This window comes from Hathewaya proteolytica DSM 3090 (assembly GCF_900142225.1).
Taxonomy (GTDB): domain Bacteria; phylum Bacillota; class Clostridia; order Clostridiales; family Clostridiaceae; genus Hathewaya; species Hathewaya proteolytica.
In genome coordinates this window covers 173,015-230,685 of record NZ_FRAD01000003.1, presented here as the reverse complement: position 1 = coordinate 230,685, position 57,671 = coordinate 173,015, and the positions used below count along the sequence as shown (strand labels likewise).

At 34.2% G+C, this 57,671-nt stretch carries 59 protein-coding genes and 1 tRNA gene (2 of these 60 running past the window's edge); 58 read left to right on the top strand and 2 right to left on the bottom strand.

The genetic code is table 11. The annotated features are described in order from the left end of the window. The 22 genes from radC to BUA73_RS01030 all read left to right on the top strand — a co-directional run. Positions 1 to 566 carry the 3' portion of a RadC family protein gene (gene radC / locus BUA73_RS01135; protein ID WP_072901545.1) on the top strand. 103 nt of this gene lie to the left of the window's left edge, so 566 of the gene's 669 nt are visible here — the last part of the coding sequence; its start codon lies beyond the left edge, outside the window; the stop codon is at positions 564 to 566. An 18-nt stretch (positions 567 to 584) separates the two neighbouring features. Continuing rightward, positions 585 to 1,601, top strand: a complete 1,017-nt coding sequence (mreB, locus tag BUA73_RS01130; protein WP_072901543.1) for a rod shape-determining protein — start codon at positions 585 to 587, stop codon at positions 1,599 to 1,601. Between the two features lies 1 nt (position 1,602). Continuing rightward, positions 1,603 to 2,448 (top strand): rod shape-determining protein MreC, encoded by an 846-nt coding sequence (gene mreC / locus BUA73_RS01125; protein ID WP_072901371.1) that lies wholly within the window; start codon positions 1,603 to 1,605, stop codon positions 2,446 to 2,448. A gap of 12 nt (positions 2,449 to 2,460) precedes the next feature. After that, a complete protein-coding gene (gene mreD / locus BUA73_RS01120; protein ID WP_072901369.1) occupies positions 2,461 to 2,952 on the top strand; it encodes a rod shape-determining protein MreD in 492 nt (163 codons plus the stop codon). Between the two features lie 10 nt (positions 2,953 to 2,962). Beyond that, positions 2,963 to 5,965: a penicillin-binding transpeptidase domain-containing protein gene (locus tag BUA73_RS01115; RefSeq protein ID WP_072901368.1), complete on the top strand. Its 3,003-nt coding sequence runs from the start codon at positions 2,963 to 2,965 to the stop codon at positions 5,963 to 5,965. 41 nt (positions 5,966 to 6,006) lie between these two features. Beyond that, on the top strand, positions 6,007 to 6,642 hold the full coding sequence (gene minC, locus BUA73_RS01110; protein ID WP_072901365.1) for a septum site-determining protein MinC: 636 nt from the start codon (positions 6,007 to 6,009) through the stop codon (positions 6,640 to 6,642). A gap of 33 nt (positions 6,643 to 6,675) precedes the next feature. Beyond that, positions 6,676 to 7,470, top strand: coding sequence for a septum site-determining protein MinD (gene minD / locus BUA73_RS01105; protein ID WP_072901363.1), 795 nt, complete (start codon positions 6,676 to 6,678; stop codon positions 7,468 to 7,470). A gap of 14 nt (positions 7,471 to 7,484) precedes the next feature. Further along, on the top strand, positions 7,485 to 7,751 hold the full coding sequence (gene minE, locus BUA73_RS01100) for a cell division topological specificity factor MinE (protein ID WP_072901361.1): 267 nt from the start codon (positions 7,485 to 7,487) through the stop codon (positions 7,749 to 7,751). Positions 7,752 to 7,823: 72 nt separating this feature from the next. Continuing rightward, positions 7,824 to 8,921, top strand: coding sequence for a rod shape-determining protein RodA (gene rodA, locus BUA73_RS01095; protein WP_072901359.1), 1,098 nt, complete (start codon positions 7,824 to 7,826; stop codon positions 8,919 to 8,921). Positions 8,922 to 9,137: 216 nt separating this feature from the next. Beyond that, positions 9,138 to 9,917 (top strand): site-2 protease family protein, encoded by a 780-nt coding sequence (locus BUA73_RS01090; protein WP_072901355.1) that lies wholly within the window; start codon positions 9,138 to 9,140, stop codon positions 9,915 to 9,917. Positions 9,918 to 10,039: 122 nt separating this feature from the next. Then, positions 10,040 to 11,911 carry a TIGR03960 family B12-binding radical SAM protein gene (locus BUA73_RS01085; RefSeq protein ID WP_072901352.1) on the top strand — a complete coding sequence of 624 codons (1,872 nt, stop codon included), beginning with the start codon at positions 10,040 to 10,042 and terminating at the stop codon, positions 11,909 to 11,911. Continuing rightward, a complete protein-coding gene (locus BUA73_RS01080; RefSeq protein WP_084671909.1) occupies positions 11,880 to 12,602 on the top strand; it encodes a TIGR03936 family radical SAM-associated protein in 723 nt (240 codons plus the stop codon). Before BUA73_RS01085 ends, BUA73_RS01080 begins: the two co-directional genes overlap by 32 nt. 20 nt (positions 12,603 to 12,622) lie before the next feature. Beyond that, the gene (locus BUA73_RS01075) at positions 12,623 to 14,005 is read left to right on the top strand and encodes a ribonuclease E/G (RefSeq protein WP_072901346.1); all 1,383 of its coding nucleotides are present in this window, start codon (positions 12,623 to 12,625) and stop codon (positions 14,003 to 14,005) included. A gap of 130 nt (positions 14,006 to 14,135) precedes the next feature. Beyond that, positions 14,136 to 14,447: a 50S ribosomal protein L21 gene (rplU, locus tag BUA73_RS01070; protein WP_072901344.1), complete on the top strand. Its 312-nt coding sequence runs from the start codon at positions 14,136 to 14,138 to the stop codon at positions 14,445 to 14,447. 5 nt (positions 14,448 to 14,452) lie between these two features. After that, positions 14,453 to 14,785, top strand: coding sequence for a ribosomal-processing cysteine protease Prp (locus BUA73_RS01065; protein ID WP_072901342.1), 333 nt, complete (start codon positions 14,453 to 14,455; stop codon positions 14,783 to 14,785). Positions 14,786 to 14,789: 4 nt separating this feature from the next. Beyond that, a complete protein-coding gene (gene rpmA, locus BUA73_RS01060) occupies positions 14,790 to 15,098 on the top strand; it encodes a 50S ribosomal protein L27 (RefSeq protein WP_072901340.1) in 309 nt (102 codons plus the stop codon). A gap of 120 nt (positions 15,099 to 15,218) precedes the next feature. Continuing rightward, entirely contained in the window at positions 15,219 to 16,496 is a 1,278-nt protein-coding gene (obgE, locus tag BUA73_RS01055) for a GTPase ObgE (RefSeq protein ID WP_072901338.1), read from the top strand. A gap of 9 nt (positions 16,497 to 16,505) precedes the next feature. Beyond that, on the top strand, positions 16,506 to 16,793 hold the full coding sequence (gene yhbY, locus BUA73_RS01050; RefSeq protein WP_072901335.1) for a ribosome assembly RNA-binding protein YhbY: 288 nt from the start codon (positions 16,506 to 16,508) through the stop codon (positions 16,791 to 16,793). Positions 16,794 to 16,817: 24 nt separating this feature from the next. After that, the gene (nadD, locus tag BUA73_RS01045; protein WP_072901333.1) at positions 16,818 to 17,435 is read left to right on the top strand and encodes a nicotinate-nucleotide adenylyltransferase; all 618 of its coding nucleotides are present in this window, start codon (positions 16,818 to 16,820) and stop codon (positions 17,433 to 17,435) included. A gap of 93 nt (positions 17,436 to 17,528) precedes the next feature. Continuing rightward, positions 17,529 to 18,107: a bis(5'-nucleosyl)-tetraphosphatase (symmetrical) YqeK gene (gene yqeK, locus BUA73_RS01040; RefSeq protein ID WP_072901331.1), complete on the top strand. Its 579-nt coding sequence runs from the start codon at positions 17,529 to 17,531 to the stop codon at positions 18,105 to 18,107. 68 nt (positions 18,108 to 18,175) lie between these two features. Continuing rightward, positions 18,176 to 18,553, top strand: coding sequence for a RidA family protein (locus tag BUA73_RS01035; RefSeq protein WP_072901329.1), 378 nt, complete (start codon positions 18,176 to 18,178; stop codon positions 18,551 to 18,553). Continuing rightward, on the top strand, positions 18,554 to 19,450 hold the full coding sequence (locus BUA73_RS01030) for an RluA family pseudouridine synthase (RefSeq protein ID WP_072901326.1): 897 nt from the start codon (positions 18,554 to 18,556) through the stop codon (positions 19,448 to 19,450). It abuts the gene before it with no gap. A 30-nt stretch (positions 19,451 to 19,480) separates the two neighbouring features. On the opposite strand, the gene BUA73_RS01025 is transcribed toward BUA73_RS01030, so the two are convergent. Continuing rightward, the gene (locus BUA73_RS01025) at positions 19,481 to 20,806 is read right to left on the bottom strand and encodes a D-alanyl-D-alanine carboxypeptidase family protein (RefSeq protein WP_084671891.1); all 1,326 of its coding nucleotides are present in this window, start codon (positions 20,804 to 20,806) and stop codon (positions 19,481 to 19,483) included. Positions 20,807 to 20,950: 144 nt separating this feature from the next. Here BUA73_RS01025 and BUA73_RS01020 point away from each other — a divergent pair, with 144 nt between their 5' ends. From BUA73_RS01020 to holA, 9 genes are all read left to right on the top strand, one after another. Continuing rightward, a complete protein-coding gene (locus BUA73_RS01020; protein WP_178139197.1) occupies positions 20,951 to 21,661 on the top strand; it encodes a ComEA family DNA-binding protein in 711 nt (236 codons plus the stop codon). A 51-nt stretch (positions 21,662 to 21,712) separates the two neighbouring features. Then, complete coding sequence (selD, locus tag BUA73_RS01015) at positions 21,713 to 22,741, top strand: selenide, water dikinase SelD (protein ID WP_084671890.1); 1,029 nt, start codon at positions 21,713 to 21,715, stop codon at positions 22,739 to 22,741. 26 nt (positions 22,742 to 22,767) lie between these two features. Then, positions 22,768 to 24,159, top strand: coding sequence for an L-seryl-tRNA(Sec) selenium transferase (gene selA / locus BUA73_RS01010; RefSeq protein WP_072901319.1), 1,392 nt, complete (start codon positions 22,768 to 22,770; stop codon positions 24,157 to 24,159). Between the two features lie 11 nt (positions 24,160 to 24,170). Continuing rightward, positions 24,171 to 26,078 carry a selenocysteine-specific translation elongation factor gene (gene selB / locus BUA73_RS01005; RefSeq protein ID WP_072901316.1) on the top strand — a complete coding sequence of 636 codons (1,908 nt, stop codon included), beginning with the start codon at positions 24,171 to 24,173 and terminating at the stop codon, positions 26,076 to 26,078. A 97-nt stretch (positions 26,079 to 26,175) separates the two neighbouring features. Next, a tRNA-Sec gene (locus tag BUA73_RS13975) sits at positions 26,176 to 26,272 on the top strand. A 242-nt stretch (positions 26,273 to 26,514) separates the two neighbouring features. After that, positions 26,515 to 28,941 carry a P-type ATPase actuator domain-containing protein gene (locus BUA73_RS01000; RefSeq protein WP_072901314.1) on the top strand — a complete coding sequence of 809 codons (2,427 nt, stop codon included), beginning with the start codon at positions 26,515 to 26,517 and terminating at the stop codon, positions 28,939 to 28,941. A gap of 80 nt (positions 28,942 to 29,021) precedes the next feature. Continuing rightward, entirely contained in the window at positions 29,022 to 29,291 is a 270-nt protein-coding gene (locus BUA73_RS00995; RefSeq protein ID WP_072901312.1) for a hypothetical protein, read from the top strand. Positions 29,292 to 29,385: 94 nt separating this feature from the next. Then, positions 29,386 to 30,762 carry a ComEC/Rec2 family competence protein gene (locus BUA73_RS00990; RefSeq protein ID WP_072901310.1) on the top strand — a complete coding sequence of 459 codons (1,377 nt, stop codon included), beginning with the start codon at positions 29,386 to 29,388 and terminating at the stop codon, positions 30,760 to 30,762. A gap of 27 nt (positions 30,763 to 30,789) precedes the next feature. Further along, the gene (gene holA, locus BUA73_RS00985; protein ID WP_072901308.1) at positions 30,790 to 31,854 is read left to right on the top strand and encodes a DNA polymerase III subunit delta; all 1,065 of its coding nucleotides are present in this window, start codon (positions 30,790 to 30,792) and stop codon (positions 31,852 to 31,854) included. A gap of 84 nt (positions 31,855 to 31,938) precedes the next feature. Here the strand turns inward: holA and rpsT are convergent, their stop codons facing one another. Next, positions 31,939 to 32,202, bottom strand: coding sequence for a 30S ribosomal protein S20 (gene rpsT, locus BUA73_RS00980; protein ID WP_072901305.1), 264 nt, complete (start codon positions 32,200 to 32,202; stop codon positions 31,939 to 31,941). Positions 32,203 to 32,386: 184 nt separating this feature from the next. Between rpsT and gpr the strand changes: the two genes are divergently transcribed. The 27 genes from gpr to BUA73_RS00845 form a co-directional block, all read left to right on the top strand. Then, the gene (gene gpr / locus BUA73_RS00975) at positions 32,387 to 33,364 is read left to right on the top strand and encodes a GPR endopeptidase (protein WP_072901303.1); all 978 of its coding nucleotides are present in this window, start codon (positions 32,387 to 32,389) and stop codon (positions 33,362 to 33,364) included. 62 nt (positions 33,365 to 33,426) lie between these two features. Continuing rightward, a complete protein-coding gene (gene spoIIP, locus BUA73_RS00970; RefSeq protein ID WP_072901301.1) occupies positions 33,427 to 34,497 on the top strand; it encodes a stage II sporulation protein P in 1,071 nt (356 codons plus the stop codon). 77 nt (positions 34,498 to 34,574) lie between these two features. Next, the gene (gene lepA, locus BUA73_RS00965; RefSeq protein WP_072901298.1) at positions 34,575 to 36,383 is read left to right on the top strand and encodes a translation elongation factor 4; all 1,809 of its coding nucleotides are present in this window, start codon (positions 34,575 to 34,577) and stop codon (positions 36,381 to 36,383) included. Between the two features lie 22 nt (positions 36,384 to 36,405). Further along, complete coding sequence (gene hemW, locus BUA73_RS00960; protein WP_072901539.1) at positions 36,406 to 37,521, top strand: radical SAM family heme chaperone HemW; 1,116 nt, start codon at positions 36,406 to 36,408, stop codon at positions 37,519 to 37,521. Between the two features lie 288 nt (positions 37,522 to 37,809). Further along, positions 37,810 to 38,850 (top strand): heat-inducible transcriptional repressor HrcA, encoded by a 1,041-nt coding sequence (gene hrcA / locus BUA73_RS00955; protein ID WP_072901296.1) that lies wholly within the window; start codon positions 37,810 to 37,812, stop codon positions 38,848 to 38,850. An 86-nt stretch (positions 38,851 to 38,936) separates the two neighbouring features. Next, positions 38,937 to 39,542 carry a nucleotide exchange factor GrpE gene (gene grpE / locus BUA73_RS00950; protein WP_072901537.1) on the top strand — a complete coding sequence of 202 codons (606 nt, stop codon included), beginning with the start codon at positions 38,937 to 38,939 and terminating at the stop codon, positions 39,540 to 39,542. Between the two features lie 82 nt (positions 39,543 to 39,624). Next, positions 39,625 to 41,478, top strand: coding sequence for a molecular chaperone DnaK (dnaK, locus tag BUA73_RS00945; RefSeq protein WP_072901293.1), 1,854 nt, complete (start codon positions 39,625 to 39,627; stop codon positions 41,476 to 41,478). A gap of 138 nt (positions 41,479 to 41,616) precedes the next feature. Beyond that, positions 41,617 to 42,771, top strand: a complete 1,155-nt coding sequence (gene dnaJ, locus BUA73_RS00940) for a molecular chaperone DnaJ (protein WP_072901290.1) — start codon at positions 41,617 to 41,619, stop codon at positions 42,769 to 42,771. Positions 42,772 to 42,907: 136 nt separating this feature from the next. Further along, positions 42,908 to 43,603: an ABC transporter ATP-binding protein gene (locus BUA73_RS00935; RefSeq protein ID WP_072901288.1), complete on the top strand. Its 696-nt coding sequence runs from the start codon at positions 42,908 to 42,910 to the stop codon at positions 43,601 to 43,603. After that, entirely contained in the window at positions 43,593 to 44,423 is an 831-nt protein-coding gene (locus BUA73_RS00930; protein ID WP_072901286.1) for a hypothetical protein, read from the top strand. The genes BUA73_RS00935 and BUA73_RS00930 overlap by 11 nt, the downstream gene beginning before the upstream one ends. A gap of 14 nt (positions 44,424 to 44,437) precedes the next feature. Beyond that, positions 44,438 to 45,577 (top strand): hypothetical protein, encoded by a 1,140-nt coding sequence (locus BUA73_RS00925; protein ID WP_072901284.1) that lies wholly within the window; start codon positions 44,438 to 44,440, stop codon positions 45,575 to 45,577. Positions 45,578 to 45,598: 21 nt separating this feature from the next. Then, positions 45,599 to 45,955 carry a GntR family transcriptional regulator gene (locus BUA73_RS00920; RefSeq protein ID WP_072901282.1) on the top strand — a complete coding sequence of 119 codons (357 nt, stop codon included), beginning with the start codon at positions 45,599 to 45,601 and terminating at the stop codon, positions 45,953 to 45,955. Between the two features lie 127 nt (positions 45,956 to 46,082). After that, the gene (gene prmA, locus BUA73_RS00915) at positions 46,083 to 47,021 is read left to right on the top strand and encodes a 50S ribosomal protein L11 methyltransferase (RefSeq protein WP_072901280.1); all 939 of its coding nucleotides are present in this window, start codon (positions 46,083 to 46,085) and stop codon (positions 47,019 to 47,021) included. A gap of 20 nt (positions 47,022 to 47,041) precedes the next feature. Continuing rightward, the gene (locus BUA73_RS00910; RefSeq protein WP_072901278.1) at positions 47,042 to 47,794 is read left to right on the top strand and encodes a 16S rRNA (uracil(1498)-N(3))-methyltransferase; all 753 of its coding nucleotides are present in this window, start codon (positions 47,042 to 47,044) and stop codon (positions 47,792 to 47,794) included. A gap of 48 nt (positions 47,795 to 47,842) precedes the next feature. Further along, the gene (gene mtaB, locus BUA73_RS00905; RefSeq protein WP_072901276.1) at positions 47,843 to 49,192 is read left to right on the top strand and encodes a tRNA (N(6)-L-threonylcarbamoyladenosine(37)-C(2))-methylthiotransferase MtaB; all 1,350 of its coding nucleotides are present in this window, start codon (positions 47,843 to 47,845) and stop codon (positions 49,190 to 49,192) included. Between the two features lie 51 nt (positions 49,193 to 49,243). Then, positions 49,244 to 49,588 (top strand): histidine triad nucleotide-binding protein, encoded by a 345-nt coding sequence (locus BUA73_RS00900; protein ID WP_072901274.1) that lies wholly within the window; start codon positions 49,244 to 49,246, stop codon positions 49,586 to 49,588. Between the two features lie 122 nt (positions 49,589 to 49,710). Continuing rightward, positions 49,711 to 49,887 (top strand): 30S ribosomal protein S21, encoded by a 177-nt coding sequence (gene rpsU, locus BUA73_RS00895; protein WP_072901271.1) that lies wholly within the window; start codon positions 49,711 to 49,713, stop codon positions 49,885 to 49,887. A 22-nt stretch (positions 49,888 to 49,909) separates the two neighbouring features. After that, positions 49,910 to 50,359: a GatB/YqeY domain-containing protein gene (locus tag BUA73_RS00890; RefSeq protein ID WP_072901269.1), complete on the top strand. Its 450-nt coding sequence runs from the start codon at positions 49,910 to 49,912 to the stop codon at positions 50,357 to 50,359. A gap of 156 nt (positions 50,360 to 50,515) precedes the next feature. Continuing rightward, the gene (locus tag BUA73_RS00885) at positions 50,516 to 50,797 is read left to right on the top strand and encodes a YabP/YqfC family sporulation protein (protein WP_072901266.1); all 282 of its coding nucleotides are present in this window, start codon (positions 50,516 to 50,518) and stop codon (positions 50,795 to 50,797) included. Beyond that, positions 50,790 to 51,908: a sporulation protein YqfD gene (gene yqfD / locus BUA73_RS00880; protein WP_072901264.1), complete on the top strand. Its 1,119-nt coding sequence runs from the start codon at positions 50,790 to 50,792 to the stop codon at positions 51,906 to 51,908. Before BUA73_RS00885 ends, yqfD begins: the two co-directional genes overlap by 8 nt. Before the next feature lie 2 nt (positions 51,909 to 51,910). After that, positions 51,911 to 54,172, top strand: coding sequence for an HD family phosphohydrolase (locus BUA73_RS00875; RefSeq protein ID WP_084671881.1), 2,262 nt, complete (start codon positions 51,911 to 51,913; stop codon positions 54,170 to 54,172). A 33-nt stretch (positions 54,173 to 54,205) separates the two neighbouring features. Next, positions 54,206 to 54,712 carry an rRNA maturation RNase YbeY gene (gene ybeY, locus BUA73_RS00870; RefSeq protein ID WP_072901262.1) on the top strand — a complete coding sequence of 169 codons (507 nt, stop codon included), beginning with the start codon at positions 54,206 to 54,208 and terminating at the stop codon, positions 54,710 to 54,712. A 50-nt stretch (positions 54,713 to 54,762) separates the two neighbouring features. Further along, on the top strand, positions 54,763 to 55,461 hold the full coding sequence (locus BUA73_RS00865) for a diacylglycerol kinase (RefSeq protein ID WP_072901260.1): 699 nt from the start codon (positions 54,763 to 54,765) through the stop codon (positions 55,459 to 55,461). A gap of 49 nt (positions 55,462 to 55,510) precedes the next feature. After that, complete coding sequence (locus BUA73_RS00860) at positions 55,511 to 55,906, top strand: cytidine deaminase (protein WP_072901258.1); 396 nt, start codon at positions 55,511 to 55,513, stop codon at positions 55,904 to 55,906. An 11-nt stretch (positions 55,907 to 55,917) separates the two neighbouring features. After that, on the top strand, positions 55,918 to 56,802 hold the full coding sequence (gene era / locus BUA73_RS00855; RefSeq protein ID WP_072901256.1) for a GTPase Era: 885 nt from the start codon (positions 55,918 to 55,920) through the stop codon (positions 56,800 to 56,802). Further along, positions 56,802 to 57,557, top strand: coding sequence for a DNA repair protein RecO (gene recO / locus BUA73_RS00850; protein ID WP_341465298.1), 756 nt, complete (start codon positions 56,802 to 56,804; stop codon positions 57,555 to 57,557). The genes era and recO overlap by 1 nt, the downstream gene beginning before the upstream one ends. A gap of 20 nt (positions 57,558 to 57,577) precedes the next feature. Continuing rightward, a protein-coding gene (locus BUA73_RS00845) for a DUF4342 domain-containing protein (RefSeq protein WP_072901251.1) crosses the window boundary here: on the top strand, positions 57,578 to 57,671 show its 5' end (the start). Its footprint extends 554 nt past the window's final position; the window shows 94 of its 648 coding nt (coding positions 1–94); it begins with the start codon at positions 57,578 to 57,580; its stop codon lies beyond the right edge, outside the window.

The window sequence follows — 57,671 nt, the reverse complement described above, 5'->3', positions numbered from 1 at the left end:
GAACAAAAAAGGAAAATATTTTAAATTTAAGCAGTAGAATTATTAAGGAATGCGGAGGTCTCAATGGACTTTTAAATGCAAGCTATGATGATTACATTAAGCTTTCAGGCATAGGCAATGCGAAGGCTTGCCAACTTATAGCTTTAGGAGAGTTGTCTAAGAGGTTTAAATCCTATAAATCCGGTGAAATCTGCAAAATTAATTGCCCTTCAGATGCAGCTCAATGCGTCATGGAGGAGATGCGTTATTTAAAACAAGAAGTTCTAAAAGTTTTATTTTTAGACGTTAAAAACAAGGTTATATTTGATAAAAATATAACGGTAGGTACATTGGATACCTCATTGGTACACCCGAGGGAAGTGTTTAGGGAAGCTATATCAAAAAATTCTGCTTCAATAATATTGGTACACAATCATCCTTCAGGGGATCCATCGCCTAGCAATGAGGACATAAATGTTACAAGAAGAATAGCTCAGTGCGGCGACGTGATAGGAATAAAGCTAACAGACCATATTATAATAGGTGATGGAATATTTGTTAGTTTAAAGGAGAAGCAAGTTATTTAAATGGGAGGTAACGGAAGAATGTCTTTTTTAGGAATGTCTAAGGACATGGGAATAGATTTAGGTACATCAAATACAGTCATATACGTTAAGGGAAAGGGGATCGTTCTTGAGGAACCTTCTGTAATTGCTATAAATAGAGATAATGGCAACATTCTCGCTGTGGGAAAAGAAGCAAAGGAAATGATCGGGAAAACTCCTGACAATATAATTACCATAAGGCCTATGAAGGGAGGAGTAATTGCAGATTACAATGCTACACAAAAGATGATTAGCTATTTTATAAAAAAGCTAAGTTTAAAATCTGTATTTACCAGTCCTAGAATAGTGGTTTGCTATCCTTCTTGCATAACTGAGGTGGAGAGAAATGCCATAGAAAATGCTACGAGGAATGCTGGAGCAAGAGATGTTTTTCTTCTTGAAGAACCTAGAGCAGCTGCCATTGGAGCAGATCTTCCCATAGGAGAACCTACAGGTTGTATGGTGGTGGGTATAGGAGGAGGTACTACTGAAATTGCAGTTTTATCTTTGGGAGGCATTGTTACAAGTCAATCCATAAGGGTTGCTGGGGATGAATTTGATAACAGCATAATTGTATACATGAGAAGAGAATACAATCTTGCCATCGGAGAAAAAACTGCTGAAGAAATAAAGATAAATATAGGTTGTGTGCGCCTTTCAGAAGATGGAGAGTTAAAGAGCATGAAGATAAAGGGAAGAGATCTTTTAACGGGCCTTCCAAAATACATATTTGTAACGGAAAAGGATGTGGAGCAGGCGCTAAGAGAATCTGTTCACGTTATATTGGATGCTATAAAATACACTTTAGAGAAGACACCGCCAGAACTATCTGCTGATGTTATGAGGAGAGGAATAACTCTTACTGGTGGAGGTGCTATGCTTAAGGGCCTTGACAAAATAATAGAGGAAAGTACCCACGTACCTGTACATGTGGCGGAAAAGCCTCTTGAATGTGTGGCATTAGGTGCAGGTAAGGCACTACAAAATATAAATATAATACATAAGAGCAGGAAATAAAATGAAATTTATAAAGAAACATAAATTTATAATAATAATAGTAGGGTTATGTGCAGGCTTTTTTGGGCTTCTTATATATAGTTCAAAGTCCAACAGTATAAACTCAGTGCAAAACGGTGTAGGAGTAGTACTAAATCCAATACAAAAATTCTTTTACAGCGTAAACACAAAGGTGAAAAATTTTGGAGAGTTTGTCTTTAGTTTTTCCAATGTTAAAGAGGAAAATGAAAGATTAAAAAAAGAAAATAATCAATTGAAAAAATCCTTGACCGACTACAATAATGCAAAAAAAGAGAATAGCGAGCTTAGAAAACTGCTAAATTATGCTGAATCAAACTCGGAGTATAAATACATTTGCTCTGATATAGTGGGCATGGGCGGTGAAAGTTATGTAGATGGTTATACCATAAACAAGGGTAGCAAGGATGGAATAAAAAAGAGGATGATTGCTGTTACTGATGAAGGCTTAGTAGGGCAGGTGGTAAGTGTGGGAAGAAACTGGTCTATAATTCAAACCTTAGGAAATGAAAATATTTGCGTGGCAGCTTTCAATGAAAGATCCAATGAAACCAATGGAATAGTGAAGGGTTACAGAGAGAATGATGAACCTGTGACTACCATGGAAACTTCTAATTTGGACTCGGACATTCTTAAAGGAGATAAGATAATTACTTCAGGATTGGGCGGTATATACCCTAAGGGAATATCTATTGGACAGGTTACAGAAGTCGTAGAGGATAAAAGCAGTTTTATTAAATATGGGGTAATTAAACCCTCTGTGGATATGAGTAAGTTAGAAAAGGTTCTCATAGTAGTTCCAAATGATTTAAGAGAGGTAAAATATTAGGGTGATATAGTTATGAAAAAAAATATCATAATTGTTTTCATTATGGTGCTGCTTTTAATTGTGGATAATAGTATACTTCCCTTTCTTAGTATAAGGGGCTATTATCCAAGCTTATTATTAGTTTTTACTATTTTTATAGCTTTGCTTAGTGAAAAAAATGAGGCCGTATTATTTGGCGTATCATCGGGTATACTGCAGGATATTTATTTTAATGGCATAATGGGGATAAATGGCATATCTAATTTATTGATATGTCTATTGTCTTACTATGTGGGGCGGTCTATTTTTAAGGAGAAGTACGTAATGCCTACACTTACATGCCTTATACTGAGTTTAATTAAAGGATGTATTGTATTTCTTATTGGCATGGCTGTGGGTATGAAAGTTCAGTATAAAAACATATTTGTTGTTGCTTTATACAATTATGTTATAGCTCTTGCTACATATAAATTAATCTACAAACTTTATATAGTTAAAAGCGAAAAAAATTATTGGAAATATTAGGTGAGCATAAATGAAAAACAGAAAAAAGAAAAAAAAGCAATTTAATAGGTATACAACTTTTGTGATTATTATGATTTTCATCTTTGGTGCCATTATATCAAAAACCTTTTATCTTCAAATAATAAGAGGCCCTTATTATAGCGCCAAGGCAAGTAATAGAAGTCATAGTATGCTTACAACTGCTGCGCCAAGGGGAGAAATCTTTGATATAAATGGTGAACTTTTGGCAACTAATCGTCAGAGCTATACTCTAATGTTCAACAATACGGAAGAGAGTTTAGATAAATTTTATGATACTATAGATAAGGTTTACAGCATATTAGAGGAACATGATGAAAGTATAGATGACGACTTTCCACTGAAAGTAAACCCAGTTCGCTTTGAATTCAACGCTAGCAGTGAAGAAAGTTTAAAATGGCTTGAAAACAGATTTAAAAAAGATAGGGATATTCATGTAGAGATAACTAGAAAAACATATGAAGATAAAAAATATTCCGAACTTAATGAGGAACAGAAAAAAGTGATTGAAGATAAGTTGAGCAAGTTTACAGCTGAGGAGACTTTCAATTACATGATTTGTCAAGATGGTTATAGGATTTACGATGTGGTTAAAAAGGATTATATAGATGAAAGCTGGAAAATGCAATCCGACAAAAGTATGGGGGAAGAGCAGGGAAAAAATGAGATTGCAAAGTATTGGAACAAGTTAAAAAAAGAAGAAAAACTAAATTATCTTAAGAGTAAATACGATGATGAATCTATAAGAAAGTATCTTATAATAAAGGATAAAATAAAAATGCATTCTTTTTCTAACAATAGCTTGGCCAACGATGGTACAACATTGGCTAGTGATCTTCCAAAAGAAGTGGCATACGTATTTGAACAGCTTCAAACTGAACTTCCTGGTATAAGCATATCAAAACAACCTATAAGAGAATACCCTAATGGAGAATTGGGCTCATCTTTTATTGGATATATTAGAAAAATTAATTCTTATGAAAAGGGCAAGTACGAGGAAAAAGGCTACAATGCTTATACTGATTATATTGGGGCTGCGGGAATTGAAAAGGAATATGAGGATATTCTAGCAGGTAACAAAGGACAATTAAGCGTGGAAAAAAACAAATTGGGTAGAGCTAGTAAGACTTTAGGAGAACAGGTGGCATACCCAGGTAGTAGCATACAGCTTACCATTGATAAAAACTTGCAGGCTGTTGCAGAAAAAGCTTTAGACGATGAATTGGAGATTTTAAGAAAGTTAGGCAACCTTAAACCTGATGGCAGGGTAGATGATGCCAATAAAACCAATGCTACAAGAGGAGCAGCCGTCGTTCAGGATGTAAACACGGGAGCTGTTTTAGCTTTAGTTAGTAGACCGGGATACGATCCTAACATATTCACCACTGGTCAGTTGTCTCCAGAGGATTATGAGAGGTACTTTAATCCTGATTTAGAGAAGTTCGGAAGAGAATATATAAAAAATAGTGGGCTTTTAAAATTGACTACTTTTGCAGATGAAGATATATCTGCTTTAGATAACAATAAAAAGATGGAATATCTTTTAAATAAAATTTTCCCTATCGACAAGCGAATACCAAATAATACAACGGTAAGGGAAGATTTATATGACTTGTATCCAAAACCATTCTATAATTACGCTACTAAATCATTGATTCCTCCAGGATCTACCTTTAAGCCAGTTACTGGATTGGCAGGTCTTGAAGAGGGAGTTATAACACCAAGCACAAGGATATATGATGCAGGTCCCTACAACAAAAGATATAAACAGTTCCAGGGTGCCAGTTGGATGTATAACTTGTATAGAGGGTCTCACGGTTCTCAAAATCTAGCCGAAGCTCTTAGGGATTCCAACAACTACTATATGTATGAGGTGGCTGATAGGCTTTTTGAAAAGGGTGGAGTGGAGACAAAAGAAGGTCTTAATGGCCTTGCAAAGTATGCATGGAAACTTGGTCTTGGGGCTGACCCAGATACAGATCCTGTTTATTCTACAGGCATAGAAATCGATGAGAGTTTTGGTCAGGTTTATAACTATGAATCTGGAAAGACAAGACTTTCTGTTATGATCACCCAGAGCTTGTACGATTACCTTAAAAAAGGAAAGGCATCTATTGCAGGGATAACGTATAAAGGCATCGATATTATACCTTACAACAATGAAAGTGAAAAAATAAATAAGATAAAAGTAGAACTTACAAATGCCATCAAAGCAGAGATGGCTAGCAATAAAAATGGGTATGTAAGTCCAAAGATAAAAGAATTACTTAAGAGTCTCATCGATGCTTCACCAGAACTTAAGAAGAATAATTACAGTGAAAAGGATATAAGCAACATGATGGAGGCTATTCAAAGTTCTGTAAATGATGCAAGAAATGAAATTAAAAGTGGAGCTAATGCTTACAATGCATCTATTGGGCAGGGACTTAATTCCTTTACTCCTCTGCAACTTTCCAATTACGTAGCTACTCTTGTAAATGGGGGTATCAAATACAAGGTTCACATTGTAAATAAGATAATGGATCCTGATGGAAATGTGCTAAAAGATTATTCAAAGGAACCACAAATTCTTTCAAGGGCTGACTTCAATAAAGGAAATGTGGAAGAGGTTAAAAAGGGTATGAAGGATGTTACCAGCGATGGAGGTACAGCATCTACAGCTTTTAAGAACTTCCCTATTCATTCAGGAGGTAAAACTGGTTCTGCTACATACAATGTAAAACAGGACGAAATTGGAAGAACCGCTTATGGAAATTTCGTAGGGTTTGCTCCTTATGAAAAGCCTGAAATAGCTGTGTCTGTTGTTTTATTTGACGGTGGACACGGAGGATATGCGGCTGAAGTTGCAAAGGCAATTTATGAGGAATACTTTAAAGAAGATATTTATAAGCTTAAACCATCTTATAAATTTAAGTATCCTGATCTTGGAAAGCAGTTAGCAAAAGAGAATGTTGATGATAAGGTAAATAGTAAAAAAACTGGGGGAGTGGACTAGATAAAATTTGGGTCAATTACCATGTGATATTGGAGGAAAATATGAGTGAAGAAAATATTCTGGTAAAAGGTAATAGGGATGGATTGAACATAATAATCAATATGGATGGTTTTAGTGATTTTCAGCAAATGTGCAATGAGTTGCTAAACAGACTGTATGCAGGAAAGAATTTTTACAAGGGAAGTTCCATAAAGATAACCACTCAATTTTCATGTATAAACAACTTTCAAATGAGTAAACTAAAAGATATTTTATTTGATGAACTAATGATTAAAGATGTTATTTTTGAGGACAAAAACAGAAGCGAAAAAGAAGATAGTTTTAATGGTGTGGTAGAGGGAAGAACAAAATTTATAAATAAAAGTATAAGAAGTGGGCAAGTAGTTGATTACTCAGGGAATATAGTTATCATCGGTGATGTAAATCCAGGGGCTGAAGTCAGTGCCAGCGGTAATGTTATTATTATGGGTGCCTTAAAGGGTATAGTTCATGCCGGAAATAATGGCAATATGGAAGCCATAATAAGCGCAATTCAATTGCAACCTCAGATAATGAGCATTGGAAATATAATTACTAGAGCCCCTGAAGAGGATGAAAGACCTTCTTATGCAGAGGTAGCAAGAATAAAAAATGATATGATCATTGTAGAGCCTTATTCGCCAGAAAAGTTCTTATAATTGATAAATAATGTACTAGAGGAGGAAATGTATATGGGAGAAAGTATTGTGGTAACATCGGGAAAAGGTGGAGTAGGTAAAACTACTACAACGGCAAATATAGGAACAGCTTTGGCATCACTAGGTAAGAAAGTTGTGGTGGTTGATGGAGATACTGGACTTAGAAATCTTGATGTACTTATGGGCTTGGAGAACAGAATAGTCTTTAATATACTTGACGTAATTGAGGGAAGGTGTCTTCTTAGAAAGGCCCTAATAAAGGACAAGAGGTTTGATGGTCTGTTTTTACTTCCAACAGCTCAGTGCAGGGATAAAGATGACATTGCTCAAGAGCAGATGTTGAAAATTGTAAATGAACTTAAGGAAGAATTTGATTATGTTTTGATTGATTGTCCTGCGGGCATTGAACAAGGCTTTGAAAACTCCATAGCTGGAGCTAACAGGGCGCTTGTGGTGGTAAATCCTGAGATAACTTCCATAAGGGATGCAGATAGGGTCATAGGAAAATTAGATGCTAGGGGAGTTTCAGATCATAGCGTCATTGTAAATAGGATAAATTTCGAAATGTCTCAAAATGGTGATATGCTGGGCATAGAGGATATAGTTGATTGCCTTGCAGTGAAACTCATCGGAGTAGTGCCAGAGGATAGAGGTGTTACTGTTTCAACCAATAAAGGTGAACCCATTGTATTGTCAAATGAAACAAATGCGGGAATTGCATTTATGAATATAGCAAAGCGCATTACAGGAGAAGATATTCCAATACATAGATTTGATAATGGCAAAACTGGATTTTGGGAAACTATAAAGAAAATATTTAAAAAATAGGAGGAAGAGTTTCTATGGATTTATCAAAATTTTTCTCGTCGAGATCTTCAGGTTCGAAAGGCACAGCTTCAAATAGATTAAAACTGATTCTGATTCACGATAGGGCAAACGTGTCTCCAGAGCTTATAAATAGAATAAAAGAAGATTTGCTTGACGTAATTTCAAAATATGTGGTTATAGATACGGATGAATTAGATGTAAAGGTTGCTAAAACCGAAGAAATAGAAGGCGGTTCTCCAGCTCTTATTGCCAGTATTCCTATAAAGTCTATAAAAGACTAAGTTATAGCTGCTTTAAAATAGTATTTTACCTTATTATAATTTGGCAGTGGCAGTGTTAGGAGGAAGTTTTTAATGTTAGAGTTTATTAAAATGGATAAGAAATCGTGGAAGAGAGTGGATTATCCCATACTTTTGTGTACAATTGCCATTGTTTTAATAGGAATAGCTTGTATATATAGCATTATAGGTAGGGATAATGCTCAAAAACAGCTAGTATGGCTTTGCTTATCTTTATTTGTCATATTTTTTGTAATGAATATAGATTATAAAATAATATGTAATTATGCAGATATTTTCTATTGGATTACAGTAGCCATGCTACTTTATACTAGGTTTTTTGGAAGGGTGGTAAAGGGTGCAAGAGGTTGGATATTTATTGGTGGATTTTCCATCCAACCTGCCGAATTAGCTAAGGTAGCTATCATCATCATTCTAGCAAAAAAACTAGAGGAAATGGAGAGCAATGTAAATAACCTAAAGAATTTTTCTATATTAGCTATGTATTGCTTTATTCCTATGCTTTTAATTGTTTTGCAACCTGATATGGGCATGACTTTGGTTTGCTTTTTTATCGTCTTGGGTATTTTTTATTCAGCTGGGCTAAACAAAAAAGTTATATATGTGGGCTTGGTTAGTATGGTGCTTTTAGTAACTGTTGTATGGTTCTCGAATTTGATGCAGCCTCACTGGAAGGCAAGGCTCATTTCTTTCCTTAACCCAGAGAAGTACATGCAAGATTCTGGCTATCAAGTAATGCAAGCTTTAATTGCCATAGGCTCGGGAGAATTATTTGGCAGTGGTTTCATGAAGGGAACCCAAGTTGCCTACGTGCCTGAGGCCCACACAGATTGCATAATAGCTGCCTATGGTGAGCAGTGGGGATTTTTGGGCATTGTTATGCTGATGTTTTTGTATGGGCTTGTGATATACAGAGCTATAAAAATAGCTAGTAATTCCAGGGATATAATGGGCAGTGTCATAACCATAGGGGTTGTGTCATACCTTCTTTTTTCTTTGATACAAAACATAGGCATGAACATAAGTTTAATGCCTGTAACAGGGATCACCTTGCCATTCTTCAGTTATGGCGGTAGTTCCCTTCTTACAAACTTTATATCCCTTGGACTTGTGCTCAATGTGGGAATGCACAACGAACGGTTTAGCATTTAAGATTTAATTTTTAAAAGAAGAGGTACTCCATGTTTTATGGGTATCTCTTTTTTGCGGAAAAAATTTAAAGTAATAATATGAACTGATATTCAATATACTTATATAGAGTTTACACAAGAGTAATATGAATATGAAAGGAAGGACAATACTATAGAAATTCTAGTTAAAATTATATTTATTTATCTTCCTATTGTGCTTTTTTTCAAAATAAAGACTATGTTTTTATTGTCTCTAATTTTTGTTACTATACACGAATGCATTCATTATATAGTGGGGAGGCTTCTCAGTTTTAAAAATTTAAATATGCAGGTTATGCCCTTTGGTGCAGTGTTAAATATAAGGGATTTAGATACTGCTACAGCTATGGAAGAATATTTAATAACTGTTGCAGGACCCATGAGCAATATAATTCTATGCACAATTTTTATTGTGCTATATAAAATAAATAAGCTACCCTTATTTTATGATATGGCCCTTTGTAATTGGACTTTGGGTTTTATAAACATAATTCCGGCATTCCCTTTGGATGGTGGCAGGATACTAAGAATACTACTTAATAAAAGATATGTATATAAACATGCTTGTGAAATAGCTTTGAATGTGAGCATAATGGTGGGAATGCTCTTAAGTTTCATGTACTTTTATGCATATTATAGAGGTAAGGTTTCCTTGAGTCTTAGTGTAGGGAGTATAGCCATATTTATAATTTATGGAGCTATAAAAGAAAAGGAGAGAATTCAATATATAATTATGAGTGACCTAATGAAGAAAAGAACAGGCTTTATTAAAAAGGGTTATATGGAAACAAGGGTTATTGCTATTCATTACAAAAAAAGTCTTTTGAGCACATTGAACTTAATTGATAAAAGCAAGTACAATGTTTTTTATGTTCTAAATGATGAGCTGTGTGTGCTGGATATTGTTTTTGAAGGAGATGTATTGGAGACGTTAAAAGAAAAAGGTGATCTTACCTTTGAAGAATATATTAATTTGTAGTAGGCTGTGGTGGCGAATTCCTTCCACAGTCTTTTTCTTTGTCTTTGCATTTTCAAAAAATAATTTGTAAAAACTCCATAATATGATACAATAAAATAATGTAAACTGGAGGAGGCGAAGTGATGAATAAAATTACTGATAGTATATTGTCTAGAGTGGAAAAACCAGCTAGATACACAGGTGGAGAATTTAATTCCATTATGAAAGATATAGATAATGTGAGTATAAGATTTGCTTTTTGTTTCCCTGATGTGTATGAAGTAGGCATGTCACATTTGGGAAGTAAAATTCTTTATCATACATTGAATCAACGAGAGGACACTTTTTGCGAAAGGTGCTATGCGCCTTGGCCTGATATGGAAAAAGAGTTAAGGGAAAATAATATTCCTTTGTTTACTCTTGAGACAAAGGACAGTCTTAAGGATTTTAATATTATTGCATTTACATTGCAATATGAAATGAGTTACACTAATGTGTTAAACATGCTTACCATGGCAGGAATTCCAATTTTATCAGAGCAAAGAGGAGAAAACGATCCCCTTGTGTTCTTTGGAGGTCCATGTGCATATAATCCAGAACCTTTGTATAAGATTGCAGATTTCTTTGCCTTAGGTGAGGGTGAAGAGGAATTGAATGATGTTTTGGATTTGTACAATAAATATAGAGATGAAAATCAGGATAAAGCTTGGTTCTTAAGAGAAGCAGCTAAAATACCTGGAATCTATGTTCCTTCTTTATATGATGTGGAGTATCATGAGGACAATACCATAAAATCTTTCAAACCTAGGTATAGTGATGTGCCTGAAAAGATAAAAAAACGTATTATATCCAAGCTTGATAAGGTTGATTTCCCAGATAAATTGCTTGTTCCATATACGGAAATTGTCCATGACAGAGTTACTTTAGAAGCTTTTAGAGGATGTACAAGAGGATGCCGTTTTTGTCAGGCTGGCATGATATATAGGCCTGTTAGAGAGAAGTCCACAGAGACCTTGGTAGAGCAGGCAGGTAAACTAATAAAGGCCACGGGCTACGATGATGTATCTTTAATTTCTTTGAGTATATGTGACTATTCCAATATACAGGAATTAATAAAGCAGCTTACTGAAAAATATGGCAGCGAAAAGGTGGGTGTATCTCTTCCATCAATAAGAATAGACTCTTTATTTGTAGATGTTTTAAATGAGATACAGAAGGTAAGGAAAACAGGACTTACTCTGGCACCAGAAGCGGGAACTCAGAGAATGAGGGACATCATAAACAAAGGTGTTTCTGAAGAGGATCTTATAAATTCAGTTCATACAGCTTTTACTCAGGGCTGGGCTACTATAAAGCTTTATTTCATGGTGGGACTTCCATATGAAACTAGAGAAGACGTTTTAGGTATTGCAGACCTTGGACAAAAGGTTGTGGAGGAATACTTTAAGGTTCCTAAAAATGTGAGAAAAAAAGGTTTAAGGGTTACTATTAGCTCTGCCATTTTCGTTCCAAAGCCTTTTACACCATTTCAGTGGGCTGCTCAGGACAGGATGGAAGATGTGCAGTTAAAAATCGGAGATCTTAAAAGAAATATTAAAAGCAAGGCCATATCATATAATTGGCATGAATCACCTGTAAGCTTTATGGAGGCAGTAATAGCGAGAGGCGATAGAAGAATATGTGATGTCATAATAAAGGCACACGAAAAGGGTGCTAAATTTGATGGCTGGCATGAATATTTCGATTATGAAATCTGGCAAGAAGCATTTAAAGAGTGTGGAGTGGACCCAGAATTTTATGCATATAGGAATCGTTCATACGATGAAATCCTTCCATGGGATTTTATAGATATTGGAGTTACAAAGGAGTTTCTTATAAAGGAAAACGAAAAGGCTAAAAATGGAGAGGTTACTCCTGATTGTAGACAACAATGTGTTAACTGTGGAGTAAATAAAAGTTTTAAAGAAGGGAAGTGTTTTGAAGGTGCGATATTTAATCAAATACACAAAGCATAGTAGCATAAAGTTTATATCACATCTTGATCTTATGAGGACTATTCACAGAGTCATACGTAGGTCTGGCATAGATGTAGAATACTCTAAGGGTTACAATCCCCATATTTCCCTATCCATCGCACAGCCTCTTGCTGTGGGAGTGTATTCTGAGGGTGAATACTTGGATCTTATAATGAATACAGAAATTGATGAAGATGAGATCATAAGAGTTCTAAATGAAAATTCTCCTATGGGTGTAAAGTTTCTTGAAGCTGTGAAGTTATACAAGGTAGAGGGTCGAAAGATTATGCAGTCTATGGCAGCTATCGATGGGGCTCTATACACTATTTCCTTTGCACTTAAGGACAAAGAAAATACTATAAAATCCATGGACTCTCTTATAGACAATGGAAATTGGGAGATTCTTAAAACCACTAAAAATAGCGAAAAAGTGGTGAACATCCGAAAATATGTCAAGGAAATAAAGTATTGGGAAAAGGATAATAAACTTGTTATAAGAGCACTTGTTAGCTGTGGCTCTAGAGAAAACTTATCTCCTCAATTGCTAAGCCAGCTTATCATAAGAGAGGTAGAAGGAATAGATAGTCACGAATTCATAGATATAAAGAGGGAAGAACTATATGTTTTGAAGGATGAAAAATATATTCCTCTTGGAGAGTATTTTAAAAGTGCCTATGGTAAAAACCAATAATACATACAAGTGGTGAGAAAATGTATACTATTTATGTTGAAAAGACTGCTGAATACCTTAGAATAGCAGAAATTAATATGGAAAGTGATATTAGCAGGTTCTATATAAGTGAAAATTTAAGTGAACCCATGGTTGGAAGTATATATTTAGGTAGAATTGAAAATGAAGCAAACCTTATGGGCGGATATTATGTAAATATTGGCAGTGAAAAGAGCTGCTATTTGCCAAAAAATAAAGCTCACAAAGCATTTAAAATAGGTGAAAACCTGGTGGTTGAAATTCTTAAAGAGCAGATTGGAAACAAGGGTGCTGTGTGTACTTCTAAGATCACCATAGGTGGAAACCTAGTGGTGGTAAGTCGAGGAAAAGGTAAAAAGCTGTTTTCAAAAAAAATAAGAAAAAAAGAATTTCGGGAAAGCTATGAAGATTTTTATGTGGATAAAAATATAGACCTTGTTTTCAGAAAGAATTCCGAGAAAGCTTCAAAAGAAGAAGTTACCTTAGAATATGAAAAGCTATTAGAAAAATTTCACAGTGTATTGAGAAAAGAAAAATACAGTTTGAATGTGGGGTTAATATATGAGGGGCCAGGTATAGTGGGGGAAGTTTTTTCGGAAATTCATCAAGGGGAAGAATACAATGTAATTGTAAATGACAAAACTGTTTATGAGGTTATAGAAAATAAACTTCTTACTTTACCTAAAAATATAAAGAAAAATATTAACTTGAAGATGGATGAAGTCTATCCCCTATTTTATAAATACAATTTGGAGAATATGATTCTAAGGTTTGGAAATCGCAGGATATGTTTACCTTCAGGGGCTGAAATAGTGGTGGATAGAAAAGAAGCACTCACTGTAATAGACATAAATTCTGGGTGTCACCATGGAAAAAGCAATCACGCTGTGAACATGGAATGTGCGGAGTTTATCCCAAAGATTATAATGAGCAGAAATTTAAGTGGTATCATCATAGTGGATTTTATAAATACAGATACCCAATTAAATAAAGAAGAAATTGTAAGGACAATAAAAAATGGTTTTTACATGGATAGAAACAAGGTAGAGGTAAAAGAATTTAACGAATTGTCACTTCTAAATATAACTAGAGAGCGCCGAGGAAAAAGTTTGTTTGAACACCTTAATTGCAGATTTGAAAATAAGCTTTGTTCCGTGAATTTACTTAAAGCAGAATACCTTATGTTTCTTATAAAAAACAGGCTTATATTTGAAGACTATGAAGCTAAGGACAATATAACCTTAGAAATTCCAAGTATTTATGAAAGCTGCTTTCCAGAATTTATTCATGATATAAATGAATACATAAAGAGCTGTGGATGCAAAGTTTCAGTGGAATACAATAACTCTATAGAAGATTTTAGAATTCTCAAGAATATTGAATGAAAAAATAAAAAAATCTTTACAACAACCATTATTATGTGATACAATGGCTTTTGTAGGCCGCACACAATGGTTTAAATCATTTGTAAAAATGTACCTAAGTGGCGAGATTGGATAGAGGAGGTGCTTTCGTATGTACGCAATAATTGCAACTGGTGGTAAGCAGTATAAAGTTCAGGAGGGAGACGTAATATTCGTTGAAAAACTGAACGCTGAAGTTGAAACTTCTGTTGAATTAAACGAGGTTTTAGCAGTAGGCAAGGAAGATGGCTTAGTATTAGGAAAACCTGTTGTTGAAGGTGCTAAAGTCGTTGCTAAAGTTTTAGAGCAGGGAAAAGCAAAAAAGGTTATAGTATTCAAATACAAACCTAAAAAAGACTTCAGAAAGAAAAATGGACACAGACAGATGTATACTAAACTTCAGATTGAAAAAATCGAAGCATAATATATATGATTACTGCAAAGTTTTTTAAGAGAGAAGATAAAATATTAGGTTTTCAGATATCGGGACACGCAGGTTATGCTGAATGTGGCCATGATATTGTGTGTAGTGCAGTTTCTACACTTGGTTATACCTTTTTAAATGGTATAACAGATGTTTTATCTATCAAGCCTGAATATGAAATTAAAGATGATGACGGGTTTATGAGAATGAGTTTTAAAGATAGTTCTAAAGAGGATATAATTAAAGCCCAAGTTCTTATGCAAACCATGTTGTTAGGAATGGAAAATTTAAAAATATTGTACGGTGATTACATAAAGGTAGTTAAAGAGGAGGTGTAATACCATGTTATTGATGAACCTTCAGTTATTTGCTCATAAAAAAGGAGTAGGTAGCTCAAAAAACGGTAGAGATAGTGAATCAAAAAGACTAGGTGCTAAGCGTGCTGATGGTCAGTTTGTTCTTGCTGGAAACATCCTTGTAAGACAGAGAGGAACAAAAATTCATCCAGGTCTTAACGTAGGCATTGGTGGAGATGATACCTTGTATGCAAAGGTTGATGGAATATTAAAATTCGAAAGACTTGGAAAAGATAAGAAAAAAGCAAGCGTTTACCCAGTTGAAGTGGAACTAGTTGAAGAAGTAGCTGAGTAGATTATAATGAAAGCACCCAAGATAATGGGTGCTTTTTTTAAAAGTAGGGTATTGTTTGAGTAATTAATCTATAAAAGGCAATAATATAATTATAGATTATACATAAAGGTGAGTGAAGTTATGTTTATTGATAAAGCGCGGATATTTGTTAAATCAGGTGACGGTGGAGATGGCTCTATACATTTTAGACGAGAAAAGTATGTTGCTTTAGGAGGCCCAGACGGTGGAGATGGCGGCAAGGGTGGTTCGGTTATACTTGTGGCTACCAACGATATGACAACCCTAATGGACTTTACATATAAGAAAAAGTATGTGGCAGAAAGAGGCGAGAACGGATCAGGTTCAAAATGCTATGGTAAAGATGGCCAAAATGTTATAATAAAAGTTCCTACAGGAACAGTTGTAATAGATTACGATACAAACAAAATTATGGCAGACCTTGCCCACCATGGTGATCAGTGTGTTGTAGTTCGTGGTGGAAAAGGCGGAAAAGGAAATGCGAAATTTGCAACACCTACAAGGCAAGCTCCAGAGTTTGCAGAGCCAGGTATGCCAGGTGAAGAGAGATACATAAAGCTTGAACTTAAATTATTGGCGGATGTTGGACTTATTGGCTTCCCTAATGTGGGAAAATCCACTTTATTATCTGTGGTATCAAAGGCCAGACCAAAGATAGCCAACTACCATTTTACAACATTAAAGCCTAACCTTGGCGTTGTAGATATGAAGGGCATAGAGAGCTTTGTAATAGCTGATATACCAGGACTTATAGAAGGTGCGGCAGAAGGTGTAGGCCTTGGAATAGAATTTTTAAAGCACGTAGAGAGAACAAGGGTTCTTATTCATGTGGTGGATTTATCTGGACTTGAGGGACGAGATCCCATTGAGGACGTAATTAAAATAAATGATGAATTAAAAAAATACAGTGAAAAACTTTCAAAAAGACCTCAAATCATTGTGGCAAATAAAGCAGATCTTATATATGATGATGGAACCTTTTATGACTTTGAAGCAAAAGTTAAGGAAATGGGATATGACAAAGTATTTAAGATGTCTGCAGCAACGGGTCAAGGTGTGGAGGATATTATGAAAGCTTGTGCACAATTATTATCCACTATACCAATTGAGGAACTCGAGATTGATGAGGAAGATAGATTTATTGAAGAGCAAAAATCATTTACTTATGAAATTGATTCTTCAAATGAAGGTTTATTTATTATTTCTGGGTCCTTCGTTGATAGATTGCTTCAAGCTGTAAATGTCAATGATGCAGATTCTCTTAGGTATTTCCACAAGGTGCTAAGAAACAAGGGAATACTGGATGAACTGAAGGAGCTTGGAGTTAAACAAGGCGATATGATAAGAGTAAATGATTTTGAATTTGAGTACATTATTTAGGAGGGAAAGATGATAACATCTAAACAAAGAGCTACATTAAGGGCTTTAGCCAATACTATGGAACCAATATTCCAGGTTGGAAAGCTGGGTATAGAAGAGAATTTTATATGTCAAATTGATAGCGCTCTTGAAGCTAGAGAGCTGATAAAAGTAAAAGTATTAGAAAACAGTGGTCTCACTGCTAGAGAGGCAAGTGAAATACTTTGTGATGAACTTAAATGTGAAGGAGTTCAGATAATAGGAAATAAAATCGTCATATACAGAAAATCACAAAAGAAGCCTAAAATTGAAATATAAGTTTCCAATATAGGATGTGATGCTATGAAAAAAGTAGGTTTATTTGGGGGCACATTTGATCCCATACACAATGGGCATATGAGCATAGCTTACGAGGCTTTATATAGACTATGCCTTCATGAAGTTATATTTATTCCAGCAGGCAATCCTCCGCACAAGTCAAGAAATTTGATCACGGAAAGTGGTATTCGTTATGATATGGTAAAAGCTGCTGTAAAGGACGAAAGTAAGTTTACTGTTAGCGATTATGAAATAAAAAAAGAAAGTAGAAGCTACACTTATGAGACCATAGAGTATTTTAAAAAATCAACTTCAGATTTGCAACTCCACCTTATAATAGGAGAAGATAGTTTTTTTGATATTGAAAAGTGGGCCAATGCACAATATATTTTGCGAAATTGTACTGTGGTTGTGTTTGGTAGAAATGAAATTAATTATATTAAAATGTCAGAACATAGAAAACATATTATGGACAAATACAATAGCAATATTTTATTGCTTGAAACGCCTATATTAGAGATATCTTCCACCCTAATAAGAGAAAAATTAAATAAAAATGAGAACATTAGCTATCTTGTACCCTGTGGTGTGGAGGAATTTATCCGAAAAAGTCAGCTGTATAAACAGAATTATAACCTTTAGGTGGAGTTTTAACTTCATCTGAAGGTTAAAATTGATTATAGTGTATACATTTATATTGAAAGTGTAGATATTTATATTTTGATGGAGGATAAAATGTGGAGCGAAGATAAAATAGACAAATATTTGAGAGATAATCTTAAAGAAAATAGGTATATACATACTTATGGTGTGGTGAAAGCCGCTGAAGAATTAAGTGAAATATATGGAGTTAACAAAGAAAAGGCGCGGTTAGCTTCACTTCTTCACGACTGTGCCAAGTATTTATCTAAAGAAGAAATATTTGATATTTTGCATAGTGAGCACATTAAATTAGATGAGATTATTAGGCATATGCCAGATATTATGCATGGTGTTTGTGCAGCAATAATTGCGAAAAATTTAATGGGTGTTCATGATGAAGAGGTTTTGGAGGCCGTAAGATGTCATACCACTGGCAAAGCCAACATGACAAATTTGGACAAAATAATTTATCTTGCTGATTGTATTGAGGAAAATAGAAAGTACAGTGGTGTGGACGAACTGAGAGATTTAAGCAGGGACAACTTAGATGAGGCCGTAATAAAGGCCCTTGAGCAGACCATGTTATACGTTATAAAAAATGGTCATCTTCTTCACCCTGAAACTATAAAGGCGAGAAATTATTTAATACTTAACCATAGATATTTAAAATAGAACTACAAAATTCAATTTGATAATGATAAGATATATATATATATAATTATAAATTGGAGGAATTTGTTATGAAAGAAATAATATCAACTGAATTAGCACCAGGTGCTATTGGACCATACTCACAGGGAATAAAGGCAGGAAGCATCATATTTACATCAGGCCAGCTTCCAGTAAATCCAGCTACAGGTGAACTTGAGACAAAAGATATTAGAAGAGCTACAGAGCTATCTATGAAAAATGTTGAGGCCATTTTAAAGGCTAAAGGAGCTTCTTTGAACAACGTGGTAAAAACCACTATATTCTTAAAGGATATTAGCATGTTTGGAGATGTAAATGAAGTTTATGGTACTTTTTTTAAAGAAGAGGCACCGGCAAGATCGTGTGTTCAAGTGGCAAAGCTTCCTAAGGATGCCCTTATAGAAATTGAAGCCATTGCATATTTATAAATGGAAAACATTTTAACTTATACCGTAGCTGGTGTAGACAACAAGAAGATAAGAGATTACTTGAGGTATGAGATCGGTTTATCTGGAAGGATGATAACTAAAGCTGGCATGGAAGGAAGAATTTTTTCAAATGGCCAGGTGGTTAAATTAAATCATAGAGTAAATACTGGGGATGAAATTGTAATAAATCTTGTAAGAGAAGAAAAACAAGATATTGAACCTGTATATATGGATTTAGATGTGGCATATGAGGATAAAGACATAATTATAATAAATAAGCCACCCTTTATGGTGGTTCACCCCACAAAGTCTCACCAGAAAGATACATTATCCAATGGAGTAATAAAGTATTTTATTGATAATGGAGAAAATTGCATTGTCAGACTTGTGAGCAGACTAGATATGGATACTTCCGGACTTGTCATAATCGCAAAAAATCAATATAGCCACATGACTCTTGCAAAGGATATGGCTGAAAACGGCATTGACAAAATATATAGGGCAGTGGTTCATGGAATACTCCAAGATAAAAAGGGCATTATTGATGCCCCTATTGGGAGAGAAAGTGAAGACAGTATAAAGCGTCAAGTTATGCAAGAGGGAAAGAGAGCCATAACTCACTATGAGGTAATAGAGGAGTATGACAATAATGCCTCCTTGGTGGAATTGAAGCTTGAAACGGGAAGAACTCATCAAATAAGGGTCCATATGGACCATATAGGTCATCCTATAATAGGCGATGCACTTTATGGCACGGGAGAGGATTGCGATTTAATTAATAGGCAAGCTCTTCATGCATATAAATTGTGCTTAAAACAGCCGGCAACTAGGGAAACCCTAGTGATTAATAGCAAGCTTCCTTGTGATATTGAAAGTCTCATAGAAAAATTAAAATAAAAAGATGAATAAGTACATTGCACAATGTACTTACTCATCTTTTTTTCTTGACATATAGTTATTTCTGCGGTTTTGAACTGCAAGCTGTCTTAACTTGGCTCTCTTATATTTTTTCACCAATCCTCTTGCAATTATAAATACAATGAATGCCAGTAATACGTATTTTAAAAGTATAAAAACATACTTTAAGATACTAGATAAAATACTATGGGAGCTTTTTGAGGGAACTTGTAATTGTTTAGGTGGGGTATAATCCCTATCACTGACAATTTCAAAGTCCACATTTCTTCCATCTACAGTCACTGTGCCCGTACAAATAAAATCATTTTTCTTTATAACTTTTGAGGCAATGTTTTTGGTGTCAAATGAAATATCTTTTATAATAGGATCGCCACTTGCATTTTTAGACCTTGTAATGTATAGATCCCCTTTTGCTAGAAGTTTCATTGGTGTGTTGTTTAAGCTTGTTTCTTTTATCACTTGTCCTTTATTGAACAACTTTGTTGTATGGTAATTATCAAAGGCAAAATCAAATAATGTTTTTGAGTCATTGTAAAAGTTTTTATCTTTATCGTGGGTTAGGGCTACAATAAATTTTTGGCCATCTTTTTCAGCATAGGATACGTAAGAATGCTGAGATTGAGTGGTGTAACCGGTTTTTGAGGCTTTTGTGTATTTATAATGCTTGGAATCAAATTTGTGGATGGCTTTGTTGCCATTCCATAGAGGTCTTGTTTTATTACATTTATTTGTAATATTCATATTATAACTTGGTGTTGAAGAGATTTCTATGTACTTTTGGTGCTTTATGAGCTCCTTCATTATTAGCGAAAGGTCCGCAGCTGAGCTTTTATGGTTTTCATTGTATAATCCATGTGGGTTTATAAAGTTAGTATTTTTACATCCTAATTGGCTGGCCCTTTTGTTCATCATGGAAATAAAGTTTTCGTATGTTCCTCCTATATGAACTGCTAGAGCATAGGCGCAGTCATTGGCAGAAGAGAGTAAAAGAGCATACAATAAATCCTCCACAGTTATTTCTTCATCTTTAAATATATAAATTTTAGAGCCGTCTATAGACTCAGCTTCTTTTGTTATTTTTACTTTTTCTTTAAGATCTTTGCAGTTTTCCAAAGTAAGTAGAGCAGTCATGATTTTTGTGGTAGATGCAGGGGGAAAACTTACATTGCTGTTTTTTTCGTATAATATATCTCCAGAAGTAGCATCTATTAGAATGGCACCATCTGCAGTTACTTTGGCAGTATAGGATGGTGATGCATATGCAATTCCGCAGTTTACAATTAAAGTTGAAACAAATAATAATAAGACAAAATACACTTTTTTTATACTTTTCACTTATAGCCCTCCTAATATATTTTGCTGATTTTAATAAGTAATAACTTTATTATATCAAAAAACTTCAAAAAGTACGATAGAAAATTGACAAATATGTCAATAATATTGAATACATGGATTATTCATATAGAAAGGGTGAACAATGTGAAGTTAGAGGATTTAAAAGCATATGGAAAATATATTATAGTAATAGGGTTGTTGATTGTATTATTTGGCGTTGGATATTTTTTAAATAATAATGAAGGAAATTTTTCAGTTAAAAATGGAGTTAAAAATAATAATGATAGTATGGAAAGCTCGGAGACGATATACGAGGCCTCTAAGGACAATAGGGTGCAATCCGGAAAGTCTACTGTGGCAGTGGATTCTACGCAAGAGATGGAGTCACCATCAGCAATGAAAGTTGAACTAAAGGGAGCTGTTGAAAAACCTGGTGTCTATGAAATAAAAGAGGGTGATAGAGTAGATGATCTGGTCAAATTATCCGGCGGACTTAAGGAAGATGCAGATTTAATAAGAATATCATTAGCTCACAAATTACAGGATGAAGAAATAATTTACGTTTACAAAGTTGGCGAAAAAGAGAACATGGAATTGGCACAAATACAGGGCAACATAACTCAGTCTAAGGGTGGTGTAGCAAATAATAATTCAAAAAGTGATAAGGTTAATATAAACTTAGCTTCAAAGGAGGAATTAATGAAGCTTCCTGGTGTAGGAGAAGTTAAGGCAGAGGCTATCATACAATACCGAAGTGAAAGTGGTAACTTCCAAAGTCCTGAGGATTTGAAAAATGTGTCAGGTATTGGGGAAAAAACCTTAGCTAAGTTCATACATTTAGTAGACACAAAATGATTAATATTATAAAATGAGTTTATAGAAGATATAAATGGGGGAGGTATACTAATGAATAAAAGATTAACTCAATTATCGAAAACATCTGGGTGAGCCGCGAAAATCGGGCCGGAGACCCTTTCGAAAATATTAGATAAATTACCAAAGATGAGCAATGAAAATTTACTTGTGGGTATTGAAACCTCTGATGATGCTGCCGTGTACAAACTTACAGAGGATTTGGCTGTTATACAAACCCTAGATTTTTTTACTCCTGTAGTAGATGATCCATATACTTTTGGACAGATAGCAGCAGCAAATTCCTTGAGCGATGTATATGCCATGGGAGGAAAGCCTAGTTTAGCGCTTAACATAGTTTGTTTCCCAAATTGCCTTGATATAGACATTCTAGGTGAGATTTTAAAGGGTGGTGCAGATAAAGTAATAGAATCTGGTGCCGTTGTAATTGGGGGGCATTCAGTTTCTGATGACGAGCCTAAATATGGACTTTCTGTAATGGGAACTGTGCATCCAGATAAAATATTTAAGAATTACGGCTCTAAAGAAGGGGATGTTCTTATACTGACAAAACCCTTGGGTAGCGGCATAGTTAACACAGCCATAAAAGCAGGCCTAGCATCCAAAGAGGCATTTGATGAAGCTGTGAAGGTTATGAGCACTTTAAATAAATATGCTGGAGAAATAATAACAAATTACAATGTGAATGCTTGTACAGATATAACTGGTTTCGGTATAATGGGACATTGTTACGAAATGGCACATGGTTCACAGATGACTTTTAAATTGTATGGCAACAAACTTCCACACATTAATGGCGTAAAGGAATATGCTGACATGGGTCTTGTACCCCAAGGGACATACAATAATAAAAAATATCTGGAAGGTAAATTTAATTTAATTAATCAGCCTCAGTGGATAGAGGATCTTTTATTTGATCCGCAGACATCCGGAGGGCTTCTTATATCCCTTTCTATGGAAGAGGCACAAAAGGTTATGAGAGAATTGAACACACTAGAAATAAAATCGTCAATTATTGGAGAGGTAGTTGCTAAGAAGGATCATTACATAATTGTAGAGTAATTGCCACGGAATGCAAGGAGAAAAAGATGAAAAAAGAATTGTTAAGAAAGTTGCCAAAGATAGATCAGTTATTAGAAGAAAAGAGCATTAAAAATATATTAACTGAGAGCAGAAGAATTCTTGTTGTTAAATCTCTTAGGGAAACCATAGATATTTTCAGAAACAAGATAATAAATGAAAAAATAGAAGATTTTACAAAAGAGGATATTATAAGAGAATCTTTGCTATTATTAGAGCGGTATGAGGAAGGGAACTTGAGAAGAGTCATAAATGCCACGGGAACAGTTATTCACACTAATCTTGGAAGATCTATTTTGTGTAAAAAAGCGGTGGAAGCAGTGTGCAATGTAGCTGAGAACTATAACAATCTAGAGTTTGATTTAGATAATGGTAAAAGAGGTTCTAGATATACCCATGTTGAAAAAATAATAGCTGAAATAACAGGTGCTGAAGCAGCCATGGTGGTAAATAACAATGCTGCAGCTGTTATGCTTGTACTTGATACCATGAGCAAAAACAAAGAAGCAATTGTTTCTAGGGGTGAATTAGTTGAAATAGGAGGCTCTTTCCGTATCCCGGAAGTTATGACTTACAGTGGTGCTAAACTAGTGGAAGTTGGAACTACCAATAGGACTCATGAGTTCGATTATGAAAATGCTATTACTAGCGAAACAGGAGTGCTTTTAAAAGTACATACATCAAATTATAGAGTATTGGGATTTACGGAAAGCGTATCTCTTGAGGAAATGGTAAAAATAGGCCATCAGCACAACATACCTGTGGTAGAGGATATTGGAAGCGGTGTCCTTATAGACTTTAGTAAGTATGGATTTACATATGAGCCTACTATACAAGCTAGTGTTGAAGCTGGTGTTGATGTTATTTCCTTCAGCGGAGACAAAATGCTTGGAGGACCACAAGCTGGTATCATAATTGGAAGAAAAAAATATATAGATGCTATGAAAAAGAACCAACTAACTAGGGCTCTTAGAATAGATAAAATGACTTTGGCAGCTCTTGAGGCAACGCTTAGTTATTATCTGGATGAAAAAGATGCCATAGAAAATATTCCTACTATCAATATGCTTTTAGCAGACAAATCTGTAATTGAAGAGAAGTGCAATGTACTTTTAGAGAAATTAGAGGATAAGTTGAAGGATTTTGAAATTTCCATAGAAAAAGATTACTCCATGGTGGGGGGCGGTTCTATGCCTACTGAAAAGATAGAAACTTTAGTTGTTAAGGTTAGGGCGCCTCATATTTCTTCGGAGAAAATAGAGAGAGAATTGAGAGAATACAATACTCCAATCGTAGCTAGAATATTCGATAACAGCATTATTTTCGATGTTAGAACCATGAAAAAGAGCGAATTCGACACTGTTGTCAGCGCCATGGTTAAAATACAGTCAACTAATTAAGGAGTGAGATTATGAAAAATGTCATTATTGGAACAGCAGGTCACATTGATCACGGTAAAACTTCCTTAATACGTGCACTTACAGGCCATGAAACAGACACTTTAAATGAAGAAAAGCAAAGGGGAATTTCCATCAATTTGGGCTTTACTTTTTTCGATCTTCCCTCTAAAAGAAGAGCTGGGATAATTGACGTACCTGGCCATGAAAAGTTTATAAAAAATATGCTAGCTGGTATAAGTGGCATAGACTTGGTACTTATGGTAATAGCGGCAGATGAGGGTATTATGCCTCAAACAAAAGAACATCTAGAGATTCTACAGCTTTTAAAGGTTAAGAGAGGCATTGTGGTGCTGACTAAAAAGGATATGGTGGATAAAGAATGGCTAGAGGTGGTAGAGGAAGATGTAAGGGAGTATCTAAAGGATACATTCCTAAAGGATGCGCCAATACATAAGGTATCTTCAAAAACAAAAGAGGGCTTAGATGATTTAATTAAGGACATTGATAAATTTACTGAAAATATAGAGGGCAAAGAACAATATGCTCATTTTAGGTTGCCGGTGGATAGGGCATTTACCGTAAGCGGTTTTGGTACTGTAATCACAGGGACAATAATAGGAGGAAGTGTTCAACTGGGCCAAGAGATAGAGATATATCCTTCTAAGGTGATAACAAAGGTAAGGAGCATACAAGTTCATGGTGAGAGCAAAGATACTGCTTATACAGGTCAGAGATGTGCAATTAATTTAGCCAATGTGAAGCTGTCTGAAGTAAAAAGAGGGTGTGTTATAGCAGAAAAGGGAATTATGGAGCCATCCATGGTAGTAGATTGCAAATTATACTACATAAAGAGCATGGATAAGCCTTTTGTAAATAGGCAGAGAGTTAGGTTGTATCATGGCACAGAGGAAATACTTTGCAGGGTTGTGCTTTTGGACAGAGAAGAGCTTCAGCCAGGAGAGGAGTGTTTTGCCCAACTTAGACTAGAAAGCTGCCTTACCTGTCAAAGAAACGACAGATTCGTAATTAGAAGCTATTCTCCTATGATAACAATAGGTGGTGGCAGTATTGTAAATCCAGTTTCTAAAAAAGTAAAAAGATACGACAAGGATTTTATAGAAGAGCTCACAATAAAAGAAAGCGGTGAAACCAACGGTATTGTAGAGAAGGTTTTACTAAATATTAGCGAAAAATTCCCTGATGAGGCCATGATATCAAAGGAACTTGGAAAGGGAGAAGAAAATATAAATTCTATACTAGAAGAGTTAATAGGTCAAGGATCCATATTGAAAATTCAGGCAATGGACAATACTTGCTATTTGCATAGAAAATATTTTGAAAACAAATCCTTGGAAATAGATAAATATTTATTGGATTATCACAAACAAAATCCTCTAAAGATTGGTGTTAGCAAAGAAGAATTTAAAAATAAAATTTTCTCAAAAAATATGAAGCAAAAAATATATGATGAGCTTTTAAATACCCTAAGAGAACAAGCGGTAGTGGATTTTAGCCAGGATTTCGTTTTTAAATATGGTTTTACTGTAAATCTAAATAGAGAACAGCAAAGAATGAAAGATAAGATTATAAAATTCTTCCAAGAGGGAAGATTTAATCCTGGAAAGTATGAAGAGCTTAGCAAAATAGAATCGGATAAGAAAACTTTTAAAATGGTTTATGATATGCTATTGTCCAACAATGATCTTATAAGATTAAATGAAGATTGTGTGCTTTTAAGTGAATATTATCTGGAAGCGAAGGACATAATTATAACATATATTAAGGAAAATAAAATAATATCTACTCCTACGGCAAGGGAACTGTTAAACACAAATAGAAAAAATGTGGTGGCGATCTTAGAGCATATGGATAGTTGTAAGATAACTAAGAGAGTAGAAAACGACAGAGTTTTGTATTAAAATTTAGGTACACTTATTTTTTGTGAGAAAATCTATTAAATACACAAATTTTTTGTTGATTTATGTAGAATTATGTGATATACTTTTTAAGGATTGAGGGAGTAGATAGGTGCTGGTGTGCCTACCGGTCTTCAAAACCGTGTTTTCGTGCTAAGACCACGATGGGTGGGTTCGATTCCCACATATTCCCGCCAGATTTTTATATTTGGTATCACCATAGTATTATAAGTTTATTAAAAGATTTATTTAAAAATAGTGACATAGCAAGGCAGGTTACGATACATATTTTATGATATGTGACCTGTCTTTTTTATATATAAAAATAATGAGATGATTTCGCGGAAATAATTAATAAAGAAATAAAATAATGACACGAAAATTAAAAGAGGGAATTGAAAGTTGCACATAGGTGAATGGGGTAGTTAAGGAGGTAAATATGAAACCGTGGTATAATATTTCAGCCTTTGAAGTGGTTCAAGGGCTGAATTCCGATATAAAAACAGGTCTTTCAAGGGAGAATTTAGAGAAAAATAGAGAGTTGTACGGTGAGAATAAGATAATAGTATCACAACCCAAGAGCATGTTTAGAATTATAATGGAAGAAATGGCCAGCTCTTGGAGTATTATTATTGTGTTATTGGTGTGTTTTTATTTTGTAAATAGATCTAAATATGCAATAATATTTTTAATAATTACGTTTTTGTTTATTATTACAGTGTTTATATATTATAAAAAAAAAAATGAAAAAAAATCCCTAGCTGTGGAAATACTAAATTCTAATAATGTGGATGTGCTAAGAGAAGGGAATTACATCACTGTATCTGTAAATCAATTGGTGGTTGGAGATATAACATTACTGAGGAAAAACATGTATGTTCCGGCAGATATACGAATTATTCAATGCGAGAATTTAAAGGTAAATGAAATGTCTGTGACTGGGAAAAATTATATATGTGAAAAATTTTCAGCTAAAATAAGTAAAAGAGAAGTAAATGTTGAGGAAGCTAGCAATATGCTGTTCAAATCCTCCATTATTGTGGAGGGAGAGGCTGTTGGAGTGGTGGTATCTGTTGGCATGGATACAGAAGTGGGCAACCTAATTAGATTTCAAAATAAAAATGAACATAGTAACAAAGGGATGTTTAAGATTTTAAAAAAGGCTTTAAATAGATTTTCCATAGTAGCCACCCTTTTATCTGTTGCAGTATTTATAATTGGTATGGCTATGGGTAAAAACAATGAATTTATTGTTAGTACCATGGAGCAAATTTGGATTTCAACTTTACCAGTGGTTGCTGTAGTAGAGGCGCTTTTACTTTTGATGGTTTTCTTAAAGCATTGTAATAGGAAAAAGATTTATATTAACAACATTTCTGTATTGGAGAAACTTAGTAATCTTCAAAGTGTTTTTATGGCTAAACAAGGCGTTTTAACGGAGGATGAGTACAATATAAATCTCATAGCAGTGGACAATATGCTACTGAAAAAAACTGTGGGAAGAAATTTTCATGTTGATAAATATTATGGAAATAGCAAGGTTCAAGGTGATAGCATAAATTCAGAAAATAGCTATGCTATTAAAAGATTTTTAGAGACAACTCTTTTATGCAACAATGCTTTATACAAAGAAGAAACTGGAGAATACTATGGTGATAAAAAAGAAATAGCTTTTTTAAAATTTGTACAAGAAACCTGGAAAGACATTAATGAAAAAAGGAAAAAAAATAGCCGTGTCCTAGATGTTCCTGTGGATGGTGAGATATTGATCAGTACTTGTGTAAATAGTGTGGACAAACGTTTTAGGGCTAGTTCTATAGGGCCCTTTGATAACGTTATAGGTAGATGCACCCACTTATTAAGGAATGACATAGAGGTGGAGTTAAAAGGCGAACAATTGGATAGAGTAAAGGAAATGGCTTATCATATCTTAACATCAGGAGCAGAAGTAATGGCTGTTGCCTATAGAAATTTTAATTATAAGCCTTCTTTAAAAGAGAATATACAAAGCAATCTTGTCCTTGTGGGTTTAGCAGGTTGTGAAAGTCCAGTAAAAAAAGATACTTATAATATTAGCAGCTTTGCTGCTAGCAGGGGTATTGATGTGGTGGTGTTTGCAGATGAAAATCAGTTGTCTTCTCAATGGTTTGGAAAGCAAATAGGATTTTTACAGGGATACAATAAAGTATACTCTGGGGTGGAACTGAAGTTCATGACAGAAGAAGAACAAAACAATGTTGAGAATCACGAGATAATGTTTGCCAATCTTTCTGAGGACCAAAAAATAAAAATAATAAATGAACACAAAAAGAATAGAGGAATGGTGGCTGTCATTGCATCTAAACTTACATCAGTACCACATTTTACTCAGGGAGATATATGCATTTCCTATGGAAAGGATGTAAGTGGTGTGGTGAAAAAGCTAAGTGACATATACATGGAGGACATATCCATTCTTTCACTATACAATTTGATGTCTGAAAATAGTAAACTATTGAATACTTACAAAGAGCTTATTTACAACGGGTATTTCAATGCTATTATGATTACTGTGCCCATAATTGCCAACTTTTTTCTTAAAGATAGGCTGATTTTCAACGATAGCTGGATGTTATTTCTGATATCAGTATCCACTATAATTAGTGGATTTATAACTATACTAAAGTGCAAAAAGAATGTTACAGAAAAAAGAAGCTATGATAAGATACAAAGGTCACCTTTAAAAGGAAGTTTTATTTTAAGTGTCACCATATATTTAATAGCCATATTTTTTCAACGACAGTTCCATTGTAAAGACACAGTTTTAATACTGCAACAGATTTTAATATTTCTTCTTATAATTATAAATCCCTTATTTAAGAAGTAAAACAGAGATGTCAAATAATGTAGATTATTATCACAACATACGCTTTCTTCGCATAAATTAAAATATGAGGAGTGATGCGTATGTTTTCTTTAACTGAAGTTGAGATGATGTTTATACCAATTATAACCGCTATTGTTAATGTGTTAAAGGAAGCTGGTCTTAAAAGTAGATTTGCTTCCTTGGTTTCTTTGACCTTTGGGATAATCTTCTGTTTCATTTTCTCTAGTGAAGTGATGTATGGACAAAAATTTTTAAAGGGCCTTGTAATTGGATTAAGTGCATCTGGGTTTTACACCAACGGGAAAAATTTTATAGGAACTTTAAGGCCAAAGGGTAAAGATAATAAATAAAAAATATAATAGCTAACTATGTGATTATAATAAGAGAAGATGGGCAATAATTTCAATGAATAAGTAGAAATATTTTGTTTTTAAAGAGGATATTATGAAATTAGAAGAAATAAACTGTGAGATTACAGGTCCACTTACAATTTGTTGTATTGCCTTATTTATGGGTATGATGTGTTTTATATCATTTAAGATAAATATTATCATAGGTGTGGTTTACTCCACATCTTATTTTCTTATTGTCTTTTTAAGCCAGAGTAAAACTTCCTGGATCCTTATGATTATTGTTTCAATTATAGGGTACGTATTTGTGCTATTCTATTTCACACAAGGCTTGCCAGGTAAAGGGCCCATTGTGGCAAAAATCGTATCAAAGAATCCAAAATCCTACTATGGAGTTTGTAGCTACAAGGGGAAATTGATAAATCTAAGTGGAATTGGAGAGGAGGTAATGGTTGGCAGCAATGTATGCATTCATGGTACTTTTACCGAAAAACCGCAATATGAATATGGTACTGTAGGGGAAATTAAGTGTAGTAAAATTGAAAGCGAAAAAGTGAACAACTCATACAATATTTACAATCTCAAAGACAAGATATACAATGAGTTCAAAATCAGCATTGGTGAAGAGTCTGCGGGAGTTATGATGTCTTTAGCCTATGGAGATACAAGGTTTATAGAAGATACATATAAGGAACAATTAAGTCAGCTTGGAATAGTACACATAATCAGTGTGTCAGGACTACATATGAACATACTTTTTTCAGCTTTAGCTCTTATTCCATCAATAGCCCTTCAATGCACTATGGGCTATTTATACGTAATTTTAACTGGGAGTAGGCCGTCTACTATGAGGGCTTTTATTATGATAGCAACATCAAAAATTGGGAGAAAAATCTATAAGAACTACCGCAGTATAAATGCACTTAGTTTATCAGCCATTATTATTTTGTGTATAAAGCCGTGGTGTGCTTTTAATTTAGGATTTATATTGTCATATTCATCTGTATTGGGGATAATTGTATTTTACAGAATATTACAAAGAAAATTGTACTTTTTGCCAAAGAGGATAAATGAATCTGTGAGCTTATCCTTAGCTAGTATGAGCATGACTTTTATTATACTTTCCATTATGAACAAAAGTATAAACATAGGCTTTTTAGTCAGCAATATGATTCTCGTACCCTTGTATTCCTTTTTGACTCTTTTGGGCTTAATATTTATGGTGGTGTTTAACACAAGCTATTTAAATGGTATAATAAGTTGTGTTATAAGGGCAGTGTTTGCCCTAACCGATGGAGTAAAGAACTTTTTGCACCATATTTTTTCCTTAGAGATCTATTTTAGTTATTGGGAAATAGTGATAATAATATGCATGGTGTATGTTTACTTAAAGTGTAAGGATGACAAAATAAAGTTGGTAAGAGCCACAGGCATTTGTCTTTGCTTCTTAGGTTTTATGAGAATTATGTAATAATCTTTTAAAAAAGGTGGAATTGCTTTGCTTAATCAAAAAGAGTTTTATAATTTATTTAAGACAAAGAACAACAAGGGTGAAGATAAAATTGGAAAGGTGTTTGTTTTTTGTGGTAGCGATGAGAATTTAATAAAAAAAAATATAAATGTTATTAAGAAGGAATATCTGCAAAACCAAATTGACGAATTTAACTATATAAGGTTAGATGGGATTAAGGTAACTGAGGATGAAATATTGAATTCCTGTGAAACTATGCCCTTAATGAGTCCTATGAAGGTGGTGGAGATATACAGGGCTGATTTCCTTGCAGATAAAGACAGCAAAGAAGGTGAGGGTGGCAACTCTATTTCTAAGTATCTAGAAAAGTACATAGGAAACATGCCCCCATATACTGTTCTCCTACTATATTATATCTTTAAAAGTAATAGGGAAAAGCCATCATCTATATTGAAACGTCTAGAGAAACACGGTGCCGTGGTGGTAAAAGTGGATAAGCTTAGAACAGCAGATATGTGTATTCAGGTGAAGGACATATTTGAACAAAATGGTGGTATAATAGAAAAAACTGAGTTGACTTTATTTTGCAACCAAGTAGAAAGCAATTTTGACATCATCGAGAGAGAGGTTCACAAATTATGCTCTTATACAAATGGTCGAAAAATCACAAAAGAAGATATAATAAATCTTTTGCCTTCTAAAAATGAAAGCGATATATTCAACTTAACTTCCTATGTAGCTGAAAATAACATAAAAAAAGCCATAGATACTTTAAACGAATTGATGTTTAGAGGTGAAAAAGCTACTATGATTTTGAGGATGATGGAGAAACAATACGACGACTTATTGAAGGTAAAATGCAGAATTGATAAGGGTATAAAAAAAGAACAAATTGAAATGGATTTGAAGATGCATCAGTTTAGGTGCCAGATACTGGCAAATCAATGTGGGGCTTTTAGTGAAAAATACCTTTGTTACATGATAGAAAAATGTTTGCAATGTGAAAAGAGGATGAAGTCTACTTCTGTGGATAGTAAAATGGAACTTGAGATGCTAATAGTAGAAGGGGCAGTGGCAAGACGCAGTATGTAATATAAAGTATAAATAAAGCAGCTAAGGAGACACCATAGCTGCTTTATTATTTAAATTCGTTTATTCTCTTTTAAAACAAAAATATTAAGCCATTGCTTTTAGTTTAACACTAAGTCTTGATTTTTTTCTAGAAGCTTTATTTATATGTAGAATGTTTTTGGAAACAGCCATATCTAAAGCTTTCACAGTTGCTTTGTATTCTTCAGCAGCTACTTCTTTGTTACCTGCAACTACAGCCTCTTCAAATTTTTTTATTGTTGTCTTTAAAGCAGACTTTATCATTTTATTTGCAAGAGCTTTCTTCTCGTTAACTTTTATTCTCTTCTTTGCTGATTTAATATTTGCCATTAATTTCACCACCTTATATTCTAGTTCCTGTACATTACGCAGCTTTGGGGAATCGCGTAAGCATTCATACTAACATCAGATATTATAGCATTAATTTCTTTTGACTTCAAGCATTAAACATAGAATACAATTATTTTTTTTGGAAAATATAATATTATAAGAATACCTTAAGGAGAAATTAATTATGAATGGTAATATACGAACTGATTTAGCCCTGGAAACTCAGGAGATGTACAAAGAAGAAAATGAGGGATACATACCTGGAACCGAAGTTGAGGAGTACACAGACAAAAGAGTGAAAATAACTCATGTGGAAGTTAAAAATGAAGAGGGAGAAAAGATTATTGGAAAACCTCGTGGAAAGTATATAACTTTGGAGATACCTGATTTTGTTTACTATGATGCAGAAACAAAAGACGATGTAAGTGCTGTACTTGCAAAGGTCCTCTCTCCTCTAATTCAACTAGAAGATGATATGACCGCTTTGGTGGTTGGTCTAGGCAACTGGAATGTCACTCCTGATGCCATTGGGCCCAAGGTGATGTCACATATTATGATAACCAGGCATTTAAAACAGCTAGTGCCAGATTCTATAGACGAACAGGTAAGACCTGTTTGCGGAATATCACCAGGTGTGCTTGGCATAACTGGTATCGAAACCAGTGAAATAATAAAAAGCGTAGTTAAAAAAATCAAGCCAAGTCTTGTTATATGCATTGATGCATTGGCATCGAGAAGAATGGAGAGGGTAAATAGCACTATACAGATCAGTACCACAGGAATAAGTCCAGGAGGTGGTATCGGCAATAACAGAAATGAAATAAGTGAAAAGACCATAGGTGTTCCTGTGGTTTCCATAGGCGTTCCCACAGTTGTAGATGCTGCTACTTTGGCAAATGACTCCATAGATTTAGTTATAGATGAGATGATAAAACAGTCTAAAAATAGTGGGCCTTTGTTTCAGATGTTAAAAAATATAGATAAATTAGAGAAAGAAAAGATGATAAAGGAGCTATTGAATCCTTTTGTAGGGGATTTAGTTGTCACTCCAAAGGAAGTGGATATGGTCATAGATGCCATGTCAAAGATCCTTGCCAACGGTATAAATATAGCACTTCAACCAGCACTTACTTTAAGTGATATAAACAAATTTATTAATTAAGTTATTAATATGCAGCTTATCTCATATTCTTATAACAGATAAAAATATGGGAGGGCGAAGAAATGAAATTAGAAATTGATGATTTAACAAACCATGGAAAAGATTATTTTAAAATAAGCTTGTTTAAAATAAGTATTCTTACAATCTTAGTTATGAGTCTGGTGCTTTTTAAGACTATACAGGCATATAGTAACGAAAGTATAGTTAATACTATTTATACAAAGATATTGGGATTTTCTTTGCCTAGCCTTAAGGCTAATAAAGTTGACAAAGATAAAGATGAAATGATATCACAAATTAAAGGTAAAATTAAATATAATGACAACGTAATTGGAAATGAAATATCTTATCTAAAAGATAAATCTGAAGCTAGTTTGTATGAGGAATTCAGCCAGAGAGATGAGCTGGTTACAGAGGATAATAACCTAGAGGATATTTCTTCACAAGAAGGAATAGTTCGGTACGTTCTAGATGAGGATAGCATAAAAAAAAGTGAAAAAGTCTCTGAACTGCAAGGTTCAGATAAGAAATTAAAGGTTCTGATATATCATACCCATACACAAGAAGCTTTTTCTCCTATAGCTGGCAAGGATGGAAGAAGCAAAGATAATAATTGCAATGTAGTTACAGTTGGTGAAAAAATCAAAAAAGTTCTTGAGGAGAAATACAATGTACAGGTGTTTCACGATAAGACTATTCACGACGAAAATTATTCTAAGTGCTATCCAAAAGCCAGGGAGACAGTAGAGAAATATTTACATGAACATGGGGATTTTGATCTCATAATAGATTTGCATAGAGACAGTCTTGAGAACAAAAGCACAGTTACAAGTGCCATAGGCGATGACAAAATAGCGAAATGCATGTTTGTAATGTGTACTGGATGCAAGTATTATGAAAGACAAAAAAGTATAGTGGACAGTTTAGTTTCAATTGCAAAGGGAAAATACCCACAGCTGCTAAGAGGCTCTGAGATATTGGAGAGAAACAAAGGAATTATGTACTATAATCAAGATTTGCACGAGAACTCTATACTAATTGAGTGCGGTGCAAATGTTAATACCATTGATGAAGTTTTAAAAAGTGGTGAGTATTTGGGTGAAGTATTGGGTGAATACCTTCAAAAGAAATAATATTATTGACATATACAGAGTAAGTTATGATATAATTTACTCTGTTATAGTGTATTTTTTGACCGGGGGTAATGCGAATGGAAAATAATAGACAGGAATACATAAGAAATTTCTGCATAGTTGCACATATAGATCATGGTAAGTCTACTTTAGCAGATAGGCTTTTAGAGTATACGGGAACTCTTGCAAAGAGAGATATGGAAGAACAGATACTAGACAACATGGAACTGGAAAGAGAGAGAGGTATTACAATAAAATCTCAGGCAGCTAGGCTAGTTTACAAAGCAAAGGACGAAAAGGAGTATATATTAAATTTAATAGACACTCCAGGGCATGTGGATTTTAATTATGAGGTTTCTAGAAGTTTAGCTGCTTGTGAAGGGGCTATTCTTGTGGTGGATGCCACTCAGGGAATCCAAGCTCAAACTTTGGCCAATTGTTATCTTGCAGTGGACAATGGCCTTGAAATTGCGCCAGTTATAAACAAAATAGACCTTCCAAGTGCTAGACCAGAGGAGATAAAACAGGAAATTGAGGATGTCATAGGAATTGAAGCCCATGATGCTCCGTTGATCTCTGCTAAAACAGGTTTAAATATCCAAGATGTTTTAGAAAGTGTTGTAAAGAAAATTCCTCATCCAAAGGGAGATGCAAGTGCACCACTTAAAGCTCTTATATTTGACTCAAATTACGATCCATATAAAGGAGTCGTATCCCACGTTAGAATCATGGATGGAGAGGTAAAAAAAGGCGACACAATAAAACTTATGGCTACAGGTAAAGAGTATGATGTAGTGGAAATAGGCGTCTTTGCACCTGGGTATACACCAGTGGACTGCTTAAGTGCGGGAGATGTTGGGTATATATGTGGTTCTATTAAAAATGTAAGAGACGCTAGAGTTGGGGACACCATAACCATGGCAGACAATGAGGCCAAAGAGCCACTTCAAGGATACAGACCTGCAGTGCCAATGGTATTCAGTGGTATTTATCCTGTGGATGGTGCAAAATACGGGGAGTTAAAGGATGCCTTAGAAAAATTGCAGCTAAATGATGCTGCCTTAAGCTTTGAACCCGAAACCTCTGTAGCTTTAGGGTTTGGATTTAGATGTGGATTCTTAGGACTTTTACATATGGAAGTTATACAGGAAAGAGTGGAGAGGGAATTTGACATTGATATTATAACTACAGCTCCATCTGTTATCTACAAAGTGTATAAGACCAATGGAGAGATGATTGAAATAACTAATCCAACAAATATGCCTGAGCCAACAGAAATTAAAAAGATGGAAGAGCCACTTGTAAAAGCATCTATAATCACCCCTGCAGAGTATGTGGGAGCTATAATGGAGCTTTGTCAGAGCAGAAGAGGTGTCTTTATAGATATGCATTACATAGAAACTACACGAGTGGTGATAAATTATCACATTCCTTTAAACGAGATAATTTACGACTTCTTTGATGCATTAAAATCTAGAACAAAAGGATATGCCTCCTTTGATTATGAGTTATTCGGCTATGAAGAAACTAAGCTAGTTAGGTTGGATATTTTATTAAATAAGGATAAGGTAGATGCTTTGTCTCTTATAGTACCTGAAGAAAGAGCTTATGCTCGTGGAAGAGGTATAGCAGAGAAGTTAAAGGAAATCATTCCAAGACAACTATTCGAGATTCCAATTCAAGCCACAGTGGGCAGCAAGATCATAGCAAGGGAAACTATAAAGGCAATGAGAAAAGATGTGCTTGCAAAATGCTATGGTGGAGATATTTCAAGAAAAAGAAAACTTCTTGAAAAACAGAAAAAAGGTAAGAAGAGAATGCGTCAACTTGGAAATGTTGAAGTTCCACAGGAAGCATTTATGTCCATTCTCAAGACCGATGAATAATCAATTAAAAGGGGAGCTTAATATGGGTTTAAAATCGCTGTATATTCATATACCATTTTGTGCTCAGAAGTGCTTGTACTGTGATTTTGTGTCTTTTGCGGGAAAAGAAAGCAGAATAAATGATTATATTAAATCTTTAGACAGGGAACTTTCACACTACAGAAATGAAGTGTTTGACACTGTCTATATTGGTGGGGGTACCCCCACCTTTTTAAATGCAGACAATCTTCGAGAATTAGGTCATAGCATAAGCAAATTGAAGTTAACAAAGGATGTAGAGTTTTCCGTGGAAGCTAATCCAGGGACTCTCAGCAGAGAGAAACTTCACATACTTAAAGGCATGGGTGTAAACCGTCTAAGCATTGGATTGCAAAGCTGCAATGACAATCTACTTAATTTGCTAGGAAGAATACACACCATGGAAGAATTCACACAGTCCTATGAAATGGCAAAGGAAGCGGGTTTTGAAAACATAAATATAGATGTTATGTTTGGATTGCCAACTCAAACCTTTGAAGATTTTAGGGAAACCATAAAAAAGGTAATAGAACTTAACCCAACTCATATTTCATGTTACAGCCTTATAGTGGAAGAGAATACTCCTTTTTATAGTAAGTACAGAGATGGAATTAGCCTTCCTGAAGAAGACGCGGAGAGGGAGATGTATGAATATGCTGTAAAGGAGCTTAAAGCTAATGGATATGAACATTATGAGATATCAAATTTCGCAAAGAAGAACAGACAGTGTCAACATAACTTGGCCTATTGGAGTATGAAGGAATACATCGGGTGTGGACTTAATGCTAGTTCCTATGTTAAAAATAAAAGGATAGAAAACACTAAAGACATGGATCTATATATAGAAATGTGCAACAAAGGAGAAAAACCTATAGGCACGTGTCACGAAAACTCTATAAAAGACAATATGGAGGAGTACATTTTTACAGGACTTAGGAAGACTAATGGTATAAGTAAAAGTGAGTTTCAGGCAAGATATAATAAAAGCATATATGATGTGTACAATAAAGTAATTAATAAGTATGTAAGCATGGGTTATTTGGAGGATGTAGGGGACTACCTTAAATTGAGTTTTCAGGGCCTTCAAGTTTCCAATGTAATAATGGCAGACTTTATATAAGGTTAAATCTATGGTTATTTAATGTATAGGTCAGTACCAGCTAGGGAATTCTAAGTTTTAGGATGATATTTTTATGGATCCTAAGCTTAGAATTTTATTTTTTTAAAATAAATCGGATTTCATTATAAACGGAAGAGAAACAAAAAAAAACAGAGAAAATTAAATGTAAATTTAAATAATAGCTTAAAATAACCTTTAATAATATTGACAAATAAAATTGCCAATGGTATTTTAAAAGCATAGTAATTAGCACTCAAAGTTAACGAGTGCTAATAATGAGGTGGTAAAATGGATGGACGAAAAATTAAAATTCTAGAAGCCATAATCAGAGATTACGTAAAGACAGGTGAGCCTGTGGGCTCCCGTACCATTGCAAAAAAGTATGATTTGGGCATCAGTTCAGCCACCATTAGAAATGAGATGGCTGATTTGGAAGAATTGGGTTATATTGAGCAGCTCCATAGTTCTTCAGGTAGAATTCCATCAGATAGAGGGTACAGATTATACGTTGATAAGCTTATGGAAGTAACGGATTTAAGTGAGGAAGAGAAGTATTTTATAAAAAACAAGATGTTAACATCCCAGTTATATCAGCTTGATAAAGTTGTATCGGAGGCCACTAGGCTTTTGTCTCAGCTTACAAATTTAGCTTGTATAGCCAATACTCCTTCCCTTAAAAGTAGCGCCATAAAGCAGATACAACTTATTGGTGTGGATACCACCACCGTGGTTGTAGTTTTAATTACAAACAATGGACTCATAAGCAACAAGGTAATAAAGATTGAAAAAGGCTTAAACCCTAACATGTTGCAGAGACTTAACTATTTGATAAATGATAGGTTACAGGGGCTCAGCGTGGAAGATATAGGGCTTCAGGTTATAAACAACCTAAAGGAAGATTTAGATGGACATGAAGATATATTCAATGCATTAATACCAGCATTGTATGATGGCTTAAAGGAAATGGAAAGTTCTAAGGTATATGCAGAGGGAACATCTAATATATTAAATTATCCTGAGTACAATGATATAGAAAAAGCCAAAGGTTTCTTTCAATTCATAAATAATGAAGAGAATATAAGAAGGATACTTCAACCAAGTCCTGATACTGATAACAAGAGCATTACCATTAACATTGGCATGGAAAACGGACTGGTAGATGCTAGGGATTATAGCATAATAACAGCTGTCTATGGTACAGGTACATCGGCAGTTGGAGCAATTGGAGTAATTGGACCTACTAGGATGGATTATGATAAGGTAATTGCTACTCTAGACAGCCTTGTGAAAGAGCTAAATTTAAATATTTTGCAAATATATAAGAAATAAGAAAATGAATGGAGGGCTTAGGCTTGGATAAACACTGCAAAGATAATAAAAGGCACACTTCAAATAATGGAAGTTGTAACAACGAAGTGGTGGATAACAATGAAAATAGAACTTTAGAAAATGAAGAGGGAAATGACATAAAAGTAGATGCAGAAGTTCAAAATGAAGACGTCCAAAATGAGGAAGTAGTCATAGACGAAACTGTTCTTTTAAAAAAACAACTAGAAAATCTAAGGTCGGAAAACTACAAGCTAGAAGAGGAAAACAAACTGAATTCCAATAAATTAAAAGCAGCAGAGGATAAGTACACTAATCTTTTCAATGAATATGATAACTATAGAAAAAGAACAGCTAAGGAAAAGGAAGGTATCTTTAATGATGCCTGTGAAAAAATCTTAAAGGAATTCTTGCCTGTTATGGATAACCTAGAAAGAGCGTCTACAGCTAGTGGAAATCTTGATTCCTTAAAAGAGGGCGTCGAAATGATAATGAAATCTTTTAAGGATGCATTGGAGAAACTAGAGGTAGAGGAGATCTCCACAGATGGAGAGTTTGATCCTAATGTGCACAATGCGGTTATGCATATTGACGATGAGTCTTTTGGCAAGAATCAAGTGGCTCAAGTTTTTCAAAAGGGCTACAAAAGAGGCGAAAAAGTGATAAGACATAGTATGGTTCAAGTTGCCAACTAAAAAGACAACTTTAAAATATAAATGTATAATAAAAATTAAATTTCAAATAATTTGGATATGATAAAACTGGAGGTAAATAATTATGGCTAAGATAATAGGTATTGATTTAGGTACAACAAATTCATGTGTTTCAGTTATGGAAGGTGGAGATCCAGTAGTAATTCCAAACGCTGAGGGAGCTAGAACTACTCCATCAGTTGTATCATTCCAAGCTGATGGTTCAAGACTTGTAGGTCAGGTTGCAAAAAGACAGGCAATTACAAACCCAGATAAGACTATAATGTCTATTAAAAGAGAAATGGGTACAGATCACAAGACAAAAATAGATGACAAAGAATATACACCACAGGAAATATCAGCAATGATACTTCAAAAATTAAAGGCTGATGCAGAAGCATACCTTGGAGAAACTGTAACAGAGGCAGTTATAACAGTGCCTGCATACTTTAATGACAGCCAAAGACAGGCAACTAAAGATGCTGGTAAGATTGCAGGATTAAATGTAAGAAGAATAATAAACGAACCAACAGCAGCTTCACTAGCGTATGGATTGGATAAGACAGAAAATAGTCACAAAATACTTGTATACGACTTAGGTGGAGGTACTTTCGACGTATCTATTCTTGAACTTGGAGATGGAGTATTTGAAGTTCTTGCAACTAATGGAGACACAAAATTAGGTGGAGATGACTTTGACGAGAAGCTTATAGATTTTATAGCAAAAGATTTCAAAAACCAGAATGGCATAGATCTTAAAAACGACAAGATGGCTCTTCAAAGATTGAAAGAAGCTGCAGAGAAGGCAAAAATTGAGTTGTCAGCTTCTAATCAGACTAACATCAACCTTCCATTTATTACGGCGGATGCAACAGGTCCTAAGCATATAGATATGAACATTACAAGAGCTCAGTTTAACAGCTTAACAGCAGATCTTGTGGCTAGAACTATAGAGCCAATTAAAAAAGCCTTAAACGATGCTAACTTAAGTTTAAGTGATATAGATAAGGTTATACTTGTTGGTGGTTCTACAAGAATACCAGCAGTACAGGAAGAAATTAAGAAATTTACTGGAAAAGAACCTTCAAAGGGTGTAAACCCAGATGAATGTGTTGCAGCAGGAGCAGCAATACAGGCTGGTGTGTTGACAGGAGAAGTTAAGGATATATTACTTCTTGATGTTACACCACTTACTTTAGGTATTGAAACTTTAGGTGGAGTAGCTACACCACTTATAGAGAGAAATACAACTATACCAGCTAAAAAGAGTCAGATATTCTCAACAGCAGCAGACGGACAGACATCAGTTGAAATCAATATCGTTCAAGGTGAAAGACAAATGGCTGCAGATAACAAATCCCTTGGAAGATTCACACTTTCAGGAATAGCTCCAGCTCCAAGAGGAATTCCTCAAATAGAAGTTACATTTGACATAGATGCTAATGGTATTGTAAACGTATCAGCTAAAGACAAGGGAACTGGAAAAGAGGCTAACATCACAATCACAGCTTCAACAAATCTTTCAGATGACGAAATAAATAAGGCAGTTGAAGAAGCTAAGAAGTTTGAAGAAGAAGATAAGAAGAGAAAAGAATCAATAGATGTAAAGAACAACGCAGATCAGATATCTTACCAAACTGAAAATGCTTTAAAAGAATTAGGTGATAAGGTTTCAGCAGAAGATAAAGCAAAAGTTGAAGCAAAACTTCAGGCATTAAAAGATGTTAAAGATGGTGAAGATCTAGAAGCTATAAAGAAAGCAACTGAAGAATTGACCCAGGAATTCTACGCAATTTCTTCAAAGATGTATCAAGCAGCTAACCCTCAGGGAGAAAATCCAGGAGCAGGTGAAACACAGCAAGGACCAGATATGAATGGAAACAATGCACCTCATGATGATAATGTAGTAGATGCTGACTTTGAAGTAAAAGATAAATAATTGCATTAAAATAATGTGAGGAAGGGTTACAGCCCTTCCTCAATTTGAGTAAAATACAATAATGCTATTGAGCTTATACAAATGATTTTGTTATAATAATATTCGGTTTATTAAAATATTTAGGTGGTGAAAGTAAGCATGTCAAAAGATTATTATGAAGTTCTTGGTATAGATAAAAGTGCTTCTGAGGCTGATATTAAAAAGGCATTTAAAAAGCTAGCCATAAAGTATCATCCCGATAAAAATCCTGGAGATAAAGAAGCTGAAGAAAAATTCAAAGAGATAAATGAAGCTTATCAAGTTTTATCTGACCCAGATAAAAAATCCAAGTATGATCAATTTGGTACTACTGATTTTGGAGCTGGTGGGTTCCAAGGTGGATTTAATGGTGGTGGTTTCGATTTTTCTGATCTTGGGGACATTTTTGGCGATATTTTCGGCGGTGGTTTCGGAGGCTTTGGTGGTGGCGGCAGAAGCAATCCTAACGCACCCAGAAGAGGCGCGGATATGGAAACAAGTATAAATTTGACCTTCGAGGAAGCAGTATTTGGATGTGAAAAAGAAGTCACTATAAACAGAAACGAAAAATGTGATACTTGTGGTGGCACTGGGGCTAAGCCAGGCACATCTAAAAAAACCTGCGATAAATGTAATGGTAGCGGAACTATTACTATGCAGAGAAGAACACCTTTTGGGATGAGTACCGTTAGTACTACTTGTGACAAGTGCCATGGACAGGGTACAATCATCGACACTCCATGTAGTAGTTGCAGGGGTACCGGCAAGGTAAGAAAGACAAGAACTATAAACGTAAAAGTCCCAGCAGGGGTAGACAATGGCAATGTAATACCACTTAGAGGTCAAGGTGAGCCAGGAACTAATGGTGGCCCATCTGGAGATTTATATATTTCTCTTAGGGTAGGAAAGCACAAAACCTTTGAAAGACGTGGGAATGATATTTACATTGAAGATCACATATCTGTGGGTAAGGCTATTTTAGGCTTTGAATCAAAGGTTCCAACCGTAGACGGGGACGTCTCTTATAAAATACCTGAAGGAACTCAAAGTGGTACAGTATTTAGACTTAGAGGTAAAGGTGTTCCAAGGGTGAACAGTGCAGGAAGAGGAGATCAATTTGTAAAAGTCGTTGTAGATATTCCTAAGAAACTAAATGAGAAACAGAGAGAAGCTATAATGAGCTTTATGGAGGCTTCTGGAGAACTATCTGAGAGCGAAGAAAACAAAGTAGATCAGACCAAGGGTTTAAAGAAGAAAAAAATCTTTGGAAAATAAATTTATAAAAAATACGATGTTTAATAATATCGTATTTTTTTTGTCAAAATACACTTGACACAGAAGTGTATTAATCATATAATACATACATAGGGTGTGTTAATGAATTAATACACACATACATGGAGGTGTAAAAATGATTGAGGTTAAAAATGCAGTGAAAAAATACAGAAAAGTAAGGGCCATGGATGATTTAAGCTTTTGTGTAAATGAGGGAAAAATAACTGCTCTCCTTGGGTTAAATGGTGCTGGTAAATCGACTACTATGAAGGCTATTATGGGACTTATAAAATTGGATTCTGGTGAAATCCTTATCGATGGTGAGAAGTTTTCTTCTAAAATTCTTCAGAAGGTATCTTTAATCCCCGATGTTCCTGTTCACTATCCTAATATGACCATAAAAGAGATGTTTGCTTATATGGAAGTGTTTTATGACAACTGGAGCATGGAAAAAGCATACGAAATGCTGAAGGTATTTAAACTTACAGAGGATAAGAAGATATCTGAGTTATCAAAGGGTAATGTGGCAAGGGTAAAGCTTATTGTGGGTTTTGCACAGTGTCCTAAATACCTTTTAATGGATGAGCCCTTTTCAGGAATAGACATATTTACAAGGGAAGACTTTATAAAAACCATGATAAATTACATGAATGAGGATACCACAATCCTACTGACAACTCACGAAATAAAGGAAATAGAAAATTTGGCCGATGAGGTTATCTTGGTGGAGGAAGGAAAAGTTATAAGTCAGTTCAATGTGGAGGATGTAAGATCTGAACAGGGATTATCCATGGTGGACAAGATAAGGGAGGTATACAAAGGTGAAGAGTAATTCAAAAAACAAGTTTCTGTATTTATTCAACAATGAGTTTTCTAGAAGTTTTAAAATGATGATAAGTTTTTTATCTTTATTTATTGCAGGGCATTTATTTATTGTTTTAAAAGAAATATTTAGAGCAAAGGGTACTATTACAAAATATATTGCAGAAGGTGGAAATTTAGAAGCATTTATAAGCGAAAGAGGACAGTATACTTTATCAAAAATAATAAACGATGTTTCTGGCTATATTATAATGTGGATTGCGGTTGGAATGATGGCTGTCTTAATATTTTCAGCTATTATATGGCTTAGAGAATGGTATGGTAACAACAGAACAGTGTACACCATGATGACTACACCTATAAACAGGCATTATATTATCCTATCAAAATTTTGCAATGTGTTCTTGATTGGGTGTATATATTTATCAACACAGATAATATGTTTTTTTATAGACAATGCCTTTATGAAACTTATATTGGGAAAAGAAGTTCTTATATCACAGAATGTAATGACTGGTATTTTTGAAAGTGTTGCAAGTATAGTTCTTCCAGGTGACATTATATTATTTACCATGTATTTCTTGGCAATGGTATTAATTGTAGCAATTATATTTAACGGTGTTATGTTACAAAGGAGCTATGGTATAAAGGGCATAATCATTAGTGTCCTTACTATAATAGCAATAGTATGTGCTTATATAATTATACCTAATGTTTTCATGATGTTTGTACATGAAAGAATGTTTTATATTTCTGTTTTGTCATTGATTTTGATTGTAGGAAATTATTTTAGTTGTTACTGGTTATTAAAAAATAAAGTACATGTATAAAGGATGTGATTATTATGAAGAAAATCGTTGCAATGATAATGGTTGCTGTATCTGTAATTACTTTAGGATATTATACAACTTCTATGGTTTCAGCAAATCAATCAGAAATGGAGTTTAAAGATATTTCTGGCGATAGAAACGTGCTAAAAGAAGATGAAATAATATTATCATCTTTGAGCACATACACAGCATACGAGCAGACCATAGGAAAACAGGGTAGCAGTGTGAAAAGATCTTATTTAGAGGCTGTGGGACTTGGAGTTACAAAAGAGGAGTTTAAGAAAAATAAATCTTTCTACAGAGGATTTAACTGGTTGGAAAATCCTATATATGAGGATGATCAATACAAAATGTTGATTAGCTCAAATACTCAATACACTGGTTCAGCAGATAGTGTAATCAACAATATCAATATATCTTATAAAGATAAATCTGTGGGAAAAGTTAATCGTTTAAAGCTTAAGGCGCCTGTGAAAGTAAATGGATTGAATCCAATGGCTATTAGAAATGTGGGTGGAAAAATAAACTATGTTTATTTTGGTAACTCAAGTAAAGAGGATAGTAAAACAGTCATTGTGTCTACAACTATTGATTTAAAGGCTGGAACTATAAAGAAAGATAAGGTTATAGATGTTGAAGCAATTTTTGGCAAAAAAAATATTAGTATTAGGGTATTGACTTGTACAGATAAGAATATTTATATTTTATGCAGAAGTTATGGCAAAGATGAAGAGCATAGTATTGGTATGTATGCTGTTGATTTCAAAGACTATAAGTTAAGACAGATTAATGCCAATATTGAGGACATAGATGTAGAAACTATAGAAAAAGTTAATGGAGAAGTTTTATTTATTGACATAAAAGATGGGAAAATGATTATAAATAAATTTAATGAGTCTACGGAAACTGTGGATAAATACAAGGAAATACACCTTCCAAAAGAGTATTTACAAAAATCTCAACAAGGTGAATTCATGGAAATTAAGCCGGGGAATTACATTGAATTTATAAGTATAAAAGACAATAAACTGTATATTACAGCTACTAAAGGAAAAGAAAATGAAAAATTTATAGATGTTTTGGATGCTAATAATGGGAATGAATTATATAAGTGTTCTGTAGCACCTTATGTAGGAGCTATAAGAGTTGAGTAATTTTAAAGGAGTTGCTTTAGAATGAATATTGAATTTAATAGTAGAGAACCCTTATATGTACAGATTATTTCTCACATAAAAAAGGAAGTAATATGTGGAAACTTGAATTATGGAGATGTCATTCCATCTAGAAGAGAATTAGCAGAGGAACTTGAAGTTAACCCTAATACGGTACAGAGGGCATATAAGGAAATGGAGAGTCTTAATATGATAAAAACTGAAAGAAATTCACTAAGTACTATAGCCATTGACGAAGAATATATGAAGATCATAAAAAGGGAGTATATAGAAGAGAATTTTAAGTTATTTAGAGATAGCATGAAGGCTATAAAGGTTCCCAAGGAAGAGCTTATAGAACTAATAAAAATGGAATATTAAGAGTAAAAACTGCAGGTTATATTTTGCCCTGCGGTTTTTTTGTGGTGAATGTATATGAAGTCTGTTATAATAAAATAGAATTATAGATAAACTATAAATACATTGTATGTAATGGAGGAGAATATAGATGAATGGTATTTGGAATGAAGTAAGGGTTATAACAAAAAGCGAGGCTGTAGAGCCTGTTTCGGGTATATTTTATGGACTTAACTGTGAAGGCGTTGCCATAGAGGATCCCAACGATATTTTAACTAGAAAGCAGGGGCCTTTAACTTGGGATTTTGCAGATTTAAATATATTTGAGTACAAGGGAAATGCCGCCGTGGTTAAGGGGTATTTTGACAAAGATGAAGATATGGCTAAAATAGTAAGGTACATAGAGGAAAAAGTTGCGGATTTAAAAGACATGGGCATTGATGTGGGTGAAGGAAAGGTCCTTGACAAAGAAATCTACGAGCAGGATTGGGCGAATAATTGGAAAAAATATTATAAACCAACAAAGATAAGCGAAAAAATTGTTGTGAAACCTACTTGGGAAGACTATAAGGTATCTGAGGGAGAAATAGTCGTTGAACTAGATCCAGGCATGGCTTTTGGAACTGGTACACATGAAACCACTAGAATGTGCGTAAAGGCTCTAGAGGAACATGTAAAAGCAGAAAGCACAGTTTTTGATATAGGTACAGGTTCCGGTATATTGGCCATTGCAGCCAGTGTTCTTGGGGCAAAGGAAGTAGTGGCTGTAGATTTAGACCCAGTGGCTGTGGATGCTGCTAAGGAGAATGTAGGTATTAATAAGGCACAAAATATCACTGTGTTAGAAGGAAATCTTATGGATGTGGTAGAAGGGAAGGCTGACATAATAGTGGCAAATATAATTGCGGATATTATAAAGTTTGTTTGCGCTGATGTTAAAAACTTCTTAAAGCCTGAAGGAAAATTCATATGTTCTGGAATAATTTTAGACAGACGACAAGATGTTGAGGAAAAGCTAAGAGAAGTTGGCTACAAAATTGCTGAAGTAAAAAATGAAGGCGAATGGGTCTGCATAGTTTGTCAATTATAAATATAAGGTGGTTTTTATAGATGCATAAATTTTTTGTGTCCATGGAAAATATAAATGGAAAAACAGTTGTTATTGAAGGTGACGATGTAAAGCATATATACAAAGTTTTGAGACTTACAGAGGGTGACAAGGTCACTGTTAACAATCTACAGGGAAAAGAATATATATGTGCCATAGACAGTATTACTAAACAACAGGTAGAACTCACGATTTTAGAAGAGGATAATTGTAGCAAAGAGAGTCCAATTTATATTAGTCTTTTTCAAGGCTTGCCAAAGAGTTCAAAGATGGATCTCATTGTGCAGAAAAATACAGAACTAGGCGTTTCAGATATAACTCCTATTATTACCAAAAGGGTTGTGGTAAAGACTGAACTAAAGGAATTTAAAAAGCTAGATAGGTGGAATAGAATTGCCTTAGAATCCAGTAAACAGTGCAAGAGAAGCATTATACCTACTATAAATGAACCTATGGAATTTCAAGAGCTTTTAATTAAACTGAAGGAATATGATCTTGTCCTTGTACCTTATGAGGATGAAGATGAACAAGGGTTCAAAGCTGTGGTGAAGGAAATAGGCAATAAAAAAATAGAAAGTGCTGCCATTATAATTGGACCAGAGGGTGGTTTTGAAGCTGAGGAAATTCATCAATTAAAGGAAATAGGGGCTTATATCATCACTCTTGGACCACGTATACTAAGAACTGAAACTGCTGGATTTACGGCGGTATCTCTAGTATGCTACGAATTAGGGGACTTAGGTGGGCAAATATGATAGTAGTTTTCCGATTGAAACGCTATAGATTAATTTAGGAGAGAAAAAATGACAAATAATAATTTAGAAGAAAGCCTTAAAAGGCATATTCCTAAAAAGCGAATGGCTATATGCACCCTAGGCTGTAGAGTAAATTTTTATGAATCTGAGGCTATGACAGAAAAATTTATAAAAGAAGGATATTCTTTAGTGGATTTTCAACAAGTGGCAGATGTTTATGTTATCAATACTTGTTCTGTCACTAATATAGGTGATAAAAAGTCAAGGCAGATGATAAGTAGGGCGAGAAGGCTAAATCCGGAGGCTGTAATTGCTGTAGTTGGTTGCTATGCTCAGATATCGCCTAAGGAAGTTAGCTTAATTGAAGGCGTAGATGTGGTACTTGGAACTAGAAACAAAAGCGAAATCGTATACTGGGTAAATAGATTTAACGAAGAGGGAAAGCAAATCATAAAAGTAAGTGATGTTTTGCAAAATAAACACTTTGAAGAACTTAACATAGAAGAATATCAAGACAAAACAAGAGCCTTTTTAAAGATACAAGATGGTTGTAATAGGTTCTGCTCTTATTGTCTTATACCCTATGCAAGGGGAGCTGTGTGTTCAAAAGAACCAGAAAAAATTATAGAAGAGTGCAAAAAACTTGCACAGCATGGTTTTAAAGAAGTTATATTATCAGGTATACATATAGCATCCTATGGTGTAGATTTAAAAGACGGGGTGGATCTTGTTACGGTGATAGAAGAGATTAATAGCCTGGACGGTATAGAAAGAATTAGGATTGGCTCTGTGGAGCCGAGCTTTTTCACTGAGGATAACATAAAGAGATTGTGCAAGTGCCAAAAACTTTGTCCTCATTTCCATCTTTCACTTCAAAGTGGGTGCGATGAAACACTGAAGCGAATGAATAGGAGATACACCACAGAAGAATATGCTAGTACTGTAAATAAGCTAAGGCAGTACATTGAGGATGTTTCTGTTACCACTGATGTAATTGTGGGATTCCCTGGAGAAAGCCAAGAAGAATTCGAAAAAACCTATGAATTCCTTAAAAAACTGGAGCTTACAAAAACCCATGTATTTAAATACAGTATAAGAAAAGGAACCAAAGCAGCCCTTATGGAAAATCAAGTTGAGAGTTCCATAAAAGATGAGAGAAGTAATAAACTTATAGCTTTAAATCTAATAAATGAAAAAAAATACATGGAAAAATATTTAAATAAGGAATTGCCAGTGCTTTTTGAAGAAAAAATAAAGGAAAAAGAAAATATTTATGAAGGCTACACTCCAAACTACATAAGGGTTTTAGCTGCAAGCCATGAAAATATTAAAGGAAAAATTTTAAAAGTTTTGTTAAAGGATATACAAAGTGAATACATGTATGGTAAAATGATATAGCAGAATAAATGTACATTATTTTGAACTGTATTTATAAGGAGGTGAAATAGTATGGAGAATTGTATCTTTTGTAAAATACTTAAGAATGAGATACCTTCTGAAAAGGTTTATGAAGACGATAAGGTGTATGCGTTTAAGGACATAAACCCTGAGGCTCCTATTCATATACTTATAATTCCTAAAGTTCATATTGCCACTTTAAATGATGTGAATGTGGACAATGTCCATTTGATTTCTCACATTTATCTTGTAGCTAAGGACATAACAAAAAAATTTGGTATAGACAAAACTGGCTACAGAGTTATAAGCAATTGTGGGGAAAACGCAGGACAGACGGTATTTCATGTTCACTTCCACTTACTGGGTGGAGAAAAACTTGCTACAACATTAAATTAGCTTTGCTATATGTATTGACATAGATGTGAAGGCTGTTGTATAATGTATGATGTGCTGTTTTAGTCCCACTATAAAGTGTTTGCACAGCAAATTAAAAACCGCAAGCGGAGGGAGGGATATAGATGTCAGAAATTAAAGTAAGAGATAACGAGACTTTAGAAAGTGCTCTTAAAAGATTTAAAAGGGAATGCGCAAAGTCTGGCGTTCTTGCCGAAGTAAGAAAGAGAGAACACTATGAAAAACCAAGTGTTAAGAGAAAGAAAAAATCAGAAGCTGCCAAGAGAAGAAAGAAAAAATAGATTTGAAAGAGGGTAAGTTTTAATGTCCTTGAGGGAAACATTACAGAATGATTGGAAAGCGGCTGTAAAGAACAGAGACAAGTTGAAAGCTAGTGTGTTAAGCATGGCTAGATCGGCTGTACTGCTTTATGAAAAAAGTGGAGCTTCCAAGGAAGCTACTGATGATGTAGTTCTTGAGATTATTGCAAAAGAAATTAAACAGAGACGTGAAACTATTGAAGAATTCAAAAACGCCAATAGAACTGAACTGGTTAAGGAAACTCAGGATGAGATTGAAATATTATTAAATTACCTTCCTCAGCAGTTAACAGAAGTTGAAATAAAAGAACTTATTGCTAGAGTAGCTAGCGAAGTGGGAGCAAATAGTATAAAAGATATGGGAAAATTGATGTCCGCTGTGGTACCTAAAACAAAGGGACGCGCAGATGGAAAATTGGTAAGTACCTTGGTAAAAGATTTTTTAAACAAGTAAAACCCAAGCTTAGAGATATATCTCTAAGCTTTTTATATGCCATTAAACCTATCTTTTCACTATAATAACATAAAATAACTTTGAAAATCATAAATTGTTATGAATATAATTTATTTTTAAGTTGAAATTCTAATAATTATGGGGAAGGAGTTTATTATGAAGAGAAAAGATAGTAAAAACAATGTGGTGGAAATGACTGTAAATATTATAAGAGAAAACATTCCCAATATAACAATTCAAGGAGACAATGAGATATCTATAGAAAATCATCAAGGGGTTGAACTGTTTCAAGACAATAAAATAGTGGTAAAGACCGTCATAGGAAATATTATTGTGGAGGGCAATGAATTTGAAATTATATATTTAAGCTCTAATGCCGTTATTATTAAAGGTAAGTTGCGAGTAGTCACAGTGGAAAGAAGTGATTATCATGAGTAGAAGTACCCTTAGAATAAAATTGTCTTGTGTTGATATGGAAGAGCTTATGAAAAAAATAAATGAATCTGAAATAATCATGATGGATATAAAAAAGGAATCTGTAGTGGATTACATACTTACAATTTACGAAAAAGATTATGAAAGTTTTTCAGAGCTAGCTTCTAGGTACAATGCTACTATTATATCTATAAAGGAAAATGAATTTTACAGGATGAAAAAAAACGTGTTGAAAAGAAAATCTTTTTTTATAGGAATTGTTTTGTTTATTTTATTTATATATGCTTTGTCCACGAGGATATGGGCAATAAATATAAAAACGGATCAGTTTGTATCACCCTACGAGATAAGAACATACATCACCAATCTGGGAATAAAAGAGGGCATAAGCAAAAAGAAAATTGATGTGTTTGAATTGGAGAAAAAAATCCCGGATGTCAACGGTAATGTGGTGTGGGTTAGAGCTAGAATACGAGGGACGGAGTTAGAAATAACTGTATCTGAGAGGCAAAACCCTCCTAACATCGTAAAAGATGAGACTCCTTGTGATCTGCTGGCAAAAAAAGACGGTATAGTAAAGAGAATCTACACTCTGTCAGGTACTGCCATGGTAAAAGAGGGAGACCTGGTTAAAAAAGGAGATGTGCTTATAAAGGGACAGCAGGGAAATGAAGAAAGTCTTTATGATGTAAAGGCAGAAGGCAGTGTTATTGCTACAACTTTTTTTGAGAGCATAGAAGATTTTGAAATCCCTAAGTATAAAAGGGTGAGAACGGGCAATAATTTTAGTAATAAATATATTAATGTGGGGAAAAAGAAGATTTACCTTAAAAATAGATTAAACAAATACGATAAATATGATAAAATAGAAGATAATAGTTCCTTTGTGAAAATAGAAACATATTATGAGGTGAAAGAAATTGAATACACTAAAGAAGAAAGGGAAAAAATCTTAGATGATAGATTAAATAAGATGTATTCCGATATTGTAATCAATTTTCAACACGAAATTAAGATTTTAAACCGACTTTTACAGCATGACGAGTTGGGGGAATCTTTTAGGTTGCGTGTACTTATAACAACTGAAGAAGATTTAATTGAAAAGGTGGGGTAAAGGTGAAAAAAAAGAAAAGCATTTTTGATAAGTTCTCGATAAACAAAAAGATGATATTTAAGAAAGGTATGATATACCTTGTAAGTTCCATATTTATTTATGCTATTCTCATTAATTCTGTTCTACCAGAGAAATATTCTCTTTTTGAAGGTCAAATTGCAAAAGAAAATATTAAATCACCTAGGGATGTAGAAGACGAATTGAGGACATACGAAAAGAAAAAAGAAGTCTTTGATAAGATTGACATACAATTGACCTTCGACGGTAAAACAAAGGATTTAGTAAGCGACAATATGGAGTCTTTTTTCGACTATTTGGGTGAGCAAAGGGAAAATGTTAAGGGCTATGAAGCTGATTTAGTTAATGATAGCAGTGTAAATGCAAAGGCTAATTATGAGGCGAATTTTCAAGGTGCTATAAACAACATGAAGGAGAAATCGGGGATACTCCTAACTGATGAAGAATATAAAATCCTTTTAAAAATGGATGAAAGCAATATAAGAAATATGAAGCAAACTCTTAGCGTAGCCATGTCGAAAATATACAAGGATACTAAGCTAGAAGTTAAAATCCCTACAGATTTAAAAGATACTTTAAATAACATGCAACTTTATGATGACAATCAAGCATTAAATAAAAAAGTAAAAGAACTTATAGAAGCACATAAGAACAATATGGAGATGGATGAACAAGTTAAAAATGACAAACTCAAGGACTTAGAGGCTGAAATTTCAAAGAGCATAGTTGATAAAAATTTACTTAAGATTGCGGTAAATATCTGTTCAAAGGAATTAAGACCAAATACTTTTTATGACGCGGAAAAGACTGTAGCGCTAAAGTCCGCAGCTCTAGAGGGTGTAGAGCCAGTCATTACTAAAAAAGATCAGATTATAGTTAAAGAGGGGGAGCCTATAACTAGGTATGATATTTCCCTTTTAAGACAACTTAGCCTTTTGAAAGAAAAAAATAATTTTCAGTGGGTTATTTATTTGAGCTTAATAGCCATAATAATTATGGTGATGAGTATAAATGCATACTACCTCTACAAATACGAAAACAAGATTTTTAGATCTAACAAGCTGCTCATACTTGTAAATGCGGTAAATGTGTTTTCATTGTTGCTAGCAAAGCTAGCTTCACTTATAAACCCTTATCTCATCCCATTAGCTTTCGCACCTATGATACTTACCATGTTATTTAATTATAAAATGGCCATTATTCTCAGCATTTTAAATGGTGTTTTGATGAGTATAATAGTAAAAATGGATGTGACAGTATGTGTGCTAATTCTTCTAAATAGTGTAATAGCATCCTTGTTCCTTAGGAGGATGGATCAAAGAACTGATATTATTTATTCCTCTTTAATTATTTCTATTATAGGATCTCTTACCACTGTGGTATTTACAATTTTGCAGTTTAATAATGACATTAAATACATCATAACTGTTACCATGATGGAATTTGTGTCTTGTATAATCTCTGGCGTGCTTAGCATAGGGGTGCTGCCTATTTTCGAGACCATATTTGGAGTAGTTACCACGGTAAAACTCCTGGAGCTTATGAATCCTAACAACCCTCTTCTAAAAAAGCTTTTAATGGAAGCTCCAGGTACATATCACCATGCTGTGCTTGTAGCTAATTTGGCGGAGGTTGCTGCAGAAAATATTGGGGCCAACCCAATACTGACAAGAGCTGGGGCGTATTATCATGATGTGGGAAAGCTTAAAAGGCCAATTTTCTTTAAGGAAAATCAGATGGGGAGAAGCAACCCTCACGATAAAATAGGTCCAAAGCTAAGTGCTCTTATAATAACATCCCATACAAAGGATGGTTTAGACTTAGCAAAGGAGTATAAAATTCCTAAGTGTATTCAAGATATCATACAGCAACATCATGGCACTTCACTGGTAAAATATTTTTATATAACAGCAAAAAACAACAGTGAGAAACCTGAAGATGTTTTAGAATGTGATTACAGGTATGAAGGACCGAAACCTCAAAGCAGAGAAGCAGCTTTAGTTATGTTGGCAGACGGCTGTGAGGCTGCTGTAAGGTCAATACAGGAGCCAACAGAGGATAAAATAAAAACCATGGTAAACAATATTATAAAAGGTGTTGTTGAGGGTGAAAATCTAGATGAGTGTGATATTTCTTTTAAAGATTTGAGAGTTATAAGAGAATCTTTTCTAAAAGCATTAACTGGAATATACCACGAGAGGATTGAGTATCCAAAGCTTTCGTCCATGGAAGGCAAAAAACATTAAACATTTTCTGCAACATGTAAGAGAGGTGAAAACATGCTATTTATAGACGATAGACAAAATAATATAGAAATAGATGATACAATTTTAAAACTAATGGAGGACCTAATAGAGTATTCCTTAAAGGAAGAATGTGTGAATATAGATACTGAAATTAGTGTGATCTTTGTAGATGATGATGAAATAAAGGATATAAATAGACAGGAAAGAAAAAAGGATGTTGTAACAGATGTCCTTTCTTTTCCTATGTTATATTATAAAGAGCATACAGTTTACAAAGAAAATTACCCAAATAATAGCTTCCATATAACAGATTTAGATGATGGGAAATTGGTTCTTGGGGATATAGTTCTAAATTTGAAAAGAGCCATGGAGCAGAGTATAGAATTTGGACACTCCTTTAAAAGGGAAATGTGCTATCTTCTTATACACTCAGTACTTCATCTTTTAGGCTATGACCATATGGAGGAATGTGATAAAATTAAAATGAGACAGAGAGAAGAAGAAATTCTAAATAAGTTTGATGTAAAAAGGGAAATCTAGATACAATGATTGAGTTATAATTTTATAAGTGTAATTGAGGAGGAATTTTAATGGGAAGAAAAAAGCTTACAGAGAGTCTCAATTATGCCATTATGGGTATAGTGCAGTGCATTAAAAGAGAAAGAAATATGCAGATACATATCATAATAGCTGTTTTAGTTATAATATTTTCACTTATGACCAATGTAAGCAAATTGGAATTTATACTAGTTATATTTGCCATAAGCATGGTTTTTATAACTGAGATGATAAATACAGCCATGGAAAAAACTCTAGATGCCATTATTAATTACACTCATCCTTTGGTAAAGGTAGCAAAAGATATCTCAGCAGGTGCAGTGCTAATTGCTGCAATAAATGCTATGATTGTTGGATACATTGTGTTTTGGCAGAAAGTAAAGCCCTTTACTAGGACTATTATTGAAACTATAAAAAATAGCAATCCACACATAGTTTTTATGAGCTTGGTCATTGTGGTAGTTCTCACTATTATTATGAAACTTTATACTAAGGCTGGTACACCCCTAAAGGGTGGATTGCCCTCTGGACACAGCGCCATTGCCTTTTCCATTGCAACCATAATAGCATATTATGCCAGGGAGCTGTTTGTCATAGTTTTATGCTATGCCCTAGCGCTACTTGTGGCACAAAGCAGGGTGGATTCAGAAGTACATTCATTGCTAGAGGTGATTCTTGGCGCAGCCTTGGGAAGTCTTACTACCATGTTAATACTCTTATTAATCCGATAAATATAATTAAGTAAAATAAATAGAATTTAATAGTTAAGAGGTAATAAAAATGAAATATGATTTGTTGATTAAACAAGCTATAGATGCTAGGGAAAAAGCCTACGCACCATATTCTCAATTTAAGGTGGGGGCAGCTGTTCTAACAGAGGATAACAAGCTATATACAGGATGTAATATCGAAAATGCGTCCTATGGGGCGACTAATTGTGCTGAAAGAACTGCTATCTACAAAGCTGTATCTGAGGGACATTGCAAGATAAAAGCTCTTGCTGTGGTAGGAAATGAAAAGGAGTTTACTTACCCTTGTGGTATATGTAGACAGGTAATTCAAGAGTTTGCTACGGAAGATTTCCAAATAATCATTATAAAAAATAAAGATGAGTACATTGTCAAAACTCTTTTGGAGATTTTTCCACTAGCTTTCGATAATTCATCTATGAAATAAAAGGAGAAATAATGTTTAAATCAGGATTTGTAACTATAATAGGAAGACCTAATGTGGGTAAATCAACTTTAACAAATTATATTATAGGAGAGAAATTTTCTATAGTATCTAGTAAACCGCAGACTACAAGAAATAATATTCAAACTATATTAAATGAGAAGGACAGTCAAATAGTATTTGTGGATACACCGGGGCTTCACAAGCCACGCCATAAATTGGGCGAATACATGGTTAAAATAGCCATAGATGCAATTGGTGAGGTAGACGTGGTGCTTTTTATCACTACGGCAGAGGGCGAAATCAATGCTATGGATAGACATATTCTCGAGCAATTAAAAGAAGTAAATGTACCTAAATTTCTTTTAGTCAATAAGATCGATGAAGTTCAAGGGGAAATGGTGGCAAAGACTATAAAGGAATACTCAGAAAAATATGATTTTGATGAAATTATTCCTATAAGTGCATTGAAAGGCAAAAATGTAGACATAATATTGGATGAAATAAAGAAACGATTAAAAGAGGGTCCAAAATATTATCCAGATGATATGGTTACTGACAAGCAAGAAAGATTTATTGTAATGGAAATCATTCGTGAAAAAGCATTGAGACTTTTAGATAAGGAAGTTCCTCATGGAACTGCTGTAGAAATCATGTCCATGAAGCAGAATGACAAGGGAATATACCACATTGAGGCCACTATGTTCTGTGAGAAGGCATCACATAAAGGAATTATAATAGGCAAAAATGGAAGCACCTTAAAAAAGATATCTCAGTATGCTAGGGAAGATATTGAAAAACTTTTAGGCGAAAAAGTGTATCTTAGAATATTTGTTAAGGTAAAGGAAGATTGGAGAGATAATAATACGCTTTTAAAGGAACTTGGATATAAGGTCTAATTGTTAAATGGGGTGATGATATTCTGAATCTAACAACTACTAGGGCTGTAATTATAAAGGCCGTGGATTACAGAGAATATGATAAGTTGGTTACTTTGTATACGGAAAAATTGGGAAAGATAAATGCTATAGCAAAGGGTGCAAAAAGAAAAAACAGCAAGTTTACTTCTACTACATCATCTTTTTGTTATGGTGAGTACGTGCTGTATAAGGGAAAGGGAATGTATCTATTAAACGAGGCCAGCACAATAAATTCTTTCCAAGATTTTTTAAATGCTCTTTCAACCATTGCCTATGGTTCCTATTTGAATGAGTTAATAGACATAGGTGTAGTAGAAGGAGAACCGGAATACGGACTTTTTAAAGATCTTGTTACATCATACTATTTTATATCAAATAATGCAGTTGACAAAGATTTGCTCATGAGGGCCTTTGAAATTAAATTTCTAAGTTATATTGGGTATGGACTTAATTTTGGCAGTTGCGTTAGTTGTGGAAAAGAAATAAAGACATCAAATTTTCTAGATTTAAATAGCAATGGTTTTTTGTGTAGCAATTGTACATCATCTTGGAGTGTAAAAATATCTAATTCAGCATATAATATAATGAGATACATTGTAGGAACAGAATTAAAGAATATTTACAAACTCAATGTAAATGAAGAATCAAAGGCACAGCTACATAAACTAATGAAGGAAATGGTAAGGCACTGTATAGGTAAGAATCCAAAAAGTTTGGATATTTTAAAAATATAAATTATATGAGGAGTGATACCATGGAAAATGATAAAATTACACTGGAGAAAATCGATATTATAAGACAGCGTACAGGAGTAACATATTCTGAAGCAAAACAGGCCTTGGAATTTA

What these genes read in the sequence shown, in the direction of transcription:
- mreB (WP_072901543.1), top strand. Translation starts at nt 585, where the DNA reads ATGTCTTTTTTAGGAATGTCTAAGGACATGGGAATAGATTTAGGTACA.
- mreC (WP_072901371.1), top strand. Translation starts at nt 1,603, where the DNA reads ATGAAATTTATAAAGAAACATAAATTTATAATAATAATAGTAGGGTTA.
- mreD (WP_072901369.1), top strand. Translation starts at nt 2,461, where the DNA reads ATGAAAAAAAATATCATAATTGTTTTCATTATGGTGCTGCTTTTAATT.
- BUA73_RS01115 (WP_072901368.1), top strand. Translation starts at nt 2,963, where the DNA reads ATGAAAAACAGAAAAAAGAAAAAAAAGCAATTTAATAGGTATACAACT.
- minC (WP_072901365.1), top strand. Translation starts at nt 6,007, where the DNA reads ATGAGTGAAGAAAATATTCTGGTAAAAGGTAATAGGGATGGATTGAAC.
- minD (WP_072901363.1), top strand. Translation starts at nt 6,676, where the DNA reads ATGGGAGAAAGTATTGTGGTAACATCGGGAAAAGGTGGAGTAGGTAAA.
- minE (WP_072901361.1), top strand. Translation starts at nt 7,485, where the DNA reads ATGGATTTATCAAAATTTTTCTCGTCGAGATCTTCAGGTTCGAAAGGC.
- rodA (WP_072901359.1), top strand. Translation starts at nt 7,824, where the DNA reads ATGTTAGAGTTTATTAAAATGGATAAGAAATCGTGGAAGAGAGTGGAT.
- BUA73_RS01090 (WP_072901355.1), top strand. Translation starts at nt 9,138, where the DNA reads ATGTTTTTATTGTCTCTAATTTTTGTTACTATACACGAATGCATTCAT.
- BUA73_RS01085 (WP_072901352.1), top strand. Translation starts at nt 10,040, where the DNA reads ATGAATAAAATTACTGATAGTATATTGTCTAGAGTGGAAAAACCAGCT.
- BUA73_RS01075 (WP_072901346.1), top strand. Translation starts at nt 12,623, where the DNA reads ATGTATACTATTTATGTTGAAAAGACTGCTGAATACCTTAGAATAGCA.
- rplU (WP_072901344.1), top strand. Translation starts at nt 14,136, where the DNA reads ATGTACGCAATAATTGCAACTGGTGGTAAGCAGTATAAAGTTCAGGAG.
- BUA73_RS01065 (WP_072901342.1), top strand. Translation starts at nt 14,453, where the DNA reads ATGATTACTGCAAAGTTTTTTAAGAGAGAAGATAAAATATTAGGTTTT.
- rpmA (WP_072901340.1), top strand. Translation starts at nt 14,790, where the DNA reads ATGTTATTGATGAACCTTCAGTTATTTGCTCATAAAAAAGGAGTAGGT.
- obgE (WP_072901338.1), top strand. Translation starts at nt 15,219, where the DNA reads ATGTTTATTGATAAAGCGCGGATATTTGTTAAATCAGGTGACGGTGGA.
- yhbY (WP_072901335.1), top strand. Translation starts at nt 16,506, where the DNA reads ATGATAACATCTAAACAAAGAGCTACATTAAGGGCTTTAGCCAATACT.
- nadD (WP_072901333.1), top strand. Translation starts at nt 16,818, where the DNA reads ATGAAAAAAGTAGGTTTATTTGGGGGCACATTTGATCCCATACACAAT.
- yqeK (WP_072901331.1), top strand. Translation starts at nt 17,529, where the DNA reads ATGTGGAGCGAAGATAAAATAGACAAATATTTGAGAGATAATCTTAAA.
- BUA73_RS01035 (WP_072901329.1), top strand. Translation starts at nt 18,176, where the DNA reads ATGAAAGAAATAATATCAACTGAATTAGCACCAGGTGCTATTGGACCA.
- BUA73_RS01030 (WP_072901326.1), top strand. Translation starts at nt 18,554, where the DNA reads ATGGAAAACATTTTAACTTATACCGTAGCTGGTGTAGACAACAAGAAG.
- selA (WP_072901319.1), top strand. Translation starts at nt 22,768, where the DNA reads ATGAAAAAAGAATTGTTAAGAAAGTTGCCAAAGATAGATCAGTTATTA.
- selB (WP_072901316.1), top strand. Translation starts at nt 24,171, where the DNA reads ATGAAAAATGTCATTATTGGAACAGCAGGTCACATTGATCACGGTAAA.
- BUA73_RS01000 (WP_072901314.1), top strand. Translation starts at nt 26,515, where the DNA reads ATGAAACCGTGGTATAATATTTCAGCCTTTGAAGTGGTTCAAGGGCTG.
- BUA73_RS00995 (WP_072901312.1), top strand. Translation starts at nt 29,022, where the DNA reads ATGTTTTCTTTAACTGAAGTTGAGATGATGTTTATACCAATTATAACC.
- BUA73_RS00990 (WP_072901310.1), top strand. Translation starts at nt 29,386, where the DNA reads ATGAAATTAGAAGAAATAAACTGTGAGATTACAGGTCCACTTACAATT.
- rpsT (WP_072901305.1), bottom strand. Translation starts at nt 32,202, where the DNA reads ATGGCAAATATTAAATCAGCAAAGAAGAGAATAAAAGTTAACGAGAAG.
- gpr (WP_072901303.1), top strand. Translation starts at nt 32,387, where the DNA reads ATGAATGGTAATATACGAACTGATTTAGCCCTGGAAACTCAGGAGATG.
- spoIIP (WP_072901301.1), top strand. Translation starts at nt 33,427, where the DNA reads ATGAAATTAGAAATTGATGATTTAACAAACCATGGAAAAGATTATTTT.
- lepA (WP_072901298.1), top strand. Translation starts at nt 34,575, where the DNA reads ATGGAAAATAATAGACAGGAATACATAAGAAATTTCTGCATAGTTGCA.
- hemW (WP_072901539.1), top strand. Translation starts at nt 36,406, where the DNA reads ATGGGTTTAAAATCGCTGTATATTCATATACCATTTTGTGCTCAGAAG.
- hrcA (WP_072901296.1), top strand. Translation starts at nt 37,810, where the DNA reads ATGGATGGACGAAAAATTAAAATTCTAGAAGCCATAATCAGAGATTAC.
- dnaK (WP_072901293.1), top strand. Translation starts at nt 39,625, where the DNA reads ATGGCTAAGATAATAGGTATTGATTTAGGTACAACAAATTCATGTGTT.
- dnaJ (WP_072901290.1), top strand. Translation starts at nt 41,617, where the DNA reads ATGTCAAAAGATTATTATGAAGTTCTTGGTATAGATAAAAGTGCTTCT.
- BUA73_RS00935 (WP_072901288.1), top strand. Translation starts at nt 42,908, where the DNA reads ATGATTGAGGTTAAAAATGCAGTGAAAAAATACAGAAAAGTAAGGGCC.
- BUA73_RS00925 (WP_072901284.1), top strand. Translation starts at nt 44,438, where the DNA reads ATGAAGAAAATCGTTGCAATGATAATGGTTGCTGTATCTGTAATTACT.
- BUA73_RS00920 (WP_072901282.1), top strand. Translation starts at nt 45,599, where the DNA reads ATGAATATTGAATTTAATAGTAGAGAACCCTTATATGTACAGATTATT.
- prmA (WP_072901280.1), top strand. Translation starts at nt 46,083, where the DNA reads ATGAATGGTATTTGGAATGAAGTAAGGGTTATAACAAAAAGCGAGGCT.
- BUA73_RS00910 (WP_072901278.1), top strand. Translation starts at nt 47,042, where the DNA reads ATGCATAAATTTTTTGTGTCCATGGAAAATATAAATGGAAAAACAGTT.
- mtaB (WP_072901276.1), top strand. Translation starts at nt 47,843, where the DNA reads ATGACAAATAATAATTTAGAAGAAAGCCTTAAAAGGCATATTCCTAAA.
- BUA73_RS00900 (WP_072901274.1), top strand. Translation starts at nt 49,244, where the DNA reads ATGGAGAATTGTATCTTTTGTAAAATACTTAAGAATGAGATACCTTCT.
- rpsU (WP_072901271.1), top strand. Translation starts at nt 49,711, where the DNA reads ATGTCAGAAATTAAAGTAAGAGATAACGAGACTTTAGAAAGTGCTCTT.
- BUA73_RS00890 (WP_072901269.1), top strand. Translation starts at nt 49,910, where the DNA reads ATGTCCTTGAGGGAAACATTACAGAATGATTGGAAAGCGGCTGTAAAG.
- BUA73_RS00885 (WP_072901266.1), top strand. Translation starts at nt 50,516, where the DNA reads ATGAAGAGAAAAGATAGTAAAAACAATGTGGTGGAAATGACTGTAAAT.
- yqfD (WP_072901264.1), top strand. Translation starts at nt 50,790, where the DNA reads ATGAGTAGAAGTACCCTTAGAATAAAATTGTCTTGTGTTGATATGGAA.
- ybeY (WP_072901262.1), top strand. Translation starts at nt 54,206, where the DNA reads ATGCTATTTATAGACGATAGACAAAATAATATAGAAATAGATGATACA.
- BUA73_RS00865 (WP_072901260.1), top strand. Translation starts at nt 54,763, where the DNA reads ATGGGAAGAAAAAAGCTTACAGAGAGTCTCAATTATGCCATTATGGGT.
- BUA73_RS00860 (WP_072901258.1), top strand. Translation starts at nt 55,511, where the DNA reads ATGAAATATGATTTGTTGATTAAACAAGCTATAGATGCTAGGGAAAAA.
- era (WP_072901256.1), top strand. Translation starts at nt 55,918, where the DNA reads ATGTTTAAATCAGGATTTGTAACTATAATAGGAAGACCTAATGTGGGT.